This window comes from Demequina sp. B12, from assembly GCF_028823635.1.
Taxonomy (GTDB): domain Bacteria; phylum Actinomycetota; class Actinomycetes; order Actinomycetales; family Demequinaceae; genus Demequina.
Genome location: NZ_JAPEHU010000003.1, coordinates 229,091 through 285,573, shown reverse-complemented (window position 1 = coordinate 285,573; position 56,483 = coordinate 229,091). Strand labels below are relative to the sequence as shown.

Genomic DNA, 56,483 nt, shown 5'->3' with positions numbered 1-56,483 from the left:
GCATGTGCGGTGTACGCAAAGACCCTCGAGTCCGGCATCGACGCCAAGAACGCCTCGAAGTCGGAATGAACCGTGACGGAGGCGAGGTCGTGATAGTCCAGCCCCGCACGCTTGAGCTTGGGCTCTGACAAATCGAACCCCAGCGGCTCCACCAAATGCAGATGCGCGCCCGTGACCGCAGACAAACGAATCGCCGCACCGGTGTTCTCCGGAATGCGGGGCTCGAAGTAACACAAGTGAGGCGCAGCAGACATAGCGTTCATTGTGACAGCACCACTAGTCCTCGACGATCAGCCCCGCACGCGCCGCAAACACGGGAGCCAGTTCGAACACCTGCTCATGGGATACCAGCGCCCCCGCCAACGCAGACGGATCGTCAATGCCGGCAAAATCCAAGCCCACCAGGCTCGTATCGGCAAAGGTCGCGCCCCGCGCCGTCACCATCCCGGCACGGCAATCACGAAACTCCACCCGCGTCAGAGATGCCTCCATCACATCAAGATCGTCAAACACGCATCCCTCGAACACTACGTCCGTGAGCGACGCCGCACGCAGGTTCAGATATCCCACCTTGCAGCCCGACACCACGCACTGATCCCACTCGCCACCATGAAGTTCCGCCGCGCCAATGCGAGTCCCCGACAGCACACTGCGGCGCCAATGGCTCGAAGCGGCGCGCAGCGTCGTCACCGACAGGCGCTCAGCACGACAATCCGTGATGGTCACCCCCCGCAACGCCGTGTCCTCCCAGGTGACAGCCGTGAGATCACAGCCGGTGAAGACCGCATCGGTCAAATCCCTGCCACTGCAATCCAGCCCAGTGAAGTCAAGGTCCTCCCACACCGGTCCTTCATCCAGGTCATAGTCGTCCGCCCGGGTCAAAGGTGGCAACACAAGGGGGACGATGCGCGGGCTGGCAAGAGACGTCATCCCCTCAGCCTAGGCTTGCGCTATGCACACGCCAGCCCCTCCCGGATCGCGACGGGCCGCCATGGGTGGCATGCCAGGACGGGGAATCTCTGGCCGTGACGAGGCCGCACAGCGGGAACGCAACGCGGCAGCGCCCCAGATCCCACACCTATGGCACCGCGTCTCTGCGCTCTTCCGTCCCTATCGTTCATCCCTGATCCTGACGGCTGTGCTGGTGCTCATCACCGCATCGGCCGGTGTGATCCCGCCGCTTCTCATCGAGCGCATCTTCGACAACGCACTGTTCCCCGCAGGCGGGGAAGGCCCGAACCTCACACTCTTGGCGGAGCTCGTGGGATTGGTGATCCTGATCTTCCTCGCCACCGCGGCGTTGCAGGTGTGGCAGACCTATGTCACTGCGACCGTAGGAAACAAGGTCACTGGGGACCTGCGGACGCGACTGTTCGACAAACTCCAAGCGATGGACCTTGCATTCTTCACGCGGACCCGCACCGGCGACATCCAGTCGCGTCTGGGTAACGACGTCGGGGGCGTGTCAGGCGTGCTCACCACGTTTGTGTCGTCCATCGTGGGCAACTCGGTGACGGTGATCGCGTCCCTGGTCGCGATGATCGTGCTGGACTGGCGTCTCACCCTTGTTGCCATCGTGATGATGCCCGTCTTGGTGTTGGTGCAGCGACGGGTGGGTCAGGTGCGGGCGCGGCTCGCTTCACGTACCCAAGAGTCGCTGTCAGAGATGACTGCGATTACTCAAGAAACATTGTCAGTCAGCGGCATTCTGCTGTCCAAAGTTCACAATCGGCAGGCCCTGGAGTCAGAACGGTACGCAACCGAGAACGACAACCAGATCGGACTGCAGGTCCGGCTAGCAATGTCAGGGCAGTGGTTCTTTGGGCTCGTGAACGTCATCATGAGCTCCGTTCCGGCTGTCATCTATCTGGCGTCCGGTTTCCTGATTGCGCGTTCGCTTGATCAAGGGTTTGACCCCACCATCACCGCCGGAACCATCGTCGCGTTCACGGCCATCCAGGGACGGCTGCTCTTCCCGCTCATGGCATTGATGCGCGTCGCCCTCGAGGTTCAAACCTCCCGTGCCCTCTTTGCCCGCATCTTCGAGTACCTGGACCTGGAACCCGCGATCACCGATGCCGCTGACGCCCGCGATGTGGCACAGGCGCCAGGACCGCTGGGGAGCGTGGGATTCACCGATGTGGTGTTCCGCTATCCAGGAACAGGGGCCGATGCGCGTCCCACCCTGGACGGCGTCACCTTCGGAATCGAGCCAGGCCAGACTGCAGCGTTCGTAGGGCCGTCAGGAGCGGGCAAGACCACCATCGTGTACCTGGCGGCACGGCTGTATGAGGCTTCCGAAGGCGAGGTGTCGTTCGCCGGTGAGGACGTGCGTCGCTTGACTCACGCGTCCATCGTGGACAACGTCGGGGTCGTCTCTCAAGAGACGTACCTCTTCCACGCCACCATCGCTCAGAACCTTCGCTATGCGAAGCCAGACGCGACCGACGAGGAACTGGAGGCGGCGTGCAGGGCCGCCAACATTCACGACCAGATCCTCAGTTTCGAAGACGGCTACGACACCGTGGTGGGGGAGCGTGGCTATCGACTTTCGGGTGGTGAGAAGCAGCGCATCGCGATTGCGCGGGTGCTCTTGAAGGATCCGCCCGTACTGCTCTTGGATGAGGCCACAAGTGCGCTCGACACAGTCTCAGAGCGCGTGGTGCAGGCTGCCCTGGACCGCGCGGCTGAGGGCCGCACCACGTTGGTAGTCGCGCATCGGCTCTCCACTATCGCGTCAGCGGACGTCATCCACGTGGTTGACCATGGACGGATCGTGGAGTCAGGGACGCACGAGTTGCTGGTAGCTGCCGACGGCCTGTATGCGCGCCTGGCGGCAGAACAGGCGTAGAGAGAACACAGAAGAAGGCGGGACCGGAGCTGTTCGCTCCGATCCCGCCTTCCTGTCTAGAAGTATGGGGTCGACCTACTGGCCGCCGCCGCAGTTACACGTACCGCAGCATCCGCCGCCTTCACTGGTGGCAGCTTCTTCAGCCTTCACGTCGATCAGGTCGATGTTCGTCTTCTCAGCCATAGGCGCCTCCTTGAGGTCGGTGACCGCCCCACAACGGGGCTTGTCTCCTACTCTAAACCCGCGCGGGGTCTGGCCGTGCCTCGCCTGGCTCGACGACACGCACCACCCGCGCAGGGTTGCCCACCGCGACTGCGTTCGCGGGGATGTCTTTCACGACCACAGCGCCAGCCCCAATCACGGCGTTGTCACCAACGGTGACGCCGGGGCACACGATCGCGCCGCCGCCAATCCACACGTTGTCGCCAATCGTGATCGGTTCCGCCGCCTCCCACTTGGCGCGGCGCAGGTCCGCGTCAATGGGATGCGTGGGAGTGAGCAGTTGCACGTTGGGGCCAATGAGAACATCGGAACCAATGGTGATCCGGGCCGGGTCCAGCGCGATCAGGCCGTAGTTCGCCCACGACCGGTCGCCAATGAAGATGTTGGAACCGTAATCCACCTTGAAAGGCGGGCGGATCCAGACACCTTCACCCATGTGCCCCAAGAGTTCCCGCAGTGCGGCGGTTGCTCCTTCAGGGTCAGTGCGGGCGAGTTTCTCGTGAGTCTCCATCAGTTCCTGCGCACGATCGATGCCTTGCAAGATCTCCGCGTCGCCGCGGTAGAGGTCTCCTGCGAGCATGCGTTCGCGCATGGTGCGTTCGTCCGGTGGATCCAGTTCTGCGTAGGGATCGACGTCGGGGTGTGCGGTCATGGCGGTACTACCAGATCGCTACGCGTTCGGCCTTGGGCAGGTACAGCTCGTGATCCTCGGTCACACCAAAGGCGTCGTACCAGGCGTCCACGTTGCGGACAATGCCGTTGACCCGGAACTCGCTGGGGGAGTGCGGGTCCATTGCGATGCGAGTAATCAGTGCTTCGGAGCGGACCATCATGCGTTCGGTGAGTGCGTAGCCGATGAAGAACCGCTGCTTGGCGGTCAGCCCATCGATCTCTGGTGCTTCATCGATGGGGTGTCCAAGCGCAATCTCGTAGGCCTTGAGAGAGATCTCCACTCCGGCCAAGTCGCCGATGTTTTCGCCCACGGTGAGGGCGCCGTTGACGTAGTGAGAACCGTCGAGCTGCTTGGGCGAGTAGCCGTTGTACTGCTCGATGAGGCGGTTGGCGCGTTCCATGAACGCTTCGCGGTCCGCGTCCGTCCACCAGTTTTCGAGCGCACCGGATCCGTTGTACTTGGAGCCCTGGTCGTCGAAGCCGTGACCGATCTCGTGGCCGATGACGGAGCCGATGCCGCCGTAGTTGATGGCGTCATCCGACTCGGGGTGGAAGAACGGGGGCTGCAGGATGGCGGCCGGGAACACAATCTCGTTCGCGGTCGGCAGGTAGTAGGCGTTGACCGTCTGGGGTGTCATGAGCCATTCGGTGTGATCCACGGGCTTGCCGATCTTGGACCACTCCCAGTCTTCATCAAACACCGAGGACGCACGGACGTTGCCCACGAGGTCGGTAGCGCTGGCTTCGAGGCCGGTGTAGTCGCGCCACTTCTCGGGGTAGCCGATCTTGGGGGTGAAGTTTGCAAGCTTGTCGAGCGCACGCTGCTGCGTGGCTGGGGTCATCCAGTCCAGGCCGGTGATGGACTGGCGGTAGGCCTCAATGAGGTTGGCGACCAGACGGTCCATGTGTGCCTTGTGGTCCGGGGGGAAGTGTTCCTTGACGTACTCCTGGCCCACAAGCTCACCGGCGACCGCCTCGACGAAACCGACTCCGCGCTTCCACCGTTCGCGCTGTTCGGTCGCACCGGACAACACAGTGCCGTAGAAGTCGAAGTTCGCCTTCGAGATCTCTTCGGTCAGGTAGGCGGCGCGTGAGGACGCGATGCGCCACTGGAAGTAGCGCTTCCACTGCTCGATCGAGGTTTCGCTCCACAGCGCGGCCACAGCCTCGAAGTAGCTAGGTTCGGCCACGATGAGGAGTTCGTGCGCGGCTTCCGGCAGTTCAATGGCATCGGCCCACGTGGACCATGCGAAACCGGGGGCGTCGGATGACAGCTGTGTGAGCGTCGTGGGGTTGTGGGTGAGCTCAGCCTCACGCGACTTCACCACATCCCAGTGGTGCTTCGCGATGGCGGTTTCGAGTGCGAGGATCTCAGCTCCGGTGAAGTCGCCACCGGTCAAGCCCGCCATACGGTCGATGTGGCCGACGTACTTGTCGCGCACCTCTGCGTAGGAGTCTTCCCGGTAGTACGCCTCGTCGGGCAGTCCGATGCCGGACTGGCTGAGGTAGACGACGTTGCGGTCGGGTGCGTTCTTGTCTGCGAACACGTAGTAGCCCACCAGACCTGACACGCCCGCGCGCTGGAGACGGCCCACGGCACCGGCAAGGCTGTCGTGGTCGGTGGCGCTCGCGAGCTCGGCGAGGTCTGCGTCAAGCGGGGCAGCGCCAAGGGCGTTGACGCGGTCCACGTCCATGAAACTGGCGTACAGCGCGCCGATCAGGGAAGTGCTGTCCGCGGCTTCGATGATGTCGCGAGTGTGCTTCTCTGCCTCGTCGCGCAAGGTGTAGAAGCTGCCATCGGCGGCGCGGTCGTCGGGGATCACATGGGTTTCTTCCCATGGCCCGGAGACGTACCGGAAGAAGTCGTCTCCCGCGCGAACGGTGGGGGAGAACTCTGACTGGTCGATTCCACTGTGAAGTGCCATGACCTCACCCTATGTGGGGGAGCCCGACGCGTCGGGTGTGTTTCGCTCACGGCGAGGAAGGTGGTGCGGGGCGAGGGCAGTGGCCTTGTGGTCGCGTTCGGGGGCTTTGTGCTGGCAAGATGAACCTCATGCGCATCCACATCGCTGCGGACCACGCAGGTTACGAGCTGAAGGAACACCTCAAGGCACACTTCGCCGACGGTGGTTACGACGTTGTCGATCACGGCGCTCACGAGTATGACGCCCTTGACGACTATCCGTCCTTTTGCATTTCCGCTGCCGAAGGCGTGAGGGACGATGCTGACGCGCTTGGCATCGTTATTGGCGGCTCCGGCAACGGTGAGCAGCTCGCCGCAAACCGGGTGACGGGTATCCGTGCGGCGCTGATCTGGTCAGAGGAGACGGCACGCCTTGCGCGGCAGCACAACGATGCTCAGGTGGGGTCGATTGGTGGCCGCATGCATTCGCTTGAGGAAGCGACCGCAATTGCTGAGGCGTTCATCAATGAGCCGTTCAGTGAGGATGAGCGTCACCAGCGTCGCATCGACGAGATGACGGCCTACGAGGTCAAACGCGGCTAACAGCCCGCTCAAGCGCTCAGGCTCGGCCGCCCATTCGCCCGGCCGTGCGCTCCCGCTCAAGTGGCTCCATTTCGTTGTCATAGCTAGCTAAAACAACGAAATGGAGCCACTTGGCGGGGCAGGCAGAAGCTGGGGTTAGAAGTCCCAGTTGGTCAGCGGCGCCACGGGGGAGAGCATCGCCACCGCAAGTTCACGTGCCTGGCCCGCGGTGTGTTCCGCAATGAGGCCAGCCGCGGCCAGCGACTCCACGGACGTTCCACCGAGGTAGATGGTGGACAGGTGGCGGGCGTCCATCGACAAGTCGGCCGCCGCGGTGGGATCGTCGCTGACCTTGGTGACGGTCGCGTCGGGTCCCGATACGACGATGCGCCACACACCGGCGTTGGCGGGGACGTGCTTGTCCGTGAGTGAGACCGTGACGTCGCAGTCGTGGAAGTACTCGCGTGACTCCAGCGCCGTCTTGACGTCAAGGAGGCGGACCCACAGGTTGTCGATCACCTTGGAACGTGCACCGCGTGCGTCCTTGAGCTGGTGGAGCAGAGGGTCGTCCAGAGCGAGGTTCTCGGTGTGTGTGGTGCCCACGAGGTCGAAGTCCAGCAGCGTCTGCCAGAGCTTCTGCGATGCGGCCGGAGTGAGTGCGCCGTGTTCACGAACCTGGCACACGCCATCGTGGATGCCGATCTCAGAGTCGGCCTTGCGGCGGAAGAAGGCATACGCCACGGGCTCGCCACGGTCTTCCACAATCGCGATGCGCCAGCGCTCGTATCCGTGACGGTTGCCTACGGGGTCGGTGAACCGGGCGTTGCGGCCCGAGCCGACCGGGTTGATGATCGTGGCGGGCCGCGTCAGCTTGGCTTGAAGGTCGGCAACGAGCTGGTCGTGCTTGTCGAAGTCGGCGCGTTCCAAGCGGATGGTGAGGTCATCCACGCCGTCGACTGGCCACATGGTGGAGCCGCGGGGGATGGAGGCTTTCACCGTCTGGGACGCCATGCCGTAGCCGAAGCGGCTGTAGATTTCCGCTTCCATCGCGTACAGCGCGGACACTGCCTCGCCGCGATCAATGCATCGCTGGAAGTGGTCGCGCATCATCGCAGTCATGAGGCCACGTCGGCGGTGTGCGGGGTGAACACCTAGCCACGACAGGCCGGCGGTGGGGACGCGGCGGCCGCCGGGGGTGATCATTTCGGTGCCGAAGGATGCGTGGACGGCGGCGAGTTCACCGACTTCTCCGCGCAGGTCGTCGTTCACTTCGAGTGCGCGGGCCCGTTCCGTGGGAAGCGCGTCGACGTAGTCCTGCCGGTCTTCCTTGAGCCATTCGCCTACGAACGCCCACTGCACCACTTGAAAGAACTCATCAAGACGGTGGTCGGGGATGGAGATGGACTGGTAACCCTGTGCCTTCTTCATGGCTCCAGCCTGCCAGGTATTGCACTGGTAAAGAAATCTTGTGGAGTTTTCCCCACCGGGGAATAGGGCCGATGCTGTGCTCCAGGTGAGCGTGGCATCGGCCCGTTCCGGAGGTGGGCTGGGCGCGTGGCGGCTCCGTTTAGAAGTAGAGGTTGGACGCGGGTTGTCCCTGTCCCGCCATGGCGTTCGACAGTGCGGTGGCTGCTCCTTGAGTGTGTTCGGTGACCAGGCCAGCGCCATGCAACTGGATGATGCTTGTGCCGCCCAGGTAGGCGGCGCCGAGCTCTTGGGCGGCGATGGTGAGGTCCGGTGCGTCCGTGGTTGCGCTCACGATGGCGGCGCCGTTGGTGATGGTGGCACGCCAGGTGCGTGCGTTGGCTTCCAGCTGGTCGTCGGTGATTGCCAAGGCAAGATCGGCATCGGCGCTATAGGTGCGTGCCTCCAGCGCGGCCTTCACGTCGAGGATGCGCAGCCACAACTTGTCTTTGACTGCGACCTTGGCGCCGCGGATGTCTTTGAGGAGCGTCAGGAATGGATCGTCTGACGCGAACGACCCCATCGAGGTGGTGCTCATGAGGTCGAAGTCGCACAGTACGGAGACCAGCCGGTGCGTCGCCTTCGCGTCTAGTGCTCCCCACGTTCGGACACGGACTTTGCCCGCGGGGCCGGACGGTGTCCAGTCCAGCTTGCGCTGGAACAGTGCCCATGCGACCGGACGTGCGCCCTCGCGCACGATGACGATGCGCAGCTCCTCAGCGCCGTCACGGTCGATCTCCAGGTCCATGAAGGTGTCCGCGATGGTCTGGGGCGCGAGCGTCGCGAACATGCCGGGGCGCTGTGCCTGCGCCTGCACCTCCCGGATGATGGTGCCGTGTTTGTCGGCGGAGGCGGTATCGACCTCGACATGGAGCTCGCTTGAGCCAGCGATGTCTCGGAGGCCCACTCCGCGCCCGAGTTCCAGGTGGCAGTCAGTGACGGCCAGGCCGTACCCAAATCGCTGGTAAATCTCTGTCTCTGCCGCGATGAGAACGGAGATCGCCTCGCCTCTGGCGAGTGAGCGCTCAAAGTGGTCGTCGATCATGTCGCGCAGCAATCCGCGGCGACGGTGCCCGGGGTGTACCCCCACCCAGGTGAGGCCCGAGGTGGGGACAACGGCCCCTCCTGGGATGCGCATGCCAAACGCAAAGCTGGCGTGTACGGCGGCGAGTGTTCCTGGGGTGCCCCGTGATTCGTCAGCGACTTCGATGGCGCGGGCCCGATCCCAGGGCATCATCCGGTCCAGGAAGTCTTCGTCCTTGGCGGGGACGGTGAAGGCGAAGGCAAAAGAGTCGACGTGGAGGATCTCTCGGGATCGAGAGGAATCGACAGAAATGCGGCGGTAACCGCTGGGAGTGCTCATGCTCGTGACTGTGCCAAAATCCGACGTATATGTCTAGATTGCGAAGATCACGGACACGTATCAGTTGACCTCAGATCGCACGAGGAACGGGGCTATGCCGCAGCGTGTTCCTCAATCTCGGTGCGAAGCCGCGCGTACTCGACCTTGATGCAGTGGTTTTGCACAACGGACATTCCCGCTGATCGCGCCTGTGAGGCGGCTTCCTCGTTGACAACGCCTAGCTGCATCCACAGCATTCGCGACCCCACCGCAACGGCTTCGTCCGCGACCTCGGGGACGTGTTCACTCCTACGGAAGACATCGACGATGTCGGGGACAACGGGGAGATCGGCCAATGATGCATAGAACGCGTGGCCACGAATCTCATCGCCGACCGCCATCGGGTTGACCAAGAACACCTGGTAGGGGGTGTTCTCCATCAGCCACACGGCAATCGCGTATGAGGTGCGTTGGTCGTTGGGGGAAGCCCCCACTACGGCCACAGTTCGGGCCTGTCCAAGCGCAGTCGCCAACGCCGTGTCGTCGGGAAGCTGGCCGCCGGTCGGTGCGGGGCAGGCTTCGCCGTCGAATGCAACCGGCTCAATGGGCGGAATGGCGTTGCTTGCGTTCATGTCCATAATGCACAAAACGGTATACGAGTCGCTGGCATTCCCGCATAGCGAACACCGCGCGGGAATGCTGTCTGTAACCGAGTCGTTATATGTGTTGTCCCACGTAGACGAACGGAAGGAACAGTTTCATGGCTGACACGACGACTCCTGCAATTGGGATTGACGAGGCCAACTTGAAGGAGATCAATGCTGGCCTCGCGCAGGCGCTTGCCGACACCTTCACGCTGTATCTGAAGACGCACGGCTACCACTGGAATGTCACTGGACCGCACTTCCGCTCTCTGCATCTGATGCTGGAGGAGCAGTACAACGCTTTGTTTGCTGCCACGGACGAACTCGCCGAACGTATGCGAGCGCTGGGCGAGGTGGCGCCGGGATCGATGGCGGAGATGCTGGAGTTGACCTCGTTGAAGGACCACGAGCCTGCGGCCGACGCCATGGAGATGGTGAAGAACCTGCAGCGCGATCACGAGGCAGTCGCTGCGGCGTTGCGACCGTTGTCCGAGGCCGCTGACGAGGCGGGCGACGGTGCAACAGCCGACCTCTACAACGCTCGACTTGCCTTCCACGAGGAGACTGCTTGGATGTTGCGCGCCTTCGCGTCATAGCGAGACGCGAAGGTCGCGGCAACCTCGCCGTTGGCCAGTTAACGACTCAGGGCCCCGCCATCTGGCGGGGCCCTGAGCGGTTGGCGCGGCTGAGGGACGCTCCAACTGGTAGAGCCTTGGGGAAGCTCTGTTCGTCACTGTAGCGAAACATTCCAGTTTTTGGGAGAGCTAAGCCAGATACGGCCGGAAGCGTCCGCTTTTGTGTGAATATCAGGCGTTTTTATTGGATCCGAGCATTGCGCTTGAGGCACCGCTCTGGTCCGACGAGGCCGTGCGCTGCGCGTTAGATGTAGTACATCGCGGGTTCGCGCTGCTCGACCTCGCGCGGGGGCGCATCCGGATCCGGGTGACGGTGAGAGTCGCCCGCATCCACGGCAGACGCGGCCGTGCCGGCTTCCCGGTCCGACGGGTTGTTGCGGATCTTCGCGGGAATGCCCACGGCGGTTGCGCCGTCCGGCACATCGCGCACCACCACAGCGTTTGAACCGATGCGGGCATCGCAGCCAATGTGCACAGGCCCAAGAACCTTCGCACCAGCACCGACGACCACCCGGTCGCCGATCGTGGGGTGGCGTTTGCCGGGGCTCATGGTGGTGCCACCAAGAGTGACGCCGTGGAAGAGCAGCACGTCGTTTCCGACGACTGCAGTTTCTCCCACCACCACGCCCATGCCGTGGTCAATGAAGACACGGCGCCCAAGCGTCGCACCGGGATGAATCTCAATCCCGGTGCGACGGCGGGCGTACTGCGACCACAACCGGCCGTAAGTCTTGAAGCCGTGGTTCCACAGCCAGTGCGCGACACGGTGGTGCCACACGGCGTGGACGCCCTGGTAGGACAGCGCAATGACCAGCGTCGAGCGCGCCGCGGGGTCGCGGCGGTGAGCGGTGCGGATGTCCTCGAGGGCCAGCCTCAGGGGGCCGATGCGGTTTGACATGCGGGGACGTGTCTCCTTGAGTGGATTAGTCCATCAAGTCCGCGTAGAGCACCGACGACAGGTAGCGCTCACCGAAGGACGGGATGATGGTGACGATGGTCTTGCCGGCGTTCTCAGGGCGCTTGGCGATCTCGATCGCGGCGTGCAGGGCAGCACCGGAGGAGATTCCCACCAGGAGGCCTTCCTTGCGTGCGGCAGCACGTGCGGTCGCAACAGCGGTCTCGGAGTCGACGTCGAAGACTTCGTCGTAGATCTCCGTGTTGAGCACCTCAGGAACAAAGTTGGCGCCGATGCCCTGGATCTTGTGCGGACCGGCTTCTCCACCGTTGAGGATGGCGGATTCCTTGGGCTCGACGGCCACGATCTGCACTGAAGGCTTCTTAGCCTTCAGGACTTCGCCGACGCCCGTGATGGTGCCGCCGGTGCCGATGCCCGCGACAACGATGTCAACTTCACCATCGGTGTCTGCCCAGATCTCCTCGGCAGTGGTGCGGCGGTGAATCTCCGGGTTGGCCTCGTTGGCGAACTGACGAGCGAGGATCGAGCCGGGACGCTCTTCCGCAATCTTGTTTGCTGCTTCCACAGCGCCCTTCATGCCCTCAGGCCCGGGGGTCAGCACCAGCTCTGCACCAAAGGCACGCAGCAGAGCGCGACGCTCCTTGGACATCGTCTCCGGCATTGCGAGGACGACGTTGTAGCCGCGGGCCGCACCCACCATGGCGAGGGCGATGCCGGTGTTACCGGAGGTAGCCTCGACGATCGTGCCGCCGGGCTTGAGGGAACCGTCCTTCTCTGCGGCGTCAACAATCGCGACACCAAGGCGGTCCTTCACGGAGTTAGCAGGGTTGTAGAACTCGAGCTTGCCCAGCACGGTCGCGCCAGCACCTTCGCTGAGGGTGTTGATCTTGACCAGGGGAGTGTTACCGATGAGGGCCGTAGCGTCCTCATAGATCTTTGCCATGGATTCTCTTCCTTCGATGTGGAGCGCCTCTACGGACGCATCTGGAGGGGGTAACGCGAACGGAACCGTGGTGATTCCTGGGGGCGAGCGCTGGCGGCGCTGCTTCTCCGGGGCTTGCAGTCCCGGGCTGGTGCCAGCGCTCTACAGACAGCAGCCCTCTGCACACATGCAGCAGCACAGGCAGGGGGCGCAGGTACACATCGTGGAGGCAGGAGCGAACGTCGCGTCGGTGCGCGGTGCGTTGCTCATCGTGCCATCCCTCCGAGTGCAGATACGGTCAGGCTAGCGCCGATGCCGGGGACGGGCAACATTCGGGTGCCGATTCGCTATGGTGAGTGCAGCATCGGCCCTGGAAAATGGAGAAATCATGCCTCGCCTGAAAATGAAAATCGCGTGCTCGCTGCCTCTTCAAGCAAAGGTGGCCGACGTCTGGGCCTTCGTCGACGACCGCGAGGCACAGGTGAAGTACCACCCCAGGATTGACCGCATCGATGTGGTCAGCGGCGAGTGGGGCGCGCCTGGCAGTCGCATGGTGGTGTCCGCCCGGCAAATCGACGGGACCCCGGTAGTGGCAGAGCAAGAGATGGTCAGCGTGGACCGGCCGCACGGCTACGCCACCCAGACCCCATTCCCCGACGGCGTGAGCCGATCGCACATTGAGTTCGGCGTCGACGGCGACACCGTGGTGAGCTTCGCAGAAACAGTCGTGGTCACCACCCGGCCGCTGAACTGGCTGGAGTACGCGGTCCTCACCGTGAAAAAGCGCGCCATGCGGGCCGATGCTGAAGCGGAGTTCCTGCAGTCCTACGCCGTACTCCAGCGATACCTCTACGAAGAGTGCGGCGACGACGTCGACCACGTCGATGACGAGGCCCCCGCACCGTAGCCGCGCCACACACCAGCACCACCTCGACGCGCGCCCGCTGCGCGCAGCGACTAGCGTTGATAGCAGGTTGAACTGTGGTCAAGAAGGGAGCCCCGGCGATGAAGGTCAGAACTGTCGAGGCAAGCCGCACCGTCGCCGCAACCCCAGACGCCGTGTGGTCAGTGCTGACTGACCTGGACAACGCCGCGGACAACATCCGAGCGATCCGCAAGGTTGAGCGGCTCGCAGGCGAGGGATATGCCGTCGGGGTGCGGTGGCGCGAAACCCGCAAGATGTTCGGAGCAGAAGCCACGGAAGAGATGGAAGTGGCGGGTGTGGACGCCCCCACCTCCACCACGGTCGGATCGCTATCTCACGGCATTTACTACACCACCGAGTTCCGTTGCGAACTCGACGGAGATGCCACCGTCCTTACTGTCGTCTTCGCGGGAGAGCCACGCGAACAGACGTTCTTCCAGAAGTTGGGCTGGGGCGTCTTTGGGGCTGGCGGCATGAGCGCATCCCGCAAGGCGCTCATCGCAGACCTTGACGACATCGCGCACGCCGCCGAATCACAGAGCGAGGCTTAGCCGCACGGCAAGCCCCGCACAGACTCAAGGAGGAGTCATGGACTGGCTCAGTTTTTCCGACATCTCGTGGCTGGGAGTCCTGCTCGCATTCATCGCCACCTTTGTTTTGGGGTGGCTGTGGTACTCGCCCGGGCTGTTCTTCAAGCCCTGGCAGCGTGCCGTCGGGTTCACAGACGAAGACATGAAAGACGCGAACATGGCCGCGTCGTTCGGGCAAATGATCCTGGGCAACGCACTGGGCGTGATCGCGCTCGCCGTCCTCTTTGTGCCACTGGGCGTGGACTCCTGGTGGGCTGGACTCCTCACCGGCGCCATCCTCGGAGTCGTGTTCAGGTGGGGAGCGCACTGGGTCCACGATGGTTTCGCCCTACGGTCACCCCTGGCGACCCTCATTGACGGCGCCCACGACACCGTCGCTCTTGCGGCCGCTGGCGCCATCCTCGGTGCATTCCTCTAGTCACGGTACGGAAAGAAAAAGCGGCCCGAGTCGCAAGACTCGAGCCGCTGGATGGAGCGGGTGACGGGAATCGAACCCGCGTAATCAGTTTGGAAGACTGAGGCTCTACCATTGAGCTACACCCGCATTGCCGGGTTGTCAGGCCTGCTGCCTGCCGCATCGGCTCCACTAGTAGAGTAGCCGAGCCTTGGCCAAGATAAAAACGCCGCGCCTAGAGCAACGCCATCACGAGCGTCACCACCGCTAGTCCCGGCAGGGTTCCTTGAACGGTGGCAGCCTTCGCGTAGCGCCTCCCCGTCGAGGCGAGCACCACTGCAGCAGCGAGCATCGACCCCGCACCAGCAAACACCAGCGTGGCCCCCACGGCTGTATGGCCGGCAAGCATCAATCCCACGCCTGCCGCCGCCGTGATGGCTAAGAACAAGTTGTAAAACCCCTGATTGAACGCCAACGGCCGGGTGGTGCGTGCTTCCGCTTCAGACGTGATGCCAAAGACCGCGCGCGTCGACGGACGCTCCCACGCCCACGACTCCAGCCAGAAGATGTACACATGCAGTGCGGCAGCGGCCACCGCAAAAACATACGACGCGACCCACATGAGCTCTCCTTAACCGGGGGACAAGAGCGTGGATGGGATCGAGTTTATGCAGGGAAACAGCGGCAAAGTGGGATTGCGGTCGTCAACACCCCCGCAGGCATACTAGAGTTACGAGGCCCAAGCGATTGGGCATCGGGGTGTAGCGCAGCTTGGTAGCGCATCTGTTTTGGGAACAGAGGGTCGCAGGTTCAAATCCTGTCACCCCGACCATCACGCAAGGGCCTGTCCGTCTGGACGGGCCCTTCGTCGTTTTCGCACGGGGCCTTTTCGCAAGGTGTCGCAGTGTCGTAGCAGTCACCGAGTGTCACTTTTTGCTCGAATGTGGCACCGGATGACTGCTGGCGCGCGGCAGCGGCAAGTGGGGTCTCCTCGGGTTGCTCGCTCAAGGAGTGCGCAGGTAGGGGCTCACGATCTCTTCGACGAGCTGTTCCTGCGGGACTCCCAGGCCCACTTTCGCGAACCCACCGGTGCTGGTGAGGACTGCGGCGCCGTGGACGCCTGCCCAGATGGCGCGTGCGAGCCCGGCGGTGTCAGCGTGGGAGTCCAGGTGCCCGCTGTGTTGAGCTGCCGCGATGGCGTTGGCGAAGGTGGTGAATGAGGGCGGGCCTACAAGGTTGGGGCGGTCTTCTCTGTCGCGGAACATCACGGAGAAATAGGTGGCGTGCGCCGCAGCGAAGTTGAGGTAGGCCCGGACGATGCCCCTCACCGCGTCGCCAGGATCAGTCGCGTTGCTTACGGCGTCAGCGAGGGCGGCACCAAAGATCTCGTAGCCCTCGTCGGCGATCGCGTCGAGCAGGTGGTCACGGTCGGGGAAGTGCCGGTAGGGGGCGGCGGGGGAGACGCCGACCTTGCGTGCCAGCGCGTTGAGCGAGAACCGCTCGGGGCCCGTTTCCGCGAGCAGGTCATGTCCATCTTTGAGCAGCGCGGTGCGCAGTGAGCCGTGGTGGTAAGTGGAGCGATCGCCCATGTTGACGATATTAACATTGGCACTTAAGTTAATAGCATTCACACTGCTCGCCAAAGACGCAAAACGAGGAGACGCCTCATGTCAACACTCACGCCGGTCCCCGCCTCCACGCCCCTCGAACGTGCGCGGCGACCAGCACGGTCGCGCGTAGGTTGGGCTGTGGTTGCGCTGCTCGCGCTCGCTATCGCGGCGGTGAGCCTGGGCACCTACGCAAGCCAGTCGCTCCAGTCGCTGGGGGAGAGCAACTCTGTCGTGCTCACCTACGCAGAAGGCTCCGATCTGCTCCAAGCCGCGCTCTACACGCACATCGTGAGCGCATCGGCTGCCCTGCTGCTGGGCCCCGTCCAGTTCTGGAAACGCCTCCGCCATCGCTTCACCACCGCTCACCGCATCTCCGGACGTATCTACGCCGTCAGCGTCACGCTTGGCGCCCTGTCCGGACTGGTCATCGCCCCGTCCAACTCTGCCGGCGGCATCGGCGTTGCGGGATTCGGGCTACTCGGATTGCTGTGGCTCGGCTCAGTGGTGCTCGCGGTGCGTGCGGCCCGTCAACGACACCTGGCCCAGCACCAGGCCTGGATGATCCGCAACTATGCGCTTACCTTCGCTGCGGTCACACTCCGCCTGTGGCTCATCGTTCTGATCGTGGCCTACACGGCGGCAGGCGCGCAGAGCGAAGACGCCGCCTTTGCCTCCGCCTACCTGTGGGTGCCGTTCTTGTGCTGGGTTCCCAACGTGCTCGTCGCCGAGTGGCTCATCCGCAGGCGAGGGCTCCCTTCCCTCATAGGTAGGCGCACGGTGACAGCGCGATGAAGGTGTGCGTGCCTATGATCGGCGCGTGACCGACAACCTTCGCTGGACCTCCCTCCGAGTCGACGACATCGAGCCGTGGGCGGCGCTCACCCACCACCTCGCTGTGGTCGACAGGACTGATGAGTTCTACTCCCCGGAAGACTTGCGCGAGGAACTCGAGTCTCACGACGTCGAACCAGAACGCGACACTTTCGCGGTGTGGGACGGCGACTCACTCGTGGGCTTCGGTCAACTCTGGATTTCGGAAACACGCGACGCCGAAGGTCTTGTCCGGTGCAATCTCGACGGCGGCGTTCACGCCGACCACCGAGGCCGCGGCATTGGGCGCCATCTCATGGAACGCCTCGAGGCACGCGCCACGGAGGCAGTGTCCGAACGCCATCCGGGTGCATCTCACTACCTGCGGGCTAGCGGTGGCCGGGATGGCTCATCGGCACAACGCATGCTGGAGCATCGTGGCTACGAGATTGCCCGCTACTTCAACGCGCTCACCCGGCCACTCACGCCCAGTGACGCCGATGCCTCGGCTGAGTTGCCACCCGGCGTTACCCTCCGCTCTCCTCACGACGGAGACGAGGCCGCCGCGCATGCTGCGCACTGCGCAGCCTTTGTGGACCACTGGGGGAGCCTTCCGCCGAGCGCCCAGTCATGGCACGAAATGTGGACGGGCAACAGTGCACGCATGGATGTCTCCACCATCGCGGTCGACGCCGACGGCGCAGTGCTGGCCTATGCGCTGTGCGGGCAGTGGGTTGACAACGAACTGTATGTGAACATCGTTGGCACCGTTCCCGATTCACGTGGGCGGGGCCTGGGTAGCGCAGTGCTGGCCAGGACCATCGCCGTCGCCGCCCAGAGCGGTGCATATGGGCTGATCGAACTCGACGTGGACTCTGAATCGCTGACTGGTGCGGTGCGTCTCTACGAGCGCCTAGGTTTCGCACTCAAGCACACCACCTCCGCGATGCGTCGTACGGAGCCCTCGTCCCGTCAGCACGGTGAGGCGCCACCGGTATCTCGTTGAGCGGTCAACGACGCTGGCGCATCGGCCCACAGCGAACGCGATTGGGCCACAGCGCCATACCGCACTAGACTCGTGGGGTTGCCCGACTGCGGTATGCCCGCATACGGCGAGGACCAATCCCAATAATCAGGAGCACATCAGTGACCAGCGCCCTCGAGAAGATCGACGCCACGACCGTCAAGCTCACGGTCACCCTCACCGAGGAAGACCTCAAGCCCTCGATGGACCACGCCTACCAGCACATCGGCGAGCAGGTCCAGATCCCCGGATTCCGCAAGGGCAAGGTCCCGCCGCGCATCCTCGAACAGCGCGTGGGCAAGGGTGCCGTCATTGAGCACGCCGTCAACGAAGGCCTTCCCGGCTGGTACTCGGATGCCGTCAAGGAGCAGGGCATCCGCCCCTTCGGACAGCCCGAGGTTGAGGTTGTCAAGATTCCCGGTTCGGAAGAAGGCTTCGAAGGCCTCGAGTTCACCGCTGAGGTGGAGATCCGTCCCGAGGTGAAGATCCCTGCAGCTGCAGACATCACCGTTGAGGTTGACCCCGTTGAGGTCTCCGACGAGGACGTCGAAGAGCGCCTCATCAACCTGCGTGAGCGCTTCGGCTCGCTCAAGACCGTTGATCGTCCCGTTGCTGACGGTGACTACACCACCATCGACCTTGCCGCGAAGCTCGACGGCGAAGACGTGGACAACGTCCAGGGCACCTCCTACCAGGTCGGTTCGGGCAACATGCTCGAAGGTCTGGACGATGCACTCGTGGGCCTGTCCGCAGACGAAGAGACCTCCTTCGAGGCGCCTCTCGCTGCAGGTGAGCACGCAGGCAAGACCGCACAGATCACCGTGAAGGTCACCGCCGTCAAGGAGCGCGAGCTTCCTGAGGTTGACGACGACTTCGCGCAGCTCGCTTCCGAGTTCGACACCGTCGAAGAGCTCAAGACTGACCTGCGCGAGCAGGCCGCCCGCATCAAGGCCAACAACCAGGCCGTGCAGGCGCGCGAGAAGCTCCTCGACGTGCTGACCGAAGCCACCGACTTTGAACTCCCCAAGAAGGTCATCGAGGGTGAGGTCCACGCCCACCTCGAAAACGAGAACCGCCTTGAGGACGACGAGCACCGCGCAGAGGTCACCGAGGAAGCTCAGAAGGCACTGCGCGCGCAGATCCTCCTGGACCAGCTCGCAGACGACCTCGAGATTGAGGTTGAGCAGGGCGAACTGCTCGAGTACCTGATCAACGCTTCGCGCCAGTACGGCATGGACCCCCAGACCTTCATTCAGCAGGTCGAGCAGGGCGGCCAGATCCCCGCGATCGTGGCCGAGGTTGCCCGTTCGAAGGCCACCGCCTTCGCGCTGCGCCGCGCGACCATCAAGGACACCGCAGGCAACGCCGTGGACCTTTCCGAGGTCATCGGCTCGCTTGAAGACGAAAAGTCCGAGGACGAGACCACTGAGGAGAAGGGCGAGTAACTCTCACCCCTCCCACATACGTTGAGGGCCCCGTCACCATTTCGGTGACGGGGCCCTCAACGTTTCTGTGCGCGAGCGGACCGGCTTAGCGTTGAGCGCTCAACGGGTCGCGGTCCCTTAGTAGGTTGAGCCCGCTGTCGCTGCCATGCCGAAGATGCCAATGAGCATCAAGAAGTAGAAAGCAAACAGCCCCACAACGGCGGCAAGCTGCACGTAACCAATAATCAGTCCCGCCAGACCCAAACCGCGCTGCTGCGCCTCGCCACGCTTGACGGCCGCGAGACCTAAGTGGCCAAAGATGATGCCAGCAAGGCCGATCCCCACCAACGACGTCACCAAAGCCGTGATGTTCATCCACGTCTTCGCGTCCGAGGCGACAGGACCGCCATACGGCTGATAAACCGGCTGGCCGTACGGAGCTTGTGAGTATGGAGCCTGTGAGTATGGAGCGGCGGGGTACTGCGCTTGCGCGTACGGCGCGGGAACCGGCGCGGTCCCTGCGTTTGCCTGCTGAGTGGATGACTGCGTCAAAAACGGGTCCTGCACGCCAGAACCGTCAGGAGTAGTGCTCATGAGATCCCCCTCATAGAACGATTGATGTCGCCTGGAATCTATCGGAAAGCGACGATGCCCCGGAAGGCCCCCTACGGAGGTCTCCGGGGCATCGTCCCGAATCTTGTGGTTTAGGCGCCTTGTGCTTCCCACGTGTAGGACACTTCGCTCGTGCACCAGTCGGCGGGGTTCGAGCCACCGCACTCGTCAATGAACCAGCCAAAGAACGCGAACATCGCGATGATCGCGATGATGCTGAGCACCATCCCGATGTAGCCAATGATCAGTCCGGCCAGGCTCATTCCGGGGTTGTCGGCTTCGCCCTTGCGGACAGCTGAACGGCCCAGGTGGCCGAAGATGATTCCCGCCAAGCTGATGCCCAAGATCGACGTCACGAGCGACGTGATGCCCATCCAGTTCTTTGCGGTGGCAGGGTTCTTGTAGGGCTGCTGAGGGGGCTGAGCCGCGTACTGAGGTGCGCCATACGGCGGCTGGCCAGGCTGAGGAGCTCCCTGCGGCGGTGCCGCGTACTGAGGAGCACCGTACTGCGGTTGCCCAGGTTGTGGCTGGCCAGGCTGCTCCGGCTGCGGCGCTGCGGGCGGGGGAGTGGCGCTCGCGTCTGCGTTGTTGTTCGGCGTGGCGAAAGGGTCCTCTGGGGGTTGTGACATGGCGTTTTCTCCTCGTAAGAACTGGGGCCGATGCTCACTTGAGCGTACCGGCCAGGACCAACCCGCGCATCGGCCCTCAGGACGAATGTTGCCCCCTCACCCCCCTGAGGGGGACAGGGGGCGCACCCGTAGGACGAGAGCCGCGATTCCCTGTTCACCCTGTAGCGAAACAAGGGGGTAAACGGCAATAGCAAACGGGGTGCGCGCGTTAGGGTCAAGCAAGACGTTCAAACAGGAGGACTCACGTGAACGAGATCACGGCTCGAGGCGACGGCTCCGGCATGGGGCTGAGCGACTCGATCTTCAACCGGTTGCTGCGCGAACGCATCATCTGGCTGGGCGATGAGGTGCGCGACGACAACGCCAACGCCATCTGCGCCCAGATGATGCTGCTTGCCGCGGAAGACCCGGACAAGGACATTTACCTCTACATCAACTCGCCCGGTGGGTCGATCACTGCTGGCATGGCGATCTACGACACCATGCAGTACATCAAGCCTGACGTGGCGACGGTGGCCATGGGTATGGCGGCCTCCATGGGACAGTTCCTGCTGTCCTCCGGCGCGCAGGGCAAGCGCTTCGCGACGCCCCACGCCCGCGTCATGATGCACCAGCCCTCCGGCGGTATCTACGGCACCACCACGGACATCCGTATCAACGCAGAGCTCATCATGCACATGAAGAAGACGCTCGCCACGTTGACAGCGGAGCAGACCGGCAAGACCGTTGAGCAAATCAACAAGGATGCCGACCGCGACCGCTGGTTCACCGCGCCCGAGGCGCTCGAGTACGGCTTCGTCGACAAGGTCATCACGCACGCCGCAGAAGCAGGCGACTCATCGCAGGGAGGCCAGGCATGAGCGAGATTTACCAGGCAATGCAGGCCGGTGCTCGCACCGCAGGCTTTGGCGGGGCTGCCCCCGCAGGGCCGTCGTCGCGTTACATCCTGCCCTCGTTCGAGGAGCGCACCGCATACGGCTTCAAGCGCCAAGACCCCTACGCCAAGCTGTTCGAAGACCGCATCATCTTCCTGGGCGTGCAGATCGACGACGCCTCGGCAGACGACGTGATGGCGCAGCTGCTCGTGCTCGAGTCTCAGGACCCCGACCGCGACATCACGCTGTACATCAACAGCCCCGGTGGCTCCCAGACCGCGCTCACCGCGATCTACGACACCATGCAGTACATCAAGCCCGAGGTGCAGACCGTGTGCCTGGGTCAGGCAGCATCCGCCGCCGCCGTGCTGTTGGCTGCTGGATCGCCCGGCAAGCGACTCGCCCTGCCGAACGCTCGCGTGATGATCCACCAGCCTCGCATCGAGGGTGGCGCACGCGCACAGGCCTCGGACATCGAGATCTACGCGGAAGAAATGATCCGCATGCGCGAGTGGCTGGAGTACACCCTCGCCAAGCACACCGGCCAGACTGCGGAGAAGGTGCGCGAGGACATCGAGCGCGACCGCTTCCTGTCCGCTCAGGAGTCCAAGGCGTACGGCTTGGTTGACCAGGTGCTCGAGTCCCGCAAGGGTGTCGACACCGTGTCGCCTGAGGACCGCGCGCTAGGCAAGGCTCAGGGCTAAACCGGGCGCACACTGCCTTCATGACGACGGCCGTCTCTCCGCTGGGAGAGGCGGCCGTCGTCGCGTGCGGAGGGCCGATGCGCATGGGGAGGCGGCGCCAACGCCCGAGTGGACTTATCCACGGGCGAACACGCTGGCGGCGAGTCGAGCGGCACACGTCAGAGGTCCTATGTAGCCTGAATGGGTACGGCCCGAGTTGATGGCGCCCGCGGCCGTGAAAGGAGACCCCGATGACACGACCAGCCGACAGCGGTGATCTGCTGAAGTGCTCGTTCTGTGGCAAGACGCAGAAGCAGGTCCGCAAGCTGATTGCAGGCCCCGGCGTCTACATCTGCGACGAGTGCATCGAGTTGTGCAACGAGATCATCGAAGAGGAGTTCGCGGAAGCGGCTGAGGCTGAGCTGACCGAACTGCCCAAGCCGCGGGAGATCTTCGGGTTCCTGGAGCAGTACATCGTGGGACAGGAGCAGGCCAAGCGCGCGCTGTCTGTTGCGGTGTACAACCACTACAAGCGTGTCCGTGCAGGAGAGACAGCGGCCAAGGCCGGTGAGGACAACGTCGACATCGCTAAGTCGAATGTGTTGTTCATTGGTCCCACCGGAACAGGAAAGACCTACCTGGCGCAGACCCTCGCCCGCATGCTCAACGTGCCCTTCGCCATTGCCGACGCCACGGCATTGACCGAGGCCGGCTACGTGGGTGAAGACGTCGAGAACATCCTGCTCAAGTTGCTGCAGGCCGCCGACTACGACGTCGACAAGGCACAACGCGGCATCATCTACATCGATGAGATTGACAAGGTTGCCCGCAAGGCGGAAAACCCGTCGATCACCCGGGACGTGTCCGGTGAGGGCGTCCAGCAGGCACTGCTGAAGATTCTGGAAGGGTCGCAGGCCTCTGTACCCCCGCAGGGTGGACGCAAGCACCCCCACCAGGAGTTCATCCAGATCGACACCACCAACGTGCTGTTCATCCTGGGCGGCGCCTTCGCAGGACTTGAAGAGATCATCTCCTCCCGGGTGGGCCGCAAGGGCATCGGGTTCGGAGCGCAGCTCAAGGAAGCAGACAACTCGGACCTGTTCGCGCAGGTCACCCCCGCAGACCTTCACAAGTTTGGTCTGATCCCTGAGTTCATTGGTCGCATGCCGGTGATCGCGACGGTGTCGCCGCTGGACGTTGAGGCCATGGTGTCGATCCTGACGGAGCCCAAGAACGCACTGGTCAAGCAGTATCAGCGCATGTTTGACCTTGATGGCGTGCACCTCGAGTTTGAGCCGGATGCGATTGAATCTATCGCTGAGCAGGCACTGGAGCGTGGCACTGGCGCCCGCGGTCTGCGCGCGATCATGGAGGAAGTCCTCCAGGAGACCATGTTTGATGTCCCGGGACGCGAAGATGTGGCTCGCGTGGTCGTGACCCGTGATGTCGTGATGGAGCGGGTGCTCCCTGCCTATGAGACTCACCTCGACGAGCCACAAGAAGGCGCCGCATAGCCCTAGCCGTAGAAACGCGGCGGGCCCCTGGCGCCTACGGCGTCCTGGCCGTAGTTCTCACGCGCTGAGCGGCCGGCACCCCTGCACAACCGGCCTGCGCCCGGGGACCTCCGGCGGGCGCGACCCGCCACGTCTACCCCCTTGGAACTTGCACGTCCGCCCACAGCCCACGTCCAGCATCGGCCCTGTCCACAACTTGCTTGCTGGCCGTGTTCCTGAGCGTTGAGCCTGGACACAGTGGCAACTGTGAAACGGTTCCGAGCCTTCCCACAGTGTTCCCATCCGCGCGAGATCGCGGACGTTCTTGCCGCCACCTGGCACGCCTTCCCGCGCCACGAACTCGTAGCTGCGTCAAGCGACTTTGCGGTCCGTAGGGCGCTCGAGCGTGGGGAGATCGTCAAGGTCACGCCGCACCACTATGCGCACGCCCAGACTGCGACGAGTTTCTGGACTCGGGCGGATGCGGTGGCAAGCTGGCTGGGAACTCGAGGGATTCTATCAGGCTCCACAGCGCTGTACATCGCCGGGGAAATCGCGGAGCCGCCACGGGTCATCAATGCTCTGATTCCGCGCAAGACCAGGATCGTTGAGGTGCCTGACTGGGTTCGGATCACTCACGCCAAGTACTCGCCACTGTGCGACGTGGTGAACGGCTGGGAGATTGTTGACCCCGCCATGGCGCTGGTGCAGGCCTACGGGAGGTTGCCGCATGAGTCGCGTGATGGTGTGGTGCTGGGTGCCTTGGCACGTGGCCGCATTTCGCGTGAGGAGATGCGGCGGTGCTTTGCCTTGATGCCTCGTATCAAGGACCGGCAGCTGCTGAAGCAACTGCTCGAGGATTCGCAGGACGGGGCGGAATCGGTTCTGGAACGGGATGCGCACCGTGACGTGTTTGGCCTTCGCGACTTTGGAAGCTTCATCAAGCAGTTCGACGTGGTGGTGGGCGGTCAGCGCTACAGGCTCGACATGTACCACCCTGGACTGCGTATCGCGGTGGAGTTGGATGGTGCTGCCTTCCACGCCACTCAGGGGCATTGGCAGCGCGACCTCAACCGAGACGCTGCACTGTTGGCGCAGGGCATTGTCAGCGTCCGGTTCTCTTACTGGGACATCAAGGAGCGTCCGCAGTGGTGCCGCGACACGTTGCGTGCGGTGATGGCACAACGTGCAAAAGGTGGCGCGCTGGCCGTCGAAAAGTGACGGCCAGCGCGTGCAACCTGCCCGAACCCCGCCGAGTATCTACGGCCAGGGGAAAGGGGGCGAGGGCTAGGGAACGGGGGTTAGGGAACGGGGGTTAGGCCTGAGCGAGCACCGCGTTCTCGGTGCGCATCACATTCGTGTCAGCAAGGGGAGCGCCGGAGCCGTCTTCCGGACCGTCTCCATCCACACCCTCGTCGAGCGCAGCCACCGCATCAACGATCTGCAGCGCCTTGACACGGCCAGCGGCCATGACATCAGCCTTGGCGGCATGAACGGCAGCAACCCGAGCCTCAGGCACCAGCAGGTCCACAGACTCGATCTCGGTGCGCTGGGAAACCTTGGCCTCAGACTTGATCTTGCGCAATGCGGCCAGCGCCTCGCCGGCTGCACCCACGATAGTGGCGTCTGCACCATCGCCAACTACAGCGTGTAGTGGTGCCGCAGTGGGCCATTCAGCACGGTGGACGGTACCCGGGCGGAACCAGGACCACACCTCTTCGGTCGCGAACGGCAAGAACGGTGCGAACAGGCGCAGGAAGGTCTCAAGCGCAATCACCAACGTGGCACGGGCCGATGCCGCACCAGCAGAGCAGGACGCCAGCGGGTCAATGTCCTCGCCCGGAGCCGCGCCGTCATAGGCACGTGCCTTCACGAGTTCCACATAGTCGTCGCAGAAGGTCCAGAACAGGGTCTCGGCCTGCTCAAGGGCGCGCGTGTGGTCGTAAGCAGTAAACGCGGTGGTCGCGGTCTCGACAACGTCAGCCAACGCAGCCAAGAGAGCACGGTCCAGGGCATTCGAAACGAGCGAACCGGTCCCGTCCATGGCGGCAGGATGCGTGTCTCCAGCGGCACCGCCACCGAGTCCTAGGTGGGAACCGTTGATGACGCCGCCGCTCACATGCGCGGTAGCCGCGATGCCAGCATCAAGTGACTCATTCGCTGCGGTCGCGATGCCGGTGGCACCCAACACGAACTTCGAGGCATTGAGCACCTTGTTCGCGAGGCGGCGGCCAATCTTCATCTGACCTTCGTCAAATGCTGCGTCAGTGCCCAGGCGGGCAGAGGCTGCCCAGTAGCGCACTGCATCGGAGCCATGCTGTTCAAGGAGACCCAGCGGGGTCACCACGTTGCCCTTGGACTTCGACATCTTCTTGCGGTCCGGGTCCAGGATCCAGCCAGAGATCGCGGCGTGCTTCCACGGCAGATCGTGGTGCTCCAGATGCGAGCGGACCACGGTGGAGAACAGCCAGGTGCGAATGATGTCCTGACCCTGGGGGCGAAGGTCCATGGGGAAGGTCTTGGCGAACAGCTCGGGGTCGTCACGCCACCCGCACACGATCTGGGGCGTCAATGAGGATGTAGCCCAGGTGTCCATGATGTCCTTCTCGCCGGTGAAGCCACCGGGGACATCGCGCTGGTCTTCGCTGAAGCCGGGGGCGGCGTCTGAGGAAGGGTCCACGGGCAGTTGGTCTTCGGAAGGAACGATGGGGGAGTCCCACACGATCTCGCCTGCGTCGTTGAGGGGGTACCACACGGGGATGGGCACACCAAAGAAGCGCTGACGGGAGATGAGCCAGTCGCCGGTGAGGCCATTGACCCAGTTCTCGTAGCGCTTGCCCATGTGTGCGGGCACAAAGTTCAGGTCGTCGCCGCGTCCCAAGAGCGCGGTGCGCAGCGAGGCGTCCCGGCCGCCGTTGGCGATGTACCACTGGCGGGAGGTGACGATCTCGAGGGGCTTGTCGCCCTTTTCGAAGAACTTCACGGGGTGCTGGATGGCACGCGGCTCGCCGTCCATGACGCCCGCCTCCTGCAGCAGCTCCACCATGCGCTTTTGTGCGGAAAACACGGTCATGCCAGCGATTTCTGCATAGGCGGCGAGGCCAGCCTCGGAGTCGATCCCCGTGGGAGCGTCGGACAGCACTCGGCCGTCGTGGCCCAGGATGGAACGGACCGGGAGGTCGAGCTCACGCCACCAGATCACGTCGGTGACGTCACCGAACGTACAGATCATGGCGATGCCGGAGCCCTTGTCTGGCGACGCCAGACGGTGTGCCACGACGGGCACCTCGACACCGAAGATGGGGGTGCGCACATGCTTGCCGAACAGCGGCTGGTAGCGCTCGTCGTCCGGGTGGGCGACGAGGGCCACACACGCGGCCAGGAGCTCGGGGCGGGTGGTTTCGATCCACACTGACTCGAATGAGCCGGTGGCCTCTTCCATGTCCGCGGCAGGCTCGAATGCGAGGCGGTGGTAGGCGCCGGGACGCTCCCGGTCCTCAAGCTCGGCTTGGGCGACAGCGGTGCGGAACGTCACGTCCCACAGCGTGGGGGCCTCGGCCTGATATGCCTCGCCACGCTTGAGTGAACGGATGAACGCCTGCTGGGCCACGGCCTGGGAGGACGGTGCGATGGTCTGGTAGGTGCGCGACCAGTCCACCGAGAGTCCTAGGCGACGCCACAGGTGCTCGAACTGCTGCTCGTCCTCTTCGGTGAGGCGTTCACACAGTTCAATGAAGTTGCGTCGGGAAATGGGCTGCTGATCGGCGGCCTTGATCGACTTGCCTTCGCCACCTTCGTGAGGCGGCTCAAAGCCCTCGACGTAGGGGAGGGTGGGGTCGCATCGGACACCAAAGTAGTTCTGGACGCGACGCTCAGTGGGCAGGCCGTTGTCATCCCAACCCATGGGGTAGAAGACCTCACGACCGCACATGCGCTTGAAACGCGCCACGACATCGGTGTGCGTGTAGGAGAATACGTGGCCGACGTGGAGCGATCCCGACACCGTGGGGGGAGGGGTGTCAATCGAGTAGATCTCTTCGCGGGACTTCGACGAGTCGAACCGGTAGGTGCCGGCTTCTTCCCAGGTGTCGTTCCAGCGGTCTTCGAGTCCGTCGACGGTCACTTTGTCGGGGATGCGCGCAGTCATGGGCTCATTGTTCCAGAACTGTGCACCTGTGCAGGAATCCGGGTCGGTCTGACGGCCGATGCCTGTTCAGGAGCAAGGAAAGTGGCGGTAACGAGCCGGTAAACGGTCGTTTATGGCGAGGGTGGTAGCGCAAGGGCGTGTGGCGTTGCTATGGTCCCTTCCGTGACAGCGGCGAGGGTACGTCCGGAGTTCCTCAAGGCGCTCGAGGACTTTGACATGACAGTGGGCGCGGATCTTAAGCCGCGCCTGCGCGAGATGATCCGCCTGAGGGTGTCTCACATCAATGGTTGTTCCTACTGCATTCGTCTGCACTCTGAGCAGTTGGCGGCGCAGGGAGCATCGCCAGTGCTGATCTCTGCCCTCGCCCGTCCCGTCAAACTGATGCGCCACGATCTGATCTCCGAGGGTGACGCCGCGGCGGTGAGGTTCGCGGAAATCCTCACTGACTATCCCCGCGGGCTGGAAGTCGAGGCGCGTGAGCTGGCAGGGGAGTTCTTCACTCGCAAGCAGTTGGGCGCAATTGTGGAGACCGTTGCCGTCACCAATGCGTGGAACAGAGTGACGCGCGGCACGGAGTAGCGACTCTTCCAGGCGTGTCGTGGACGTTCGTCCTGCACGACTGGCATGAGGAGGAGTACCGTCAGGACCATGGTGCGATTCTTGTGGAACACTCTGACCAACCTCATCGCTGCGGTCGTCGGCCTGTGGGTCGCTGACTACTTCGTGGACGGCTTCGACACTCAGTTGAGCGGCTTCATTGTCGCCGTGCTGATCTTCGTGGTCGCCCAGGCCCTGTTCTCTCCCTTCATCTTCAAGATGGCAGTGAAGTACGCGAAGGCGCTGCAGGGCGGTGTCGCCCTGATCTCCACCTTCGTCGCACTGCTCCTCACGACGATCTTCACCGATGGCCTCACCATTGACGGTGTGACCGCCTGGTTGCTGGGAACGGTGATCGTGTGGCTCGCCTCGGCGCTCGCAGGCTGGATCCTCTTGACCTTCCTGCTGAAGAGCAAGATCGACGGCAAGGACTAGGTCCTCTCCGACTTCGCAAGGAAGGCCCGCTTCACTGTTGTGGTGAGGCGGGCCTTCGCCATGCGCGGGGTGAGGCTAGTCCGTGAGGTTGGTGAGCATCGTCTCCATGACGGCGACCGCGGTCGCGTAGTCCTCGTTGGTGACACCGGAGGCTGCGCGCTCGTGAATGTCCTCAATGTCGGAGTGCAGACCCTCGAGCGCTTCCTGGCCGTCCGCGGTGATCGTACGACCGTCGCTACCGTCCGTGGCCCAGTGGCCTGACATCAAACCCGTCCACGCCTCGGTGAGGGTGGCAGGTCCTAGCTGCGCGGGCATGCGAGCCTCGACCTCCTCCCATGTCAGCGGGTGATCCGCATGTGCCAAGACAGACAGCATCAGGAACTCCACCCGAGTGGTGGAACGGTCCGCAAGTGCCTCATCAAAGGCGTGGCTTAGCGCAGCTTCGAGCTGGCGTACCAGGGCGTCAAGGCGGCTCGAGGATGCAGAAGGGGTGCTCATCACCTCAGGCTACTTCCGTGTCTACGTTGTCGCCTGGCGGTCGTCGGGATCTGCCTTTGGTACTGGGGTGTCGGACATGACATCGGTAGCCATCAGGTCTGCGACCTCATAGACACCCACGAGCACCCGATCAGCTCCCAGTTCCTCGAGATAGGCCACATCGGTGTCGCCGTGGCCGCGGGCAATCACGCGCGTGTCAGGGCTGAGCTTCTTGATCTTGGAGACAATCGCGCCCGCATTCAAAGGATCGTGAATGGCGACCAACACAGTGGTGGCTTGTTCGAGCCCCGCGGCCTTCAGCACCTTGGAGCGCACTGCATTGCCCAAGATGGCTTGCTGGCCGTCCTCCCTCAGTGCCTTCACCACATTTTCGTCGTCCGCAACCACCACCGTGGGCACACCTTCCTGCCACAGGGTGGTCGCCACACGCGTACCGACCCTGCCAAAGCCCACCACCATCACATGCTCAGGGCCGCTGTAGGCCTGGACGGCATCGGCGTCTCCTTCGACATCTCCACCGGGGAGGTCCGGATCGTGAGCGTCACGGTAGAAGCGGCCAGCCCAAGCGAACAGCAAGGGGTTCAGCATGATCGACAGGATTGCGCCGCCCAGGACCAGGTCTTGGGCGTCCTGGGGAAGGATCTCGTACTCGCCACCCAGGGTCACCAGAATGAAGGAGAACTCGCCAATCTGGGCGAGCGACACCGCAACCACGAGTGACATGCGCCGCGAGTACTTCATGATGCGGACCAGGCCAAAGGCGACCACAGTCTTACCCACCACGATGACGAGAGTCGTCACCAGGAGCGCGACGGGCGCTTCAAGGACGATGCGCCAGTCCACCAGCATGCCCACGGACACGAAGAACAGGACCGCGAACGCGTCTCGCAGGGGCAGGGAGTCTTCAGCAGCGCGGTGGGACAGGTCGGATTCACGCATGATCATGCCGGCAAAGAACGCGCCCAAGGCGAACGACACTTCGAAGAGCCACGCGGCGCCCACAGCGACACCCATGCCTATCGCCAGGACAGAAAGCGTGAAGAGTTCCCGCGATCCCGTGTCAGCGACTCTGGCCAGCAGCCAGGGGATCACGCGTTTGCCCACAATGAGCATGAGCGCAACGAAGATCGCGACACGGAGGATGGTCCACGCCAGCTCGCCCACGATGGCACCGGGGCTGTTGGCGTCCACGGCCAGGACAGGGATCACCACAAGTGCGATCACCATGGCGAGGTCCTCAACGATCAGCCACCCCACCGCGATGTGGCCTGCGCGCGTATCCAACAGTTGCTTGTCCTCAAGCGCGCGCAGCATGACCACGGTTGAGGCAACGGAAAGCGCCAGACCAAAGAGCAGCGATGCCCCCAGGCCCCAGTCGAGCCACAGCCCTACGCCGGTGCCGAGGGCGGTGGCTGCCGTCATCTGGAGGACGGCGCCGGGGATGGCGACCTTCTTGACGGCAAGGAGGTCCTTGAAGGAGAAATGCAGTCCCACGCCGAACATCAGCAGGATGACGCCGATCTCCGACAACTCGTATGCAACGTCCGTGTCGCCCACAAATCCGGGGGTGTAGGGGCCAATGAGCAAGCCTGCGGCGAGGTATCCCACGATGGGGGACAAGCGCATCTTCTGGGCAAGGAAGCCGAAGACGAAGGCCAGCACCAGACCGACGGCCATGGTCGTCAGGAGAGGGGCGTGGTGCAACATTGGGACATTCTACGTGGCCCTTTGTTGTGGCCCGGGTCGAATCCGGGCCTACCGCCGGTCGCGGTTGCTAGCCAGTGATCCGGTTGAGGTAGTCGTCAATGAGGGTGGCGCGCTCTTCCAGGTGGGCGGCCAGCGCCTCGCGCTCGGTGTCCGTGAGCGGGCTGTCTGTCACTTCTGCCCAGGAGTGGAGGTTGGCAGTCGCCGTGTACAAGTGTCCGTACCCTTCGGGCACGCCGCCAGATGAGGGCATGTCCAGTAGGACTTGCCACATTGTCACCAGCGGGTACCACTCCATGGTGGGGGAGACATCGGGTGCGCGTTCGCCTTCCGCAAGCCAGGCCGGCTCAGCAAGTGCGAGGTGCTGGTTGAACCACACCACCGGGTCGGATCCGTGCTGGAGGTACACCACCTTCGTGTCTCCCCACACGGGCCCATTGCCGGGCGCTAGTCCCTCTTCGTTCGCGAACCTGACGGTGCGTCCGTTGTTGAAGACTGGCAGTGCCGCTGGGGAGTCAGGATCCCGGTCGCGGGTGAGTTCAAAGTGAACTTCGTTGAGGAAGGGCGGGCCTGTCATGAGGGCGCCGTCGATCGGTTCGTTGAGAATCTCGATACTCGACAGCACTGCTTCGATGCCTGTGGTGCCCAGGGACAGTCCGTAGAGGTACAGACGGGGGCGGTCCGCATCGGGGAGGGTTGACCAGTAGTCGTGGATGGTGCGGAACATCACGCGCGAGGTCTCTTCCACCTCCTCCTGGTCCGCGAGCAGCGAGATCCACGACGGGAGGTACGAGTACTGTGCTCCCGCGATTGCGGTGTCCCCGTTCCACAGGTACTCAAGCGAGTCGACGCCGTGGGGGTCCAGATAGCCCGTTCCGGTGGTGGTGGCGACCACCAGGACTTCCCGATCAAACGCATCGGCCCGGATGAGTTCGTCCAGCAGCAGGTCCGCACGTTCTTCTAATGTGTCAGCGGAGCGCAGGCCCACATAGGCGCGGATGGGTTCGCGTGCTCCGCCACCCATGGCGGCGTCGATGTCGTCTGCGGTGGGGCCGGTCGACACGAAGGAGCGGCCTTGACGGCCCAGGTCTTCCCACGCCATGAGCGACTCAGGTGACCCCGACTTGAGGGTGTCCAAAGGCTGCGAGGCTCCGGGGTTGGTGTCGAGGTCGCGGCCTGAGAACGCCCAGTTCGAGACGGTGAAAAACGCGTTGACGAACGCACCCGATGCCACCCACCACAACAGGGACCCGAGCACCACGGCGACGACCGCTACTGCGAGGCGCCGGGGGAGAAACCTGTCCACGATGTTGTCTGCCCAGCGGAACAGGGTGCGGATGCTGCGGCCCACGATCAGCAGCGCGGCGGCTACCAGGGTGGCAACGATGACGATCACGGGCCATACCCACGGTGATAGCGGGTCCAGTCCAAAGCTGGCGCGGGTGTCGTTTTGCCATCCCACGTAGGCCCACACGGCGAAGCCTGTTTGCAACGCGATCGCACCGAGCGACACGATGAGCAGGAGTGCCCGAACCCAGCCCCGCGCCGCGGGGACGGTCAAGAACCGCGCCACTGCGTACAGCGCCACTCCGATGGCGTACCCCACGGTGAAGGTGACGCCCGAGTTCAGTCCTTGGATCCAGCCTTCGCGGGGCAGGAGGGACGGTGTGAGGGAAATCGAGAAGAAGTACAGCCCTACCACGAGCCCCACGCCAGAGAAACTCAGTTGCGTGATCCCGGGGGCCTTGGGGCGTGCCGTGTGTGGTTGTGTGAGGCGTGTCATGGCTCGCCTCATGGGGCCCGTGGACATGGCACCTCCTCGCTACTTGTGAGGCTAGCCCACGGTTCCTGGCGGGGCTGTACCGACACTGAGGATTCGGGGGCCGATGCTCAGGCCGGGTCGCGTACCAATGGTTGTGTCATGCAGTGGGCGCCGCCACGCCCGCGGCCAAGTTCTGCGCCCACAATTTCGAGGACATCAATACCGGCGGCGCGTAGTGCGCTGTTGGTTTGGGTGTTGCGGTCGTACGCCACGACCACGCCGGGTTCGAGCGCGAGGATGTTGTTGGCGTCGTCCCATTGCTGACGTTCAGCGGCGTAGTGATCGCCGCTGGTTTCGATCAGTGTCAGGTCCTTGGCGCCGATGGCCTGGGCGAGGACGTCGGTGAAGAGCCCGGCCTCTTCCCGGACGTCGAGGTCCATGGGCTTGTGGCCGGGGTAGATGGAGTACGTCTCGATGTGGTCGGTGACGGAGGGGAACACCGTAGCGACGGTGGGGGCGGCGAAAGTGATGACGGTGTCGAGGTGCATCGCGGACCGCATGCGTGGCAGTTTTGCGACCACGATGCGGTCTGCGGCGCCGGCGGCGAACAGTTCGGTCGAGACTTGGGTGATGGCTTGCCGGCTGGAGCGCTCTGACATGCCCATGAGGACCACGCCGTTACCCAGCGGCATCACGTCGCCACCTTCGAGCGTGGCGAGCCCGTGATCGAACTCGGGGTCTCCCCACCACGTGGTGACCTTGTCGACGAACATGGGGTGGAAGGTGTAGATGGCCTTCATTACCAGGGTTTCTGCGTGGCGCGCAGGCCAGTACAGGGGGTTGAGGGTGACGCCGCTGTAGATCCAGCTGGTGGTGTCGCGGGTGTACAGGGTGTTGGGCAGAGGTGGCATGAGGTAGTCGCGCATGCCGGACTCTTCGCGGACCAGTGCCACGGAGGCTGGGGTGAAGTCGCCGGGCAGGTCGCCGGTGGAGAGGCCTCCCAAGACGTAGCGGGCAAGGTCTGCGGGCGTGAGTGCGTCCAGGAAGGCGCGTACGTCTTCGACGAGTCCCAGGCCCACTTCATTGGGAGTGATCTTGCGGTCCAAGAGCCACGCACGTGCGTGCGGAAGCGCAAGGATGTCTGTCAGCAGTGAGGTCAGCTCGGCCACATCGATGTCGCGGGCGCGCATGAGGTCCACAAACTCGGCGTGGTCGCGTTCAGCGTTGTCGACCCACATGACGTCGTCGAACAGCAGGTCCGGCGCGTTGGAGGGCGTGAGCCGGTAGTGAGCCAGTCCGGGCGAGCACACCAGGACTTGATGGAGTTTGCCAACCTCTGAGTGCACCCCAAAGTCTCGTGGCAGGGTGCCTACCAGGGTCTCATTCATGCCCACCTCCCAGCGGTGACGAGGTAACTCGACGCTATCAAGACCGGGGGCTTTGGCTCCAATGCCGTGCGGTCGCGCGACCAAAGTCGCACGGTGGTCCAGCGTGGAGGTACTAGCGTGAGCAGCATGGGATTGTTCTCGCGCAAACGCCGCCGCACTGAGCCGTATGGACTGTGGTCGGATGATGCGCAGCAGTGGGAGACATTCCTGGCGCGAGGAGCCGATGCTGGCGCTGAGCGGAACTTGGAAGTGTCGCTGTCCTTCGCAAACGAAGAAGGGGCGCGAGCCGCTGCCAAAGAGCTAGGACAGTTGCGGGAGCCGGGGGAATTGGTGCCGCCAAGTCATGGCGTGGAGGAGTGGGGGATCCTGCTGTACCGGCGCGATGCGGTGATGGTTCCGGACGTGTTGCGGGAAGCGATTGACGTGGGGGAGCGGATTGCCGAGGCTCACGGCGGTGAGTGTGAGGGGTGGACCGCGTTCTACACGGCTGAAGAAAAGGCTGCGTGGGGTGTGGAGCTGCTCGACGGCTTGTAGGCGTTCCGCGACGTGTAGGCGCTTGGCGTGTGATGGTGGCAAGCGCTGAGGTGAGCGCTGCTGTTAGCGGATGCCGACCGCGCGCTGTGCGTTGATGGTGCGGACCTGCGACGGCAGGGTGAACAGGTCCACCCACCAGCCGATGGTGAACACTGCGCCCGTGAAGAGGTAGAGCACGCCTCGCCCCACCTTGCCCATGTAGAACTGGTGGATGCCCAGAATGCCCAAGAAGAACCACAGGAGGTAGGCCACTGCGAGCGACTTGGGCTTGTAGATGTAGGCGACGCTTGAGTGCGGTGCGTTCATCCTTTGAGGGTACTCCTGGGCTGGCGTGGTGGGAGTGACGTTTGTCCCTCGCTCACGACCTGATGGGGTGTGGTGGGCTGCGTCATTCTCGAATGTGGGATAAATGAAGGTGAATTGTTGACTCTTGAGACAAAGTGCCTCTCTGATGCCCCTGATAACGCTTACATTTGGTTATCGAAACGATGTAACAGGGTGATTCTCTCTCCTGTGAGTCTTATCTGAGTAAATTCTCAGGAACATTTCCCTAGCGTGGCTGGCCATGGGACATGTGCTGCATGTGTGGGAGGGAAAGATCCCCTCCGGACGCGACGAGGCGATCCGTGAGTTCTACGGACTGGCCTGCGAGCACCTTATGAACGAGGTGGCTCCTCCAACGCCCGCAATCCGGGCGTTTCTGCTAGACCTACTCGACGTATGGCCCGAACGGCCCTCACGTCGCGGTGGCATCGAGGTTGATCGTGGAAGCCCGTGGAAGTGGCCCGCGAGCACCAGCGCGAGTGGACCGGTCTGGCGCTGCCAGGCAGTGTTTCCCCGCGCATCTGTCTCGACCTACGTGGTCGCAGCGATTGCTGAACGTCACGGTCTGGCCTGGCATGACCCGCAGCCGCGCGAGCTCCAAGCTGCGGTCCGACCCATCTGGGAAGCGCCTCACACGCCCCTCTTCGCTGAGGCCGCGCTCCCCGCATAAACGCAGTAGTGTCCGCCCCAGTGTGGTGGGGCGGAGCCGGGTACGGCACACCCGATGACGGTGTTCGCACGAGGCTGAGGGTCGCCTTGCGAACGGTACTTCACTCACTCACTGTCAGCGGAACAGACCCGGTTTGCGTCGGTCGGCCATTGGGGAATGGCCGGCCGACGCTCCACGATCTCTCCTTGAAGGATTAGTCTGCAAACGACAGACGCGGTCCTTTTTGGGAGGCAATAGCGATGGCAGTTCATTGGCGCACTGTGGTGTCGCGGCTCGCATCCGCAGTGTGGTTCCGAGCGGTACTCTTCACGGTCGGCGCGGTAGCGGTGGTGGCCCTGGCCTGGTGGCTTGGCCCCACCCTCGATGACGCCGTCGATGTGGAGTTCGGTCAAGACTCGGTCAGCCAAATCCTGCAGATTTTGGCCACCAGCATGCTTGCCGTCACCACGTTCTCGCTGACCGCAATGATCTCCGCCTACGCCGCCGCCGCACAAAGCACCACCCCCCGTGCCACTCAGCTTCTTGTCGAAGACCCCACCTCTCAGAACGCACTCTCGACGTTCCTGGGCGCGTTTGTCTTCGCCGTCGTGGGCATCATCGCGCTCGCGACCGACATCTTCGGCGACGGTGCCCGGACCATCCTGTTCATCGCGACCCTTACCGTGGTGGTCATCGTGGTGATCACCCTGCTGGGCTGGATTCACCACCTCACCGAGTTCGGACGGGTGCCGGACATCCTCGACCGTGTGGAAGCCGCCGCGACCGCCACTGCGTGCGACTACGCTCGCCGCCCGCGACTGGGAGGGCAGCCCGCTGTCGTCGTTCCTGAACACGCTGTGCGCATCGTGGCTTCGCGCCCCGGCTGTCTCACGGGCGTCGCTCTTGACGAACTCAACTCCTGGGCGCGACGGGTTGACGCCCATGTGCACCTGGCCGTGCTTCCCGGTGTGACCGTCGGCGCCGCAGAAGTGGTGGCGTGGGTCGAGTCCTCCGCGACTCTCACCAACGACGAACTCGCCACGGTCAGTCGAGCCTTCCTGGTAGAACCGCACCGCACCTACGAACAGGACCCGCGCCTGGGACTAGTCGCTCTCGCCGAGATCGCGAGCCGCGCACTCTCGCCCTCGACCAACGACCCCGGCACCGCCATCGAGGCACTCAACGCAATGGAGCGAGTGTTCACGCGAGTCATGGAGACAGAGCCTGAATCCGGGGTCCGCTATGACCGGCTCTACGTGCCCGAACTGGCCTTCGACGACCTCGTGGAAGACGGGTTCCGGCCCATTGCCCGCGACGGTGCGGCCCTTGTCGAAGTGGGACTACGTCTCCAGCGGGTCGTGGCGCACCTCATGGTGCGCGCCACCGCCCAGGAACAAGAGGTCCTCGCGGGTGCTTCACAGCGTGCGCAGGCGCGGGCACTGGCCGCCCTCACCGACCCTGGCGACCAGCGACTAGTGACGGAAGCCGCGGAACGGGCCCGAGCATCGGCCCTTACCCTGCCCGAAGACGACCGCTAGGCCGGGTCCTTGCCGGGATTGCGGATGCCCCACCACGAGACCAGGCCACCCACTGCCATCAGCGCGGCAGTGGTGACCGTGGCACGTTGATAGCCCTCGAGGTCGAGCGTGCCACCCACGATGGTGCCGATCAGCGCGACCGCGATGAGCCCGGCGATGCGGGAGATCGCGTTGTTGGTCGCGGACGCGATCCCCGAGCGTTCGGGCTCGATCACCGACAGGATGGCGGACGTCAACGGAGACACTGTCAACGTCAGGCCCAAGCCAAACACCACGATGCCGGGGAACACCTGCCACCAGTAGTGGAAGTCCTCACGCACCAACAGCATCAGGGCCGCGCCCACAGCCATCACGAGCGGCCCCGCAGTCATAAAGATGCGGGGACCCCACCGGCCCGCCCACGCACCCACGCGTGAACTGAGCGCAATCATGATCAGCGTGATCGGCAAGCTCGCCAGCCCGGCCGCGGTTGCTGAGAGTCCCGCCTGTTCTTGGAGGTAGACGCCCAGGATGAAGCCGTTCAGCGCCAACGCTCCGTAAACCAAAGCCGTGGTGACGTTTCCCCACGCAAAGTTCCGCACAGTAAACATGGTCAGCGGCAGCATGGGGCGCGGCACCTTCGCTTGGCGGACCAAGAAGGCCATGAACGCGACGACTCCGACTGCTGCGGGAATCCAGACTTTGGGATGACTCCAGCCCAGGTTCGGCTGCTCAATGAACGCAAACACAATGCCGCCCAGGCCTGTGACGCACAGCAGCGCGCTGAGGTAGTCGACGTAGGCCTGCGGGTGCCGCACGTCCCGCTGCTGCGTGCGGGTGAGCAGCCACAACGTCACCGCAATGGGCACCACGTTGATGAGGAACGCCAATCGCCACGACCACAGATCCACGAACAGCCCGCCGACCACCGGGCCCGCCACCATCGCGCCGGAGGTCATGGCCGTCCACGTGCCAATGGCTTTCGCTTGCGCGGCGCCACGGAACGTGGAGGTGATGAGGGCGAGCGAACTGGGCACCAGCAGGGCTCCGGCCATGCCTTGAAGGAGTCGCGCGCCAATGAGCAAGCCGGCGGTGGGGGCGAGCGCGATCGCTACCGACGTGACGCCAAACCCGATCAGTCCCCATCGCATGACACGCAGACGCCCGTATGAGTCGGAGACGGACCCTGCGACCAAGATGAACGCACCGAGCGTGATGAGGTACGCGTCCACGGTCCACTGTTGTGTGGTGATACCTCCCCCCAGCTCATCGACGATGGCGGGCAGGGCGACGGTCACGACGGTGCCGTCGAGGAAGGACACGAAGCTCGCCAAGATGGCGATCCACAAAATCACGCGCTGCTCACGCGCAAGGTCCACGATCCCCGTTGCTGCGGTGGATGCCGGGGATGCATCCTGTTCGCTTGACACCGTTCCAGGCTACGACGGTGCCGACGGGTTACAGGAGTTCGCCGATCATTCGGGCGGCACGGTGGGCGCCGTCGGTGGCCACGTCGAGGTAATCCGGCGTGGAGGACAGCAGGTCGTGGATGGCGGACGCGACCGCCGCTGGGGTCAAGCTGTCGTAGTCCATGCGCATTCCCGCCCCGTAGCGTTGCAGCCTGGCGTGGACGTGAACGTTTTGCTCAAAGTGGTCCCGCAACGGCACATAGATGAACGGCACCTTGGCGGCGGTGAGTTCCATGGTGGTGGTCAGGCCGCCCTGCACAATCGCCACGTCGCAGGCTGCCAGCCAGCGGTATAGCCGGTCCACATACGAGTGATACTCGACGCCGTCGACGTGGGGCAGCGTCGCGGGATCGATGCGTGGGCCTGTCACGACCACCATGCGGAGCTGGGGGATTGCGGCACGGGCTTGTGGGGCGGCCGCGACAATGCGCTCGATGAGCCGCCGCCCCACGCCCGTTCCTCCCACCGACACCACGCACACTAGTTCTGTGTCCTTGAAGCCGATGCTGGCGCGGAGTTTGTCGCGGTCGCCCAGGTTGCGAGGGTCGAACCCGGTGACGTACCCGGCGAAGTCGAAGTGGGCTTGCGTCCACTCGCGAATCCCGGGCAGGCCCGGTCCCAGCGTTCCGGGCGCAATGTCTTCCGGGTCTCCCACAAACACCGCACGATCGCGTAAGTGAGGATGCCGGTCAATGTGCTCGATCATTTCGAGGTTGTAGTCCGCGGTGACTGCTGCTTGGCGTTCACCTCCGGCTGGCATGGGCACAAACCCCACAAAGTCCGTGAGCCAAGCGAACTGGGCGCGTTTGAGTGAAGGGTTTTCGTGGAGGTGATGGTCCGTGTCCCAGGCCTCGTCGCCGATGACGAGGTCGTAGCCGCCTTCCGCCACCGCCTCGTTCATGATGTGGAAGTTGTGCACCAGTACGTCGTTCATGTCGCGTACGGACTCGAATGCATCGAGCGCGTGGTCGCCACAGTCTGCTTCAAAGCGCGCGGACTCGCTCGCCAGAAGCGCAGAGGCGGGATGGATTCGATGCCCACTTGCCTCCAGCACGCGGGTGACAGGGTCCTGCGCGAGCCAGTCGATGGTGAGGCCCGGATGGCTGGCCTGAAGCGATTCCGCGATGGCGACGTCGCGCCGGGCATGTCCCAAGCCGATGGGTGAGGACAAGTACAGCACCTTGCGCCGGTCCGATGCCGGGGCTACGTATGCGCTGCTGTGGAGGGTGGGCCGAGAGGGAGCGCCGGTGACCTCAGCGGCGAAGTCGTGGACCAGGTGATTGAAGAGCACGGGGAAGCGGGCGTTGACGGGGTGGTCGGCACCGGGGACAGTGTGAAGAGTGGCCTTCGGCATGGTTTGCGAGAGATACACGGAGGCCTGATAGTCGGTGTTGGTGTCGGCATCGCCATGGATCAGCAGGGTGGGAACCTGGCAGGTCGCCAGGCGGTCGTACCAGTCGTCCACGTCCAGGTCCCAGCTGTCCTGGATGCTCCACCAGGGGATCTCCGGAACCTGTTCGGACGCCCACTCCATGCCCTCGTCAACAATCTTGGTGGAGTGCGGATCGCTGTTGATGGTGGTCATGAACCAGTGCAGGAAAGACTCCCAATCGCGGTTCCACCAGCGCAGGTCAAAGCTGGCCCACTCCTGGGGTGGGTCGCCCGAGTCTGGATCCCAGGGCGCGGGCTCGGGGCGCCCTGGGGGTGCACCGAATCGTGGATGGCCCGCCGCAAGCGGGACGGCACCGTGGAGCCGTTCAGGATGGAAGGCGGCCAGCAGCAACGCCAGCGAGCCGCCCGCGGAAAACCCCACCGCCACCGCGCGTTCGGTCTGCGTGGCGTCCAACACTGCCAGCGCATCGGCCATCCTGTTGGCGTGGCTGTAACGTTCGGGACGCATCGGCTTGGATGACTGGCCTGTGCCCGCGGCGTCGTAGCGCACCACACGGAAGTGGCGTGCCAGGTAGGGGACCTGCCCCTTCCATTGGCGTGAGTCGATGATCTCCCAGGTGGGCAGCAGCAGGATGGTGGGCGCGTCGCGTTCGTAGATCTCGACATGGATGTCTGCGCCATCGCGGTGCGCGACTCCCGTGGTGGTCGGTTCCGTGACTCGCATGATCAAAACTCCACGTAGGCCGCGGCGTGCGCTTGGGCGATCAACGGTTCCAGCGCGCGCAGGGCCTCGCGGATGGGAGTGGCCGCACCTTCCTGTCCCATCAGCAGCATGGTCTCGGCCCCCAAGAACACCGCACAGATCAAGGCGGTGACATGAGCGGGGGAGAGTGGACCGAGTGGTAAGCCACGCTCGTAGTGGTGACTGAGAGCCTGGCGAATCAGCTCAGCCCAGCGATCCAGCATGGTCCGCACTTGCGTGCGCAGTTCGGCATCCGAGTAGCCCGCCGTGATCATCTCCTGCAAGACCCTCACATACCCGGACTCCAGGTCTTCATCTAGGTAGTCGCAAGCCTTGCGCCACTGCACGTCGAAGGGCTCATTGCCCGCAAACATGGCGGCCTGCCGCGTCACGAGTCTGTCGTTCTCCGCCGCAAACATGGCGAGCATCAAGCCGCGCTTGGAGCCACAGTGATAGTGAATCTGGGACAAAGGCACCTGCGCGGCGGCCGCGACCTTGCGAGTGGAGACCGCAGCGGCACCCTCCGTGAGGACAATGTGGCGGCACGCCTCAAGGATGCGCGTCAGAGTGTCGTGGGGAAGTTCTTTGGTCATGGCGGGGACTCCATGGTGGTGCTTCTTGTTCGGTCGTTCGACCGAATTCTGTTGACGCTACGCCTGGCGAGCGCCGCCGTCAAGAGGAACGGTCGCGGAGCTTCCCGCTCGAGTCGATCAGTCCGCGCTCGTGGAGCTGCGCAATGTACTTCGCCTGACCGCGTTCACCCTTGCCGCGGAACAACGGCATGACGCGGGGCAGCAGGTTGGGGGCGAGTAGCGCCGCCCGGACAAGCCACGACTCGCTGGGCTTGGGGTATGCCTCCAGGCGCGGGCGGTCCAGCAGCCTCACCATGGTGGACGCCACGTGCTCAGGGGTTTGCGGAGGGTCTTGGAACTGGAACGCGTTGCCGCCGTCGAGCGCCTCTTGCTGCAACATGCGGGTGTCAGTGGCGGAAGGAAGCACCGACGACACCGCGATGCCCTTGTCCCGCAAGTCCAAAGCGATCGACAGCATCGCGCCACGCAACCCGTACTTGGATGCCGTGTAGATGGGCGTCTCTCCCAGCGGGAAGATCGCGCCCAGCGAGACCACGGTGATGACACGCGGATCGGGTGCCGCGTGCAGGAGCGGGATAGCAAGCCTGGTCATCATGAGCGGCGCGTGGAGGTTGACAGTCAACTCCCAGTCGATGGAGTCCACGGAGCGTTCATCGAACCGTTCAGCGGACGTCATTCCCATTGAGTTGATGAGCACATCGATGCGTCCGTGCCGTGACTCGATCACGGACAAGATGCGTTCAACCTCCTGCCGCTGGGTGAGGTCCCCCGTCAGAATCTGATGATCGCCGTCTCCGAGCATCGCCCGCACCGTGTTCGCTGCCGACGCACGCAGGTCCACGATCACGACGGTTGCGCCCCTGGCCGCGACCTGTTGTGCCACCGCCGCGCCGATGCCCCCACCGCCACCCGTGACGACCACCACCTTGCCGGCGCCCTGCCACGGAGCGCGCCGGGCACGCACAGACCTGCCGGACTGGTTGGCGCCTGCAGTCACGGCAGCTCCCAACCCATCCGTTTTGCCACCATCCTGAGGTAGCGCTGCATCGCATGACTATCGACATACCCCTGATGCCTAGGGCTATCCACAAACCTGATGCCACCGCTCAAGTCAGGCGAGTCCTCCGCGACGTGCCGTTCAAAAGCCGCCCAGGCATCGGCCCTATGATGCCGATCCCAGATGTGGGAGGCGACCATATGCGCCAACATGTCCATCAGCCTGTACGCGCCCGAGTTGGTCTCCACAAAGCCCAGCCCGTACAAGCCAGGGTTCCTGCTGAAAGCAGTCAGATACAGGTCCGGATGTTGAGGGTCGCCAAAGAGATCCTGCGCGTACGGCACCGTGTGGCGGTAGCCCGTGGCCAACAAGATCAGGTCAAAGTCCTCAGTGGTGCCGTCCGTGAAAGTGACCGTAGAGCCGTTGGCGCTCGCGATCGCGGGACGTGCCGTGATGTCGCCGTGGCCCAGGTAGTGCAGGAGCTGGTCGTTCAAGATGGGGTGGGTTTCGAAGAGTTTGTGGTCCGGCTCTTGGAGGCCCAGGCGAGTGACATCGCCGTTGATGATCCGCAGCATTCGGCCGAACACGGCTTGCTCCGTTGACATGGGAAGGGTGGGGCCGGCTTGCGCAAACACGTCCACCGGCATGCCAAAGATGTGTTTAGGAATGAACCAGTAGCCGCGGCGCATAGAGATTTCTGCGTGGTCCGCGGTGCGCGCCGCATCACACGCAATGTCACAACCCGAGTTACCTGCGCCAACGATCAGGACACGCCGGCCCGTGAACTCACTGGGGTCGCGATAGGTGACGGAATGGCGGACCTCGCCAGTAAAGCCGGGAACCTCGATGATGGTGGGATCCCACTGCACCCCGCTGGCCGCAATCACCTGATCGTAGGTGCGCTGGGTCCGGGCTCCTGCTGCGGTGTCCCCAGCCGATGCCGAGGTGAAGGTGACGGTGTAGCGCCCGGCCTTGGTGCGCGTCACCTTGGTGACAGTGGTGCCAAAGGTGATCCGCTCCGTGAGGCCGTAGTGGTCCGCGAAGGCTTGCAGATACGCGAGGATCTGGCGGTGGCTTGGATAGTCCGGATAGCCCTCCGGCATAGGGAAGCCGTGAAAGTTGCTCAGAGTCTTTGAACTGATGAAATGGGCCGACTCATACATAGGGGAGCCAGGGTTCTCGATATCCCACAAACCGCCAGCGCTGTGATGGCGTTCCACCTGGTCATACGGAAGGTCGTGTTCCTTGAGGGCGCGCGCTGCGGCAAGGCCCGCAGGTCCCGCTCCGATGATCAGCGTGGTGGGCAAGGTCGCGTCCGCCATGGATCCTCTTTCTCAACGTTGAGATTTGCTCCACTGTAGGCGGTGATGGTGCGGCCGCGAAACACCTGTGGACGCGTGGGATGTGTGGGGTGGCCACTGGGCTCATTGCGCGGCGCGGAGAGCGCATTGAGTGCGCACTCGGTGGGTGGTGAGAGGCGGAGGTAGTGGGGGCCGATGCCCAGTGCGCCCGGGCATCGGCCCTTCTGGGGTTAGGGCTTCAGCAACACCTTGCCCACGCGGCCAGGTGTGGTGGTGGCGAGGGCGGCACCTGCGATATCGCTCAACGGGTACGTGGCCGCCACTGGCAACGTCACCGTGCCGGCCTCAAGCCCAGCGAAGACTTCCTGCATCAGACGCAGCCGGTCGGTGGCGGTCATGCTGGCAGCAACCTTGCTGCCCCAGAACCCGCGGACTGTGGCTTGCTTGAAGATGACCTCGCCCGAACTCAGGACAGCGGTGGGGGAGGCCATCGCACCAAAGATCACGAGCGTGCCGTTCTCCGCAAGTTGCGACAACACATCCCCGGTGGCGTCGCCGCCCACAGAGTCGATGCCCACCTTCAGCGGTGCGCCATCCGTGATCCTGGTGACGCGTTCCTGCCAACCCGGTGCGTCCGTGGCGACCACGCGGTCGATGCCCTGTGAAGCAAGCTCAGCCACGCCATCGGCACGGCGCACCAAGCCGACCACATTGATACCGCGGCCCTTCGCTAGTTGGGCGACCAAGCGCCCTACGGCGCCGTTGGCGGCGTTCTGGATCATCCAGTCGCCCGACTCCAGGCCAAGCGAGTCCAGCAAACTGACAGCCGAGAACGGCATAGATACCACCTGAGCGGCGGCCTCATCGGTGAGTGAATCAGGAACAGGGACAAGGTCCGCGGCATGAGTGATGAACTGCTCCGCCCAGACCCCGAACGTCCCGCCCGTGGCGACACGCTGGCCCACAGCAACAGTGTCAACCTCAGGTCCCACTGCTTCGACGATGCCGACGGCCTCGGTGCCGGCGCGGGCGGGGAGCTCGGGCTTGAAGCCGTAGTCGCCGCTGACGGTGAGGAGGTCATGGTTGTGGATGGGAGACAGGAGTAAGCGCACGCGCACCTGACCTGGGCCGGGCTCGGGAGTGGGAGCTTCTGCTGGTGCCAGGACCGTGCTGGGGTCGCCGAACTGGTGGTGCATCAGGGCCTTCATGGGGACCTTCCTTGTGAGAGATGTATGCCGCAGCGCACCCGAGTCAGGCGGCCGCAGCGATGGGTTGTCCCTACCGAACGCGTGGGTCAAGGCGCCCATTCCGTGTTGCGCCAATGGCGTAAGGGTCCGTGTGCGAGAACTCTCAGACAGCGGTGCTACCTTCGAGACTCCAACGAGTGCGGCAGAGGGGGATGTGCGGTGGGGGAACTCGTCTCGATGGTGGGCTCCGCAGTGGTGTTGGCCAGCCTTGCCAGAGTGCTACTGGTTTATGTCGTGGCACGAGTACGGCTCACCGACATTGTGGGGTGGATCGCGGGCTCAGGTTTCGCGTTGGTGACCTGGAACAACCTCGCTGCCGGCATGGGCGGCTGGGCCGTAGCAGGGCTAGGCATGACGCTGATTGCCGCAGGAGTCCTCACCGGACGTAGCGTGCGAAGAATGCGTGAGGATCCCGAGCACGAGTTCGTTGGAATCTTCCTGCTGGGAAAGCCGCCTCACGGAATCAAGAACTGGCTTGGATACCAGCGGAACTGAGGGCCTGTCTAGCTCCACGTGGTGGAGCGGCGTGCGATCTCAAACACGGCATCGGCTTCTTCCTCGCTGAAGACGCGTGGTTGGCGTCTGAACCACGTTTCCCAGTGGGTGCGCTGTCAAGCACATGCCAGTTTTTCTTGCGAAGCGCGGTGGGCTGAGGGCCGATGCGCTCTTCGGCCTCCGCACTGGCGCGCCGTGCACCCTCTCGGGTGCGGCTTTCGAACGGCCGGTCTCCTTCCGACGCATGTCAACGCTGGGACTCTCGCGGCGAGATCAGGGCCTTCACCGCGACGGTCTGGCAAGGTTGTGTCATGCAGGCAGGTGCGACAACGCTCGAGGCTCTTTTCGCGGACGGGCAGGAGTACATCATTCCTGCTTTTCAGAGGCCCTACGTGTGGTCCGAAGACGAGCAGTGGGATCCGCTGTGGACTGATATCGAGAACTTGGCGAATCGTTTACTCGAAAGCCAGCGAGCTCGGACACGTTCAGCGCCGGTAGGTACCCACTACCTCGGTGCAATCGTGTCGAAGAGCATTGGTGCTGTTCCCGGTGTTGGCGCCCAGTACTCGGTCATCGACGGGCAGCAGCGCACAACTACTCTGCAAGTTCTCCTCCACGCAGCATGGCAGGTTGTACGTGACCTTGGTCTGAGTGATGATGCGGCAAGACTGGCGTCCGCGATTGGCCGCGGGGGCAAGGCAGACACAGTAGACCGATTGAAGTTGCGTCCCGGGCGCATCGACCGCGCTGCGTTCGAGGCCGCGATGACATCCACTCGACCTGCTGATGTGTCAGGGCAACTGATCGAGGCGCATGACTTCTTCTCCCTCCGTGTACGCGAGTGGATCATGGGGGAAGGTGACACGGCCGGTTCGCCACAAGAAAGTGCAGACGAACGCGCGCGGGCGCTCGTGGACTCACTGTTGACGCGCCTCATCGTGGTAGCCATTGCACTCGATCACGAGGATGACGACCAACTGATCTTTGAGACGCTCAATGATCGAGGGACGCCTCTGCTCGCCGCCGACTTGATCAAGAACCTGGTGTTTCAGTGGGGCGAGGAGATCAACGCCGACACTGAACGATGGGCCGAACGAGTGTGGCTGGAGTTCGATGAGCACTGGTGGCGCACCGAGATTAAGCAAGGACGCCTCTACCGGTCCCGTATCGACATCTTCCTTCAGTACTGGCTCACGATGCGTCTGCGCCAAGAAGTGTTGTCTGACCAGGTGTTCCGTCGTTTCAAGGAGTACGCGGGCGAGTCCTTCACAAGTCCCGTGGTCGCCGACGCTTTCCTTGAGCAGTTGCGGGCCGATGCTCGGACTTTCAGAGGACTGTCGGAGCGCGACCGTGACACGCTCGTCGGCCAGTTCTACTTCCGCGTGATCGAGACTATGGAACTCGCGGCGACAACACCATTGCTCCTGTGGCTGCTCTCCGACAACCATGACGTACCCGAAGAGCAGGTGCAGCGCGGGCTCGCGGCGCTGGAGAGCTGGGTAGTCCGCCGGACCATGCTGATGATGACAATGAAGAACGTCAACCAGGTGATGGTGGCCATGCTCTCCGCACTAGACGAGCGAGCACCCGCTGAAGCAGGTGATGTTGTGCACGAGTTTCTTGGCCGTCAAGAGGCTGACTCCCGTGTGTGGCCGGACGACACCATGGTCCTTGAGCAGTTGCCTGGTCTCAAGTTGTACGGCAACGTCCGGCAGAGTCGTCTTCGAGTTGTACTTGAGGGGATTGAGCTTGCACTGCGGAGTTCCTTGCATGATGGTGTGACACTGCCCAAGGGCCTGGAGATTGAGCACATCATGCCGCGAGAGTGGCGGACGTGGTGGGACTCGACTCCACCCCTCGATGCAGAGGCTGGCGCGGCTCGCGACCGGCGAGTTCACTTCCTTGGCAACTTGACGTTGCTCAACAAGCGTCTGAATGCGTCGGCATCGAATCACCCTTGGCGTGACGACGAACTTGTCCAGACAGAGCGTGGCAGACCAAGGAAAGGTAAGCGAGCTCTCCTGCACGAGTTTGGTGGGCTTCTGCTAACCCGACGCGTCGTGGAGGGGCATCCCCACGAGTGGACAGACGCTGACATCGACGCGCGAGGGCGTGAACTCGCTGAGATCTTCTGCCGCGTATGGCCACGATGACGTGACCCTGCGGGTCCCATGAGCGAGCAAAGTAGGTTGGCCTTAGGAGTAGTTGCGCTGCCAGATGAGGGGACAGAAGTGAAGAGTTCGACGGCATTTGAGACTGTCCACAAGGTCCTCGCGGAAGCAGAGGCAATGGAACGGGATCCAAGTGCGGTTGGTCCACTCACCACGTACTACACGCTTGACGCCTACACGGGCTCGGAGTTCGAGACCATCGGAGGACGTTGGGACGCACCTGAGCATCTCAACGTCATCACGCCGAGCGACCTAGTCGCGCTCGCAACCTTGTCTGTCTCGGTCACTGGACGCGCCGCCACAGAGATTTTGAGCGAACCTTTCCAGGAACAGGCAGTTCGGCTCCTCTCCCAGATCGACGGAGACGTGTGCATAGTCGATGCCAGTGCTCGCGAACTCTTGCTGGAGGACAAGTCCGTTGGCGGCGAACTATGGAGGTTGTTTCGACCCGGCGCCGCGAGTGGACGCAAGAACGTAGACAACTTTGGCCCGGTGCGGACCTCGAAGTTGCTTGCACGCAAGCGGCCAGGGCTTTTCCCCATCTACGACTCTGTCGTCGCCAAAGTCTTGGGCCTGCAGGGGAGTCTCAACCACTGGACTCTCATGCACGAGGTCATGACTGCCAATGGCTGCGAGCTGTGGAACCGTGCTGAGCGTCTAGGTGCTGACGCCGGACTAGGTGCCCACGTGACACCGCTTCGCGTGGTCGACATCGTGTTGTGGATGCACGGAAAGTCAGCCGGCGTCGAAGGTGACCCAGATCAGTAGCGGTGTGGTCGCTTGTATTGGAGTGTTGGATTGTGTGCCCCTACGACAAGGTTGAAGTGTGGCTCATTGACCGGCATTAGGGGGCAACGAAACTTGCTTAGTGCACGTACTCGCGCAAGCTGCCGATCCTGGGACTGAGTCGCGAGCTGCCAGCAGGACTGTGCGGCTGGAGAGTGCTCCGGGGTAGCCTCGAGCGCCCGAAGTAGCGGCGCTGCATCCCGAGATGGTGTTCTGTGCTCCGCTTGCCGCTGTGTGTGCGGCGTTGACTGGCGCTCGGCTGAACACACGGTTCATGGGCGGGCTTCACTTCGGCGGCCCGAACTCGCGACTACAACGTGCCCGCAAGTACGCGCGCCGAGCCGTGTCGAAATGCAGTAAGTAGCGCTATTCGGTCGCTTCAACCCCAGGAGGTGGCATACGTCGCCGAGCAGGCGACACAACGAACCCATCCGGCGTGGGCTTGAAGATCCCCTTTTGAACACGATGTGCTGATTGGAAGGATCGGAGTGACCAGAAGTCAATCTGCGTGACGACGACGTAGTTGTGCTGTCCGCCTCGCACTCGTAGCATGTCGCGCAAGTGCTGCTCCCTCATGGGTGCCCGAATCCGACTGTCTCCGAAAGCGCGGTCATTGCTCTGAATGATGTAGGCGTGGATATCTAGTGCGGCGGACTCAACAAGGGCTTCGAATGTGTGAAGATCCTGGTTCCACTCAGGCACGAAGAGTGCGTCGACGGCACCGCGAAGCTGGGCGCGATACTCAATGTTTGTCAGCTCGCTGCAAACTAGGAGGCCGAAGCGGAAGCCGCCGTGGTCGATGACGCGTGACCTCACGGGGGGTATGGGGGGTGCAACGATCTTTCGCGCAGTGTCCCAGAGACGTCGCTCTTCCCCGGGCGCGGGCCGCTGTTTATTGTGGCGCAGTAAGTAAGTTGCAGGAAACCCGAGGCCTTCGATGGCTAGAGCAGCCCACGCCTGGTTGCGGACCTCATGCGGGCCAGTGTGAAGGTATTCGATACCAGCTATAAGGCTCGTGCCCTTCGCACGCAGTTTCAAGGCAAAGCGGATGAACCAGTCGCGTGGTACCGACAGTTCAGGCAGCACAAGGTAGTCAACCTTTCCTCGCACCGACATCGTTTGGTTGATCACGTCAACGAGTTGCTGGTAACGCACGAGCGAGCGGTTCGGTGGAAGCGCTACCGAAGCAATCCAAGACTGTGGGCTGGTTGCGACCATGCCCACAGCGATGCTCCGCCGTCCGTCTCTCCGTTCGGATGGCACAAAGAGAACGTCGTGCGAGCACCTCCTTGTACAGGTGCTGGAATCCGAACATTGAGATCCGTCGGGGGCGCTCTCGTGAACAAACCTTGGAAGCGAGTCGTCGACCGAGTAACCGCGTGCCGTGATGATCGAGGCAATCACGGCAGAGCGTGCGTCCTCGACAGACAGCCCTGACCCAAACTCATCGGCGAACGCGTAGAGTTCGAGTAGGTTCACGGGGCGGGTTGGGAAGGCGAACGCGACTGGAACTCCTGGCGATGCTCCCATTAATCGTGCTTGTGCTTCCAGCCCCTTCCAGAACTTTGGTGGCAGTATCCTGTAGACGTCGCCGCCGGGATCGACGGCGCTGCGGGGTTGCACAACGCCGTATACATCCCGCGAGAAGTTGCCGATGTCGGAGCGGAAAGCGCGGTGCGCCAGATCTCGGTTGACAAGCAGCGCGTGTGATGTGATCAAGCCTTCGGCCGACAGCTTCACATGTGAGGCTGAGTCCAACTCTCTGAGTGCGAAGTTTATGGATTTGAGTGCCTCATCGTTGATCGCGATTTGGGCGCCGGCGCACAGTGCCTCACGCGATTCATAGGCGAGATGACTGCGCCACAGTCTCCATGTTTCCGACGGGTCGGCATCTTTGGCCCCGGCAACTGTTGCCGTTGCGTCATTCTCGAGCGCCGTACACAGGTCGGCTAGACGGGCGGTTAAGCGCGCGATGACGCCATACTCGCCAACTGCCGCCGCAAGCTTGATGATTCTGGGATAGTACGAGGCAAGCTTGAAGAACTGTGTGGGGACCATAATGTGGTCATGTACGGCTTCGAAGAAGGCTCGGCGGTGGCCCGACCAAGTTGCGGGATCCACGTCGGCTTCTAGTGATTCGACGTCGCGGAGCGTGATTGCAAACGCGGCTCTACTTGAGGTGAGTTCGTCGGTTGTGCGTAGATTCGCTGCGCGGTCGCCATCTGCCTGCAATGCGTGCACTACGTCGGTTGTCATATCTTCGGGGTCGTCGGGAAACCTCGGGAGCTGGCGCCATTCGCTCGCGCGTTCGCTTGTGGTGCGTTGGAGTGCATCGACGAGGGTCAATCCGGTGGCACCTGATAGAAAGTAGACACGGTTCTTCTCGTTAGAGAAGGTCGGGGTCGAGTCCCCGAGGTATGACTTCTTGAATCGGACTTCGAAGCCCTCTGGGGAGTCCTTCGAGTCGATATCTCTGACCTGGAGCAACGTGTCGCTGCGGCGCGAGATCCACTCCCAGACCTCTCTTGCGGTGGGTAGGTCTCCGGTATTCCTGAGGACCAGGATGATGTCGTCGACATACCGGCCGTAGTGAAGCGGCCTAACTTCGTTCTCAATCACGCGGTCGAGATCGATCAGCGCTACATTTGCAACGATCGCTGAGACAGGTAGGCCAACAGGTAAACCGGTGGCTTGCACTCCGAGCACACTTCGGATGGCTGTTTGCCAGCCTCTTAGCGAGCTTACGAAGAGCCTGTGGAGGTGCTCGTCCTCGGGAGACAACTGATCAAGCTCAGTTCGGGAGCGGAAATCGTTCTCGAGCAAGAAGTCGGGTTCGAGCGAGTGAAAGTAAGACGATGCATCCGCCGTGATCGCAATGACGTCTTGTCTTGCCACGAGAGACGCTCGCATGGCGTTTAGCCCCGCTTTGTTCCACTCTCGATATGGGCCGAGGTATGGAACGTATGTGCCGTTCGAGAACTCGTTTGGAGCGCCATCCCTCGTCCTCCGAATCCTGCTTCCCATCGCAGATTTAGACAGTTGGCTGTCTAAGCGTTCACCGATGCGCATGGCCCACAGTGTTGAAAGCACATGCATGTCGATGCTGCATCGGGACATGAGTCGAAAACTGGCATTGCGTTTCGCCTCTGGAGCGGATGCTTGCCATTGCTTGTTCGGATCGGACCACATTGTGCCCGGAGGAATGGAAAAACCTTCGCTGCTCAGAGATTTCGGAGCAACATACCCCGACCCCACAAATGTAGCTTCGGACACCCACGTTGTAGATTCTGTGGCATTGATCTGTAGCGCGAGCGCGTGCAGATTATCAGCGAGAGATTGCTCGTACTCGGCAATCTCGGATCGGCGCGGATCTGAAGAGTAGTAGAGATCAACCTTCGCTTTGCGATAGGCCACCGCCAACTCGTCCTCATTGACCACTGGCAAAATAACCTCCTGCGCGTGTTTTAACCTCTTGGCTTATCGGTAGCGACGGGATGGAACTTGAGTCGTGCCCAGCCACGGTCTTCCCGCGTGAGCGTGACTAGGTTCTTGGCCCCTGAGTAGTCTTCCGTGCTCAGTCACTGACTTGAAGGCCGGTTGTCTCCGGTCGGTGTCGGGGCCTGCGTATCCTCGAGTATCGGCTTACCGAAGGCTTTAAAGCAGGGTGCCGTCACAAGTTTCGCGATTCCTTCAGTCGCGAGGGCTTAAGGGCCTGGGCAGCCCGCGCGCAGGTCTCACGGGACCCTGAACGCCTGACGAATGAAGGCGAGGGCCGTAGCGCTTGCCATCCCTCGCTGTTGAAGGAGTCTCCGTTGAGACCGACAATCTGACGGTAGATGGCATGTAACGCCTCTCAAAGGGCGAGAACCAAGGATCCCGTGTTTGGTCGAATCGCCACCAGCGTTACCTTCTTGCGAGCACCACGGTGATACGCGAGGTGTCTGGAGCCGCTGTTTGCGCAGAGCCGTTCACCTCCGCGAGCTAAAGTCCGAGGGAGTTTCCATTGGCTTTCCACGCGATGATGTCGAGTAGCCGCAGGGGTGTAAGTCGAGTCTGGCCCTTGACGGCCTTGGCGAGACGGTCCAGCTGCTCTGGCTGACTGGCAACATCTGCAGCGACTCGTTGGTTGAACACGGCCATGGACTGTGCCCGCGTGCGGTTCTTGTCCGTCTCGATACCGCCGGCAATGTCGTAGTAGCAGTTACTGACTCGCGAGTCGTGGAGCGCAAAGAAGTTGGGTCGCTTGCGGTGTAGAACTTTCGAGAGGGTAGTCCTGCGCACGCCTCGGCCCGACAGTTCCGGAACATCAAGTGGCGAGTATGCCTGTTCCACAGCTGCGATGGCTGCGTCAGCGTCCATGTTGACCCAGCTGGCGTCGGGCTCAACTAACTTCAGAGCCGCCTCGACGTGAGGCCGCATGTCCTGCAACACGTAGTACGCGCGCAGGCTGATGTTGACGTTGAGGAGCCCGGGCGCGAGGAGGTCGGCGTCGGACAGTTTGTAGGGATCGCTGTCCAGTTCGTATGCGTCGTACGCGGGGTAGGCGTAGGGCTTCGCATCCAATCGTTTGGCCTGGTCCGTGTACGCCTCAACCCATTCAGCCGCGATGGGCAGAGAGACTTGGACTCCTCCCGCGCGAATGACGTTGTTCATCAAGCCTCCTCCACAATCTCGAGATCTGGAAGCGCGTCCACGATCTTCATCGTTTCGACTGAGACCGTGGCGGCCTTCGCGATGAGGTCGAGGATGTAGCGGGGGTTGCCAACCTCGCGTGACCAGTCGTTGGGGTCGTTGACGATGCCGGAGGCTTTGTCGGTCTTGACCTGGTAGCGGTCGATGATCCAGTCAAGGCCTGAGCGTGAACCCAGCATGTAGCGCTGCGCCTGCTCGGGGATGCCGGACACAGTAATCAACGGGGAGTAGTGGATGACGGTCTTGTCCCACTCCTTGCCGCGCTTGCCGTACTTCATCTTCTGGACCCGGAGTGTGTCGTACAGGGCGTCGCCGTCCAGCCCTTCCGGCACCCCGTCCACCGTCACGGGGTAGGGGTCGACGTTCTCGTAGCCGATGTGCAGGTCCAGCAACGCCTTCCCCGAGTCACGGAACAACGGAAACTGCTCAGCGCCGATGCGCGGAATACGTGGCAACGAACGCTTCAGGTCCGCAGCGAACCGGCTGCGGTAGTCGGGCGAGTGCAGGAAGCCGTAGATGAAGGCAAAGATGTCGTCTTTGGCGATGTCAGATCCGTACCACGAGCGGTATTGCTTCAGCGTGGCGTCGGTGATGTTGTCGACTCGACGGTAGCCCTCAATGACGTCGTCAGAGAGTTCGAGCGTGCCTTCCTCGACGGGTTCGTAGGCATAGCGGGCGAAGAACTGGCTCGGGTTGCCTGCGCCAAGCGCAACCACGTCGGGCATCATCGAACTCGCGAGTACCGAGAATGGTGCCGTTCCTGAACCGGGTGCGGTTACTACAAAGCCTCGATTTGGGTGGCTGGGCGTGGGGAACATCGAAGGCATCTGTCCCCGTTCATGGGTCACGAGGCGTCCGAACCGAACCATTTGTTTGGTGAAAGGTCGATACAGCCCAACCGTGGTGTGTGACTCAGATAGGCTCACGGTCTCTCGCTTCGCGAATGCTTGCCGAAGCGAACGAGTCCAACTGATCTGAGTTGGGTTGTTGTCGATGAACCTCACGGCTTCCTGCTTGGCGTCGATGCCTGGTGTTGACGCGATGTGTCGGGCGAATGCCTCAACTTGGTGGTTGTAGAACTCCACCATGCGCTGGATGTTTCTAACGACCTCGGTGCTCGAGTAGTTGTAGACCCACGCGTCCCTCCCCGTCTCTGGGCCCCGACCGAACGCGCGGAACACCGCGCCCGAGGCCAACTTCTCGCCGATGGGTTGCCAGTTCTCGAACTCGCTGGAGCGTTGGTTGGTCCAGTCTCCCGCGTCATTGGGCTGGATGGTTTGCCAGGCGACGCTGGCGATGAGGGAGTCGTTGACGATGGCGAGTTTGTCTTCGCGGGTGAGATAGTCGCCGATGTCGCGGTAGTGGACGGTGGCGCGCTCGCGGTCGGCGGCGGGGTTCTTCACCAGGAAAGTGATGGCGACGGTGTTGCGGCTGCCGGAGCCGAACACCTTGCCACCCTCCTTGCGTGACTGTTCGCCTGCGGTGCGCTGGTTGCCTCGGAGGTTGTAAATGTAGATGTCGGTGAACTCGTCGGCGAGTGTCTTGCGGAGTCCGTCGGCGGTGTTGGCGTCGATAAAGCCGCCATTGGTGACGAATCCTATGAGTCCGGCATCGCCGATGCGGTTGGCGGACCAGCGGATGGCGCGGATGTAGGAGTCGTAGAGGCTGTTCTTGTTCGTGGCCGTTGACTTGGCGGCGAAGGTGGTCTCGATGGACTTGTCGAGGTGGGGGTACTTCACGTTGGCGTTGTTGTCGTTGCCGGAGGTTTGGCCAACGGAGTAGGGCGGGTTGCCGATGATGACGCGGATGTCAAGCTGCCGCTGTGCTTCGACGCGGGCGTTGTTGCTGGTGAACACGAGGAGGTCGTCGATGTCGTCCTTCTCAGTCATCTGGAAGGTGTCGGTGAGCACGATCCCGTCGAACGCTTTGTACGGGGCCTCAACCCCTGCATCGGCCATCTGTTGCTGATAGGTGGTCTCGATGTTGATGGCGGCGATGTAGTACGCCAGCAGCATGATCTCGTTGGCGTGCAGCTCGGAGGCGTACTTACGGGCCAGGTCGTGCGGCTCAATCAGGCCCGATGCGATGAGTCTGGTGATGAAGGTGCCGGTGCCCGTGAAGGGGTCCAGTACGTGAACACCTTCGTCGGTCAGGCCCTTGCCGAAGTGTTCGCGCGAGAGGTGGTCGACGGAGCGGATGATGAAGTCGACGATCTCGGTGGGGGTGTAGACGATGCCGAGGGCATCGGCTGCGCGCGGGAAGGCGAGTTTGAAGAACCGTTCATAGAGCTCGGTGATGATGCGCTGCTTGCCCTCGGCGTTGTCGATGCCTGCCGCGCGCAGACGAACGGACTCGTAGAACTTCTCCAGAGGCTCGGTCTCGGACTCGAGGTTGGCGCCCTCGAGGGTTTCCAGCATGGTCTGCATGACCTTGGAGACCGGGTTGTGGTCGGCGAACGCATACTCACTGAACAGTGCATCGAACACGGGCTTGGTGATCATGTGCTGGGACAGCATGTCGATGGCGTCGTCGCGGGAGATGCCATCGTTCAGGTTCGCCTGGAGCGCCTTGTGGAAGGCGGTGAACTCGTCGGCTGCGTGGCCGGAGTCGAGGATCGTGAGGAGCCGGGTGCGGTGGCGTTCGGCGATCTGGGCGACGTCCTTGGCCCAGTCTTCCCAGTAGCGGCGCGTACCGACCTTCTGGACGATCTTGGCGTAGATCGCGTCGCACCACTCCTCGAGGGCGGCGAAGTCGAAGGCTAGTTGTTGGGGTTGCTGCCCATCGGGGTTGGGCTTGGTGGACTCGGTGTCGTCTTCGTCTCGACCACCGCCGATGCCGATGACGTTGATGCGCTGGTCGCGGCTCTTGTTGAGTTCGAGCTTGTTGACCATCGCGTTGAAGCGCTCATCGTGGGCGCGCAGCGCTTGGAGCACCTCCCAGACGACGCGGTAGCGGTCGTTGTTGCGCAGGGCCTCTTCCGGACTCGTGCCTGCCGGGATGCCGATTGGCAGAATGATGTAGCCGTACTTCTTGCCCGGCGCACGACGCATGACGCGGCCCACGGACTGGACAACGTCCACGACGGACTTGCGGGGGTTGAGGAACATGACCGCATCGAGTGCGGGAACATCGACGCCCTCGGATAGACACTTGGCGTTGGTGAGGATGCGGCACGCGTCAGCGCCGGGGTCGGTCTTGAGCCAATCCAACTCTTCGTTGCGGGTGAGGATGTTCATCGACCCGTCCACGTGATGGACTGAGGTATCTAGCGGCGCGCGGTCGCCTTCGTGTTCACCAATGCCTTGATTGCGAACGTAGTCACCGATGACCTCGTCGAACATCGCCGCGAACTGCTTGGAAGCCTTGATGTCGCGGGAGAAGGCCACCGCACGCTTCATGGGCTCGGGGTCCACGGCGAAGTCGTGTTCGGCTTGGCCTATCTTTGCCAGGCCGTTCCAGCAACCCACGATGCGCGCGACGTCGTCGAGGTTGAGCTCACTGTTGGCTTCCATCGTGCCCTGGAAAGTCTTGGAGATGCTCCCCTCGTCGACAGCAAGGACCAACACCTTGTAGTCGGTCAGTAGGTTCATCGAGACGGCTTCGCCGAAGCCGAGGCGGTGGAACTCGGGGCCGTAGTAGGTCTCGTCGTCCATGGACGCAATCACTGCATTGGCTTGACCGGCCTTGGCCTTGGAGTTGTCGTCATAGATGCGCGGCGTAGCGGTCATGTACAAGCGCTTGGAGGCCTTGATGAAGTCCTCGTTATGCACCTTCACGAAGGCCGACTCATCCGTGTTTGCCAGCGTAGCGCCGGTGGTGCG

Annotated in this window: 49 protein-coding genes and 2 tRNA genes (2 of these 51 running past the window's edge); 22 read left to right on the top strand and 29 right to left on the bottom strand. The window is 63.0% G+C overall.

The window, feature by feature from the left end; translation table 11 throughout:
• On the bottom strand, window positions 1–254 hold the 5' portion of the coding sequence (locus ON058_RS08835; RefSeq protein ID WP_274668681.1) for a tRNA (cytidine(34)-2'-O)-methyltransferase. The gene continues 211 nt to the left of window position 1, outside the view; 254 of the gene's 465 nt are visible here — the first part of the coding sequence; it begins with the start codon at window positions 252–254; its stop codon lies beyond the left edge, outside the window.
• Between the two features lie 22 nt (window positions 255–276).
• Window positions 277–930, bottom strand: coding sequence for a pentapeptide repeat-containing protein (locus ON058_RS08830; RefSeq protein WP_274668680.1), 654 nt, complete (start codon window positions 928–930; stop codon window positions 277–279).
• Window positions 931–991: 61 nt separating this feature from the next.
• Here ON058_RS08830 and ON058_RS08825 point away from each other — a divergent pair, with 61 nt between their 5' ends.
• Window positions 992–2,851 carry an ABC transporter ATP-binding protein gene (locus ON058_RS08825; RefSeq protein WP_274668793.1) on the top strand — a complete coding sequence of 620 codons (1,860 nt, stop codon included), beginning with the start codon at window positions 992–994 and terminating at the stop codon, window positions 2,849–2,851.
• A 235-nt stretch (window positions 2,852–3,086) separates the two neighbouring features.
• Here ON058_RS08825 and ON058_RS08820 read toward each other — a convergent pair whose 3' ends face one another.
• Both ON058_RS08820 and ON058_RS08815 read right to left on the bottom strand, forming a co-directional pair.
• Window positions 3,087–3,725: a sugar O-acetyltransferase gene (locus ON058_RS08820; RefSeq protein WP_274668679.1), complete on the bottom strand. Its 639-nt coding sequence runs from the start codon at window positions 3,723–3,725 to the stop codon at window positions 3,087–3,089.
• 7 nt (window positions 3,726–3,732) lie between these two features.
• On the bottom strand, window positions 3,733–5,670 hold the full coding sequence (locus ON058_RS08815; RefSeq protein WP_274668678.1) for a M13 family metallopeptidase: 1,938 nt from the start codon (window positions 5,668–5,670) through the stop codon (window positions 3,733–3,735).
• A gap of 128 nt (window positions 5,671–5,798) precedes the next feature.
• Between ON058_RS08815 and ON058_RS08810 the strand changes: the two genes are divergently transcribed.
• Window positions 5,799–6,251, top strand: a complete 453-nt coding sequence (locus ON058_RS08810) for a ribose-5-phosphate isomerase (protein WP_274668677.1) — start codon at window positions 5,799–5,801, stop codon at window positions 6,249–6,251.
• A 135-nt stretch (window positions 6,252–6,386) separates the two neighbouring features.
• Here the strand turns inward: ON058_RS08810 and eis (ON058_RS08805) are convergent, their stop codons facing one another.
• The 3 genes from eis (ON058_RS08805) to ON058_RS08795 form a co-directional block, all read right to left on the bottom strand.
• Window positions 6,387–7,658: an enhanced intracellular survival protein Eis gene (gene eis / locus ON058_RS08805; RefSeq protein ID WP_274668676.1), complete on the bottom strand. Its 1,272-nt coding sequence runs from the start codon at window positions 7,656–7,658 to the stop codon at window positions 6,387–6,389.
• A 139-nt stretch (window positions 7,659–7,797) separates the two neighbouring features.
• Complete coding sequence (gene eis / locus ON058_RS08800) at window positions 7,798–9,057, bottom strand: enhanced intracellular survival protein Eis (RefSeq protein ID WP_274668675.1); 1,260 nt, start codon at window positions 9,055–9,057, stop codon at window positions 7,798–7,800.
• A 92-nt stretch (window positions 9,058–9,149) separates the two neighbouring features.
• On the bottom strand, window positions 9,150–9,668 hold the full coding sequence (locus tag ON058_RS08795) for a CoA-binding protein (protein ID WP_274668674.1): 519 nt from the start codon (window positions 9,666–9,668) through the stop codon (window positions 9,150–9,152).
• Between the two features lie 128 nt (window positions 9,669–9,796).
• Between ON058_RS08795 and ON058_RS08790 the strand changes: the two genes are divergently transcribed.
• Window positions 9,797–10,276, top strand: coding sequence for a Dps family protein (locus ON058_RS08790; protein WP_274668673.1), 480 nt, complete (start codon window positions 9,797–9,799; stop codon window positions 10,274–10,276).
• A 283-nt stretch (window positions 10,277–10,559) separates the two neighbouring features.
• On the opposite strand, the gene cysE is transcribed toward ON058_RS08790, so the two are convergent.
• Window positions 10,560–11,213: a serine O-acetyltransferase gene (gene cysE / locus ON058_RS08785; RefSeq protein ID WP_274668672.1), complete on the bottom strand. Its 654-nt coding sequence runs from the start codon at window positions 11,211–11,213 to the stop codon at window positions 10,560–10,562.
• Window positions 11,214–11,238: 25 nt separating this feature from the next.
• Window positions 11,239–12,174 carry a cysteine synthase A gene (cysK, locus tag ON058_RS08780; protein WP_274668671.1) on the bottom strand — a complete coding sequence of 312 codons (936 nt, stop codon included), beginning with the start codon at window positions 12,172–12,174 and terminating at the stop codon, window positions 11,239–11,241.
• Between the two features lie 367 nt (window positions 12,175–12,541).
• Here cysK and ON058_RS08775 point away from each other — a divergent pair, with 367 nt between their 5' ends.
• From ON058_RS08775 to ON058_RS08765, 3 genes are all read left to right on the top strand, one after another.
• Window positions 12,542–13,060, top strand: coding sequence for an SRPBCC family protein (locus ON058_RS08775; protein ID WP_274668670.1), 519 nt, complete (start codon window positions 12,542–12,544; stop codon window positions 13,058–13,060).
• 98 nt (window positions 13,061–13,158) lie between these two features.
• On the top strand, window positions 13,159–13,629 hold the full coding sequence (locus ON058_RS08770; protein WP_274668669.1) for an SRPBCC family protein: 471 nt from the start codon (window positions 13,159–13,161) through the stop codon (window positions 13,627–13,629).
• Between the two features lie 37 nt (window positions 13,630–13,666).
• On the top strand, window positions 13,667–14,086 hold the full coding sequence (locus tag ON058_RS08765; RefSeq protein WP_274668668.1) for a DUF1761 domain-containing protein: 420 nt from the start codon (window positions 13,667–13,669) through the stop codon (window positions 14,084–14,086).
• Between the two features lie 52 nt (window positions 14,087–14,138).
• Here ON058_RS08765 and ON058_RS08760 read toward each other — a convergent pair.
• Both ON058_RS08760 and ON058_RS08755 read right to left on the bottom strand, forming a co-directional pair.
• A tRNA-Gly gene (locus ON058_RS08760) sits at window positions 14,139–14,212 on the bottom strand.
• An 85-nt stretch (window positions 14,213–14,297) separates the two neighbouring features.
• Window positions 14,298–14,684 (bottom strand): DUF1304 domain-containing protein, encoded by a 387-nt coding sequence (locus ON058_RS08755; RefSeq protein ID WP_274668667.1) that lies wholly within the window; start codon window positions 14,682–14,684, stop codon window positions 14,298–14,300.
• A 133-nt stretch (window positions 14,685–14,817) separates the two neighbouring features.
• Here ON058_RS08755 and ON058_RS08750 point away from each other — a divergent pair.
• Window positions 14,818–14,894: transfer RNA gene (locus tag ON058_RS08750), tRNA-Pro, on the top strand.
• A 172-nt stretch (window positions 14,895–15,066) separates the two neighbouring features.
• Here the strand turns inward: ON058_RS08750 and ON058_RS08745 are convergent.
• Window positions 15,067–15,651, bottom strand: coding sequence for a TetR/AcrR family transcriptional regulator (locus tag ON058_RS08745; RefSeq protein ID WP_274668666.1), 585 nt, complete (start codon window positions 15,649–15,651; stop codon window positions 15,067–15,069).
• Between the two features lie 78 nt (window positions 15,652–15,729).
• Here ON058_RS08745 and ON058_RS08740 point away from each other — a divergent pair, with 78 nt between their 5' ends.
• The 3 genes from ON058_RS08740 (at window position 15,730) to tig (ending at window position 18,951) form a co-directional block, all read left to right on the top strand.
• Window positions 15,730–16,464 (top strand): DUF2306 domain-containing protein, encoded by a 735-nt coding sequence (locus ON058_RS08740; protein ID WP_274668665.1) that lies wholly within the window; start codon window positions 15,730–15,732, stop codon window positions 16,462–16,464.
• Window positions 16,465–16,489: 25 nt separating this feature from the next.
• Entirely contained in the window at window positions 16,490–17,488 is a 999-nt protein-coding gene (locus ON058_RS08735; RefSeq protein WP_274668664.1) for a GNAT family N-acetyltransferase, read from the top strand.
• 140 nt (window positions 17,489–17,628) lie between these two features.
• Window positions 17,629–18,951 carry a trigger factor gene (gene tig, locus ON058_RS08730; protein ID WP_274668663.1) on the top strand — a complete coding sequence of 441 codons (1,323 nt, stop codon included), beginning with the start codon at window positions 17,629–17,631 and terminating at the stop codon, window positions 18,949–18,951.
• A 117-nt stretch (window positions 18,952–19,068) separates the two neighbouring features.
• Here the strand turns inward: tig and ON058_RS08725 are convergent, their stop codons facing one another.
• Both ON058_RS08725 and ON058_RS08720 read right to left on the bottom strand, forming a co-directional pair.
• Entirely contained in the window at window positions 19,069–19,524 is a 456-nt protein-coding gene (locus ON058_RS08725) for a DUF4190 domain-containing protein (RefSeq protein WP_274668662.1), read from the bottom strand.
• A gap of 110 nt (window positions 19,525–19,634) precedes the next feature.
• Complete coding sequence (locus tag ON058_RS08720; RefSeq protein WP_274668661.1) at window positions 19,635–20,171, bottom strand: DUF4190 domain-containing protein; 537 nt, start codon at window positions 20,169–20,171, stop codon at window positions 19,635–19,637.
• A 281-nt stretch (window positions 20,172–20,452) separates the two neighbouring features.
• Here ON058_RS08720 and ON058_RS08715 point away from each other — a divergent pair, with 281 nt between their 5' ends.
• The 4 genes from ON058_RS08715 to ON058_RS08700 all read left to right on the top strand — a co-directional run bounded on the left by ON058_RS08715 (window position 20,453) and on the right by ON058_RS08700 (window position 24,443).
• Window positions 20,453–21,031 carry an ATP-dependent Clp protease proteolytic subunit gene (locus ON058_RS08715; protein WP_274668792.1) on the top strand — a complete coding sequence of 193 codons (579 nt, stop codon included), beginning with the start codon at window positions 20,453–20,455 and terminating at the stop codon, window positions 21,029–21,031.
• Window positions 21,028–21,750, top strand: coding sequence for an ATP-dependent Clp protease proteolytic subunit (locus ON058_RS08710; protein WP_274668660.1), 723 nt, complete (start codon window positions 21,028–21,030; stop codon window positions 21,748–21,750). The genes ON058_RS08715 and ON058_RS08710 overlap by 4 nt, the downstream gene beginning before the upstream one ends.
• A gap of 230 nt (window positions 21,751–21,980) precedes the next feature.
• Window positions 21,981–23,243: an ATP-dependent Clp protease ATP-binding subunit ClpX gene (gene clpX / locus ON058_RS08705; protein ID WP_274668659.1), complete on the top strand. Its 1,263-nt coding sequence runs from the start codon at window positions 21,981–21,983 to the stop codon at window positions 23,241–23,243.
• A gap of 246 nt (window positions 23,244–23,489) precedes the next feature.
• Window positions 23,490–24,443 carry an endonuclease domain-containing protein gene (locus ON058_RS08700; protein WP_274668658.1) on the top strand — a complete coding sequence of 318 codons (954 nt, stop codon included), beginning with the start codon at window positions 23,490–23,492 and terminating at the stop codon, window positions 24,441–24,443.
• 94 nt (window positions 24,444–24,537) lie between these two features.
• Here ON058_RS08700 and valS read toward each other — a convergent pair whose 3' ends face one another.
• Entirely contained in the window at window positions 24,538–27,369 is a 2,832-nt protein-coding gene (valS, locus tag ON058_RS08695) for a valine--tRNA ligase (RefSeq protein ID WP_274668657.1), read from the bottom strand.
• A 162-nt stretch (window positions 27,370–27,531) separates the two neighbouring features.
• On the opposite strand from valS, the gene ON058_RS08690 reads away from it, so the two are divergent.
• Window positions 27,532–27,948: a carboxymuconolactone decarboxylase family protein gene (locus tag ON058_RS08690; RefSeq protein WP_274668656.1), complete on the top strand. Its 417-nt coding sequence runs from the start codon at window positions 27,532–27,534 to the stop codon at window positions 27,946–27,948.
• A 69-nt stretch (window positions 27,949–28,017) separates the two neighbouring features.
• Window positions 28,018–28,401, top strand: a complete 384-nt coding sequence (locus ON058_RS08685; protein ID WP_274668655.1) for a phage holin family protein — start codon at window positions 28,018–28,020, stop codon at window positions 28,399–28,401.
• 75 nt (window positions 28,402–28,476) lie between these two features.
• Here the strand turns inward: ON058_RS08685 and ON058_RS08680 are convergent, their stop codons facing one another.
• From ON058_RS08680 to ON058_RS08665, 4 genes are all read right to left on the bottom strand, one after another.
• Window positions 28,477–28,899, bottom strand: coding sequence for a hypothetical protein (locus ON058_RS08680; RefSeq protein WP_274668654.1), 423 nt, complete (start codon window positions 28,897–28,899; stop codon window positions 28,477–28,479).
• A 21-nt stretch (window positions 28,900–28,920) separates the two neighbouring features.
• Window positions 28,921–30,606: a YbaL family putative K(+) efflux transporter gene (gene ybaL, locus ON058_RS08675; RefSeq protein ID WP_274668653.1), complete on the bottom strand. Its 1,686-nt coding sequence runs from the start codon at window positions 30,604–30,606 to the stop codon at window positions 28,921–28,923.
• 67 nt (window positions 30,607–30,673) lie between these two features.
• Window positions 30,674–32,413, bottom strand: a complete 1,740-nt coding sequence (locus tag ON058_RS08670; protein ID WP_274668652.1) for an alpha/beta-hydrolase family protein — start codon at window positions 32,411–32,413, stop codon at window positions 30,674–30,676.
• A gap of 80 nt (window positions 32,414–32,493) precedes the next feature.
• Window positions 32,494–33,753 (bottom strand): arginine deiminase, encoded by a 1,260-nt coding sequence (locus ON058_RS08665; protein ID WP_274668651.1) that lies wholly within the window; start codon window positions 33,751–33,753, stop codon window positions 32,494–32,496.
• A gap of 126 nt (window positions 33,754–33,879) precedes the next feature.
• Here ON058_RS08665 and ON058_RS08660 point away from each other — a divergent pair, with 126 nt between their 5' ends.
• On the top strand, window positions 33,880–34,287 hold the full coding sequence (locus ON058_RS08660; RefSeq protein ID WP_274668650.1) for a ribonuclease E inhibitor RraB: 408 nt from the start codon (window positions 33,880–33,882) through the stop codon (window positions 34,285–34,287).
• Between the two features lie 63 nt (window positions 34,288–34,350).
• Here ON058_RS08660 and ON058_RS08655 read toward each other — a convergent pair whose 3' ends face one another.
• On the bottom strand, window positions 34,351–34,593 hold the full coding sequence (locus tag ON058_RS08655) for a TM2 domain-containing protein (protein WP_274668649.1): 243 nt from the start codon (window positions 34,591–34,593) through the stop codon (window positions 34,351–34,353).
• 259 nt (window positions 34,594–34,852) lie between these two features.
• Between ON058_RS08655 and ON058_RS08650 the strand changes: the two genes are divergently transcribed.
• Window positions 34,853–35,281, top strand: coding sequence for a hypothetical protein (locus ON058_RS08650; RefSeq protein ID WP_274668648.1), 429 nt, complete (start codon window positions 34,853–34,855; stop codon window positions 35,279–35,281).
• A gap of 239 nt (window positions 35,282–35,520) precedes the next feature.
• Entirely contained in the window at window positions 35,521–36,798 is a 1,278-nt protein-coding gene (locus ON058_RS08645; protein ID WP_274668647.1) for a DUF2254 domain-containing protein, read from the top strand.
• On the opposite strand, the gene ON058_RS08640 is transcribed toward ON058_RS08645, so the two are convergent.
• The 6 genes from ON058_RS08640 to ON058_RS08615 all read right to left on the bottom strand — a co-directional run bounded on the left by ON058_RS08640 (window position 36,795) and on the right by ON058_RS08615 (window position 44,479).
• Window positions 36,795–38,159, bottom strand: a complete 1,365-nt coding sequence (locus ON058_RS08640; RefSeq protein ID WP_342453044.1) for an MFS transporter — start codon at window positions 38,157–38,159, stop codon at window positions 36,795–36,797. The two genes, ON058_RS08645 and ON058_RS08640, sit on opposite strands and share 4 nt — an antisense overlap.
• Before the next feature lie 76 nt (window positions 38,160–38,235).
• Window positions 38,236–40,362 carry an alpha/beta hydrolase gene (locus ON058_RS08635; protein ID WP_274668646.1) on the bottom strand — a complete coding sequence of 709 codons (2,127 nt, stop codon included), beginning with the start codon at window positions 40,360–40,362 and terminating at the stop codon, window positions 38,236–38,238.
• Window positions 40,363–40,364: 2 nt separating this feature from the next.
• On the bottom strand, window positions 40,365–40,973 hold the full coding sequence (locus ON058_RS08630) for a TetR/AcrR family transcriptional regulator (RefSeq protein WP_274668645.1): 609 nt from the start codon (window positions 40,971–40,973) through the stop codon (window positions 40,365–40,367).
• 79 nt (window positions 40,974–41,052) lie between these two features.
• Window positions 41,053–41,970, bottom strand: a complete 918-nt coding sequence (locus ON058_RS08625; RefSeq protein ID WP_274668644.1) for an SDR family oxidoreductase — start codon at window positions 41,968–41,970, stop codon at window positions 41,053–41,055.
• A complete protein-coding gene (locus ON058_RS08620) occupies window positions 41,967–43,292 on the bottom strand; it encodes an NAD(P)/FAD-dependent oxidoreductase (RefSeq protein WP_274668643.1) in 1,326 nt (441 codons plus the stop codon). Before ON058_RS08620 ends, ON058_RS08625 begins: the two co-directional genes overlap by 4 nt.
• A 209-nt stretch (window positions 43,293–43,501) precedes the next feature.
• Window positions 43,502–44,479 carry a zinc-binding dehydrogenase gene (locus ON058_RS08615; RefSeq protein ID WP_274668642.1) on the bottom strand — a complete coding sequence of 326 codons (978 nt, stop codon included), beginning with the start codon at window positions 44,477–44,479 and terminating at the stop codon, window positions 43,502–43,504.
• 198 nt (window positions 44,480–44,677) lie between these two features.
• On the opposite strand from ON058_RS08615, the gene ON058_RS08610 reads away from it, so the two are divergent.
• The 3 genes from ON058_RS08610 (at window position 44,678) to ON058_RS08600 (ending at window position 47,952) form a co-directional block, all read left to right on the top strand.
• Window positions 44,678–45,013 (top strand): hypothetical protein, encoded by a 336-nt coding sequence (locus ON058_RS08610; protein ID WP_274668641.1) that lies wholly within the window; start codon window positions 44,678–44,680, stop codon window positions 45,011–45,013.
• A gap of 311 nt (window positions 45,014–45,324) precedes the next feature.
• Window positions 45,325–47,166: a DUF262 domain-containing protein gene (locus ON058_RS08605; RefSeq protein WP_274668640.1), complete on the top strand. Its 1,842-nt coding sequence runs from the start codon at window positions 45,325–45,327 to the stop codon at window positions 47,164–47,166.
• A gap of 78 nt (window positions 47,167–47,244) precedes the next feature.
• Window positions 47,245–47,952, top strand: a complete 708-nt coding sequence (locus ON058_RS08600; RefSeq protein WP_274668639.1) for a DUF6308 family protein — start codon at window positions 47,245–47,247, stop codon at window positions 47,950–47,952.
• Between the two features lie 384 nt (window positions 47,953–48,336).
• On the opposite strand, the gene ON058_RS08595 is transcribed toward ON058_RS08600, so the two are convergent.
• The 3 genes from ON058_RS08595 to ON058_RS08585 form a co-directional block, all read right to left on the bottom strand.
• Entirely contained in the window at window positions 48,337–51,039 is a 2,703-nt protein-coding gene (locus ON058_RS08595) for a hypothetical protein (protein WP_342453028.1), read from the bottom strand.
• Between the two features lie 912 nt (window positions 51,040–51,951).
• Window positions 51,952–52,623 carry a DUF6308 family protein gene (locus tag ON058_RS08590; protein ID WP_274668638.1) on the bottom strand — a complete coding sequence of 224 codons (672 nt, stop codon included), beginning with the start codon at window positions 52,621–52,623 and terminating at the stop codon, window positions 51,952–51,954.
• Window positions 52,623–56,483, bottom strand: the 3' portion of a protein-coding gene (locus ON058_RS08585; protein ID WP_274668637.1) for a type ISP restriction/modification enzyme. Its footprint extends 978 nt past the window's final position; the window shows 3,861 of its 4,839 coding nt (coding positions 979–4,839); its start codon lies beyond the right edge, outside the window; it ends in the stop codon at window positions 52,623–52,625. Before ON058_RS08585 ends, ON058_RS08590 begins: the two co-directional genes overlap by 1 nt.

What these genes read in the sequence shown, in the direction of transcription:
- valS (WP_274668657.1), bottom strand. Translation starts at nt 27,369, where the DNA reads ATGACTGCGCGCATCCCCGACAAAGTGACCGTCGACGGACTCGAAGAC.
- ON058_RS08745 (WP_274668666.1), bottom strand. Translation starts at nt 15,651, where the DNA reads ATGGGCGATCGCTCCACTTACCACCACGGCTCACTGCGCACCGCGCTG.
- ON058_RS08815 (WP_274668678.1), bottom strand. Translation starts at nt 5,670, where the DNA reads ATGGCACTTCACAGTGGAATCGACCAGTCAGAGTTCTCCCCCACCGTT.
- clpX (WP_274668659.1), top strand. Translation starts at nt 21,981, where the DNA reads ATGACACGACCAGCCGACAGCGGTGATCTGCTGAAGTGCTCGTTCTGT.
- ON058_RS08680 (WP_274668654.1), bottom strand. Translation starts at nt 28,899, where the DNA reads ATGAGCACCCCTTCTGCATCCTCGAGCCGCCTTGACGCCCTGGTACGC.
- ON058_RS08795 (WP_274668674.1), bottom strand. Translation starts at nt 9,668, where the DNA reads ATGAACGCAAGCAACGCCATTCCGCCCATTGAGCCGGTTGCATTCGAC.
- ON058_RS08685 (WP_274668655.1), top strand. Translation starts at nt 28,018, where the DNA reads ATGGTGCGATTCTTGTGGAACACTCTGACCAACCTCATCGCTGCGGTC.
- ON058_RS08740 (WP_274668665.1), top strand. Translation starts at nt 15,730, where the DNA reads ATGTCAACACTCACGCCGGTCCCCGCCTCCACGCCCCTCGAACGTGCG.
- ON058_RS08775 (WP_274668670.1), top strand. Translation starts at nt 12,542, where the DNA reads ATGCCTCGCCTGAAAATGAAAATCGCGTGCTCGCTGCCTCTTCAAGCA.
- cysK (WP_274668671.1), bottom strand. Translation starts at nt 12,174, where the DNA reads ATGGCAAAGATCTATGAGGACGCTACGGCCCTCATCGGTAACACTCCC.
- ON058_RS08630 (WP_274668645.1), bottom strand. Translation starts at nt 40,973, where the DNA reads ATGACCAAAGAACTTCCCCACGACACTCTGACGCGCATCCTTGAGGCG.
- ON058_RS08820 (WP_274668679.1), bottom strand. Translation starts at nt 3,725, where the DNA reads ATGACCGCACACCCCGACGTCGATCCCTACGCAGAACTGGATCCACCG.
- eis (WP_274668676.1), bottom strand. Translation starts at nt 7,658, where the DNA reads ATGAAGAAGGCACAGGGTTACCAGTCCATCTCCATCCCCGACCACCGT.
- ON058_RS08710 (WP_274668660.1), top strand. Translation starts at nt 21,028, where the DNA reads ATGAGCGAGATTTACCAGGCAATGCAGGCCGGTGCTCGCACCGCAGGC.
- ON058_RS08720 (WP_274668661.1), bottom strand. Translation starts at nt 20,171, where the DNA reads ATGTCACAACCCCCAGAGGACCCTTTCGCCACGCCGAACAACAACGCA.
- ybaL (WP_274668653.1), bottom strand. Translation starts at nt 30,606, where the DNA reads ATGTTGCACCACGCCCCTCTCCTGACGACCATGGCCGTCGGTCTGGTG.
- ON058_RS08620 (WP_274668643.1), bottom strand. Translation starts at nt 43,292, where the DNA reads ATGGCGGACGCGACCTTGCCCACCACGCTGATCATCGGAGCGGGACCT.
- ON058_RS08755 (WP_274668667.1), bottom strand. Translation starts at nt 14,684, where the DNA reads ATGTGGGTCGCGTCGTATGTTTTTGCGGTGGCCGCTGCCGCACTGCAT.
- ON058_RS08665 (WP_274668651.1), bottom strand. Translation starts at nt 33,753, where the DNA reads ATGAATGAGACCCTGGTAGGCACCCTGCCACGAGACTTTGGGGTGCAC.
- ON058_RS08830 (WP_274668680.1), bottom strand. Translation starts at nt 930, where the DNA reads ATGACGTCTCTTGCCAGCCCGCGCATCGTCCCCCTTGTGTTGCCACCT.
- ON058_RS08645 (WP_274668647.1), top strand. Translation starts at nt 35,521, where the DNA reads ATGGCAGTTCATTGGCGCACTGTGGTGTCGCGGCTCGCATCCGCAGTG.
- ON058_RS08810 (WP_274668677.1), top strand. Translation starts at nt 5,799, where the DNA reads ATGCGCATCCACATCGCTGCGGACCACGCAGGTTACGAGCTGAAGGAA.
- ON058_RS08655 (WP_274668649.1), bottom strand. Translation starts at nt 34,593, where the DNA reads ATGAACGCACCGCACTCAAGCGTCGCCTACATCTACAAGCCCAAGTCG.
- ON058_RS08770 (WP_274668669.1), top strand. Translation starts at nt 13,159, where the DNA reads ATGAAGGTCAGAACTGTCGAGGCAAGCCGCACCGTCGCCGCAACCCCA.
- ON058_RS08765 (WP_274668668.1), top strand. Translation starts at nt 13,667, where the DNA reads ATGGACTGGCTCAGTTTTTCCGACATCTCGTGGCTGGGAGTCCTGCTC.
- ON058_RS08790 (WP_274668673.1), top strand. Translation starts at nt 9,797, where the DNA reads ATGGCTGACACGACGACTCCTGCAATTGGGATTGACGAGGCCAACTTG.
- ON058_RS08635 (WP_274668646.1), bottom strand. Translation starts at nt 40,362, where the DNA reads ATGCGAGTCACGGAACCGACCACCACGGGAGTCGCGCACCGCGATGGC.
- ON058_RS08590 (WP_274668638.1), bottom strand. Translation starts at nt 52,623, where the DNA reads ATGAACAACGTCATTCGCGCGGGAGGAGTCCAAGTCTCTCTGCCCATC.
- ON058_RS08825 (WP_274668793.1), top strand. Translation starts at nt 992, where the DNA reads ATGGGTGGCATGCCAGGACGGGGAATCTCTGGCCGTGACGAGGCCGCA.
- ON058_RS08715 (WP_274668792.1), top strand. Translation starts at nt 20,453, where the DNA reads ATGGGGCTGAGCGACTCGATCTTCAACCGGTTGCTGCGCGAACGCATC.
- cysE (WP_274668672.1), bottom strand. Translation starts at nt 11,213, where the DNA reads ATGTCAAACCGCATCGGCCCCCTGAGGCTGGCCCTCGAGGACATCCGC.
- ON058_RS08615 (WP_274668642.1), bottom strand. Translation starts at nt 44,479, where the DNA reads ATGAAGGCCCTGATGCACCACCAGTTCGGCGACCCCAGCACGGTCCTG.
- eis (WP_274668675.1), bottom strand. Translation starts at nt 9,057, where the DNA reads ATGAGCACTCCCAGCGGTTACCGCCGCATTTCTGTCGATTCCTCTCGA.
- ON058_RS08660 (WP_274668650.1), top strand. Translation starts at nt 33,880, where the DNA reads ATGGGATTGTTCTCGCGCAAACGCCGCCGCACTGAGCCGTATGGACTG.
- ON058_RS08650 (WP_274668648.1), top strand. Translation starts at nt 34,853, where the DNA reads ATGGGACATGTGCTGCATGTGTGGGAGGGAAAGATCCCCTCCGGACGC.
- ON058_RS08595 (WP_342453028.1), bottom strand. Translation starts at nt 51,039, where the DNA reads ATGCGCATCGGTGAACGCTTAGACAGCCAACTGTCTAAATCTGCGATG.
- ON058_RS08670 (WP_274668652.1), bottom strand. Translation starts at nt 32,413, where the DNA reads ATGTCCACGGGCCCCATGAGGCGAGCCATGACACGCCTCACACAACCA.
- ON058_RS08605 (WP_274668640.1), top strand. Translation starts at nt 45,325, where the DNA reads ATGCAGGCAGGTGCGACAACGCTCGAGGCTCTTTTCGCGGACGGGCAG.
- ON058_RS08725 (WP_274668662.1), bottom strand. Translation starts at nt 19,524, where the DNA reads ATGAGCACTACTCCTGACGGTTCTGGCGTGCAGGACCCGTTTTTGACG.